General features: G+C 27.5%; 39 protein-coding genes and 1 other annotated feature. Of the genes, 4 read left to right on the top strand and 35 right to left on the bottom strand.

Annotated features, from left to right (window positions below; all coding sequences use genetic code 11):
* Positions 1-360 precede the first annotated feature (360 nt).
* A complete protein-coding gene (locus tag ACQRD5_RS06980) occupies positions 361-912 on the top strand; it encodes a 50S ribosomal protein L25 (RefSeq protein ID WP_291628036.1) in 552 nt (183 codons plus the stop codon).
* An 87-nt stretch (positions 913-999) separates the two neighbouring features.
* Here the strand turns inward: ACQRD5_RS06980 and ACQRD5_RS06975 are convergent, their stop codons facing one another.
* From ACQRD5_RS06975 to ACQRD5_RS06905, 15 genes are all read right to left on the bottom strand, one after another.
* The gene (locus ACQRD5_RS06975; protein ID WP_427746646.1) at positions 1000-5670 is read right to left on the bottom strand and encodes a SpaA isopeptide-forming pilin-related protein; all 4671 of its coding nucleotides are present in this window, start codon (positions 5668-5670) and stop codon (positions 1000-1002) included.
* A gap of 478 nt (positions 5671-6148) precedes the next feature.
* Positions 6149-7588, bottom strand: coding sequence for a 6-phospho-beta-glucosidase (gene ascB / locus ACQRD5_RS06970; protein ID WP_291628038.1), 1440 nt, complete (start codon positions 7586-7588; stop codon positions 6149-6151).
* Between the two features lie 75 nt (positions 7589-7663).
* The gene (locus tag ACQRD5_RS06965) at positions 7664-9526 is read right to left on the bottom strand and encodes a beta-glucoside-specific PTS transporter subunit IIABC (protein ID WP_291628039.1); all 1863 of its coding nucleotides are present in this window, start codon (positions 9524-9526) and stop codon (positions 7664-7666) included.
* A 431-nt stretch (positions 9527-9957) separates the two neighbouring features.
* Positions 9958-10794: a BglG family transcription antiterminator LicT gene (gene licT / locus ACQRD5_RS06960; RefSeq protein ID WP_291628040.1), complete on the bottom strand. Its 837-nt coding sequence runs from the start codon at positions 10792-10794 to the stop codon at positions 9958-9960.
* 352 nt (positions 10795-11146) lie between these two features.
* Complete coding sequence (locus tag ACQRD5_RS06955; RefSeq protein ID WP_291628042.1) at positions 11147-11770, bottom strand: DUF47 domain-containing protein; 624 nt, start codon at positions 11768-11770, stop codon at positions 11147-11149.
* A gap of 27 nt (positions 11771-11797) precedes the next feature.
* The gene (locus ACQRD5_RS06950) at positions 11798-12850 is read right to left on the bottom strand and encodes an inorganic phosphate transporter (RefSeq protein WP_291628044.1); all 1053 of its coding nucleotides are present in this window, start codon (positions 12848-12850) and stop codon (positions 11798-11800) included.
* Positions 12851-12990: 140 nt separating this feature from the next.
* Entirely contained in the window at positions 12991-13194 is a 204-nt protein-coding gene (locus ACQRD5_RS06945) for a heavy-metal-associated domain-containing protein (protein WP_291628046.1), read from the bottom strand.
* A gap of 56 nt (positions 13195-13250) precedes the next feature.
* Positions 13251-14825, bottom strand: coding sequence for a beta-N-acetylhexosaminidase (locus tag ACQRD5_RS06940; protein ID WP_291628065.1), 1575 nt, complete (start codon positions 14823-14825; stop codon positions 13251-13253).
* Between the two features lie 61 nt (positions 14826-14886).
* Positions 14887-16158 (bottom strand): chloride channel protein, encoded by a 1272-nt coding sequence (locus tag ACQRD5_RS06935; RefSeq protein ID WP_291628048.1) that lies wholly within the window; start codon positions 16156-16158, stop codon positions 14887-14889.
* 173 nt (positions 16159-16331) lie between these two features.
* A complete protein-coding gene (locus ACQRD5_RS06930) occupies positions 16332-17846 on the bottom strand; it encodes a bifunctional metallophosphatase/5'-nucleotidase (protein ID WP_427746645.1) in 1515 nt (504 codons plus the stop codon).
* A gap of 186 nt (positions 17847-18032) precedes the next feature.
* A complete protein-coding gene (locus tag ACQRD5_RS06925) occupies positions 18033-19292 on the bottom strand; it encodes an ABC transporter substrate-binding protein (RefSeq protein WP_294189118.1) in 1260 nt (419 codons plus the stop codon).
* 16 nt (positions 19293-19308) lie between these two features.
* The gene (locus ACQRD5_RS06920) at positions 19309-20601 is read right to left on the bottom strand and encodes an MBL fold metallo-hydrolase (RefSeq protein ID WP_427746644.1); all 1293 of its coding nucleotides are present in this window, start codon (positions 20599-20601) and stop codon (positions 19309-19311) included.
* Complete coding sequence (locus ACQRD5_RS06915; protein WP_291628053.1) at positions 20585-21403, bottom strand: carbohydrate ABC transporter permease; 819 nt, start codon at positions 21401-21403, stop codon at positions 20585-20587. Before ACQRD5_RS06915 ends, ACQRD5_RS06920 begins: the two co-directional genes overlap by 17 nt.
* Before the next feature lie 8 nt (positions 21404-21411).
* A complete protein-coding gene (locus ACQRD5_RS06910) occupies positions 21412-22293 on the bottom strand; it encodes a carbohydrate ABC transporter permease (protein ID WP_294189112.1) in 882 nt (293 codons plus the stop codon).
* Entirely contained in the window at positions 22293-23363 is a 1071-nt protein-coding gene (locus ACQRD5_RS06905; protein ID WP_294189111.1) for an ABC transporter ATP-binding protein, read from the bottom strand. Before ACQRD5_RS06905 ends, ACQRD5_RS06910 begins: the two co-directional genes overlap by 1 nt.
* A 373-nt stretch (positions 23364-23736) precedes the next feature.
* Between ACQRD5_RS06905 and ACQRD5_RS06900 the strand changes: the two genes are divergently transcribed.
* Positions 23737-24153 carry an NUDIX domain-containing protein gene (locus tag ACQRD5_RS06900; protein ID WP_427746642.1) on the top strand — a complete coding sequence of 139 codons (417 nt, stop codon included), beginning with the start codon at positions 23737-23739 and terminating at the stop codon, positions 24151-24153.
* A gap of 80 nt (positions 24154-24233) precedes the next feature.
* Here the strand turns inward: ACQRD5_RS06900 and ACQRD5_RS06895 are convergent, their stop codons facing one another.
* The 16 genes from ACQRD5_RS06895 to ACQRD5_RS06820 form a co-directional block, all read right to left on the bottom strand.
* Complete coding sequence (locus ACQRD5_RS06895) at positions 24234-27641, bottom strand: immunoglobulin-like domain-containing protein (RefSeq protein ID WP_427746641.1); 3408 nt, start codon at positions 27639-27641, stop codon at positions 24234-24236.
* Between the two features lie 239 nt (positions 27642-27880).
* Complete coding sequence (locus ACQRD5_RS06890; protein WP_291629634.1) at positions 27881-28546, bottom strand: HAD family hydrolase; 666 nt, start codon at positions 28544-28546, stop codon at positions 27881-27883.
* A gap of 67 nt (positions 28547-28613) precedes the next feature.
* On the bottom strand, positions 28614-29159 hold the full coding sequence (locus ACQRD5_RS06885; RefSeq protein WP_320900039.1) for a hypothetical protein: 546 nt from the start codon (positions 29157-29159) through the stop codon (positions 28614-28616).
* Positions 29160-29234: 75 nt separating this feature from the next.
* Positions 29235-29507: a hypothetical protein gene (locus tag ACQRD5_RS06880; RefSeq protein ID WP_291629629.1), complete on the bottom strand. Its 273-nt coding sequence runs from the start codon at positions 29505-29507 to the stop codon at positions 29235-29237.
* Between the two features lie 117 nt (positions 29508-29624).
* Positions 29625-30509 (bottom strand): Cof-type HAD-IIB family hydrolase, encoded by an 885-nt coding sequence (locus tag ACQRD5_RS06875; protein ID WP_291629627.1) that lies wholly within the window; start codon positions 30507-30509, stop codon positions 29625-29627.
* 115 nt (positions 30510-30624) lie between these two features.
* The gene (locus tag ACQRD5_RS06870; RefSeq protein ID WP_427746640.1) at positions 30625-32946 is read right to left on the bottom strand and encodes a PrsW family glutamic-type intramembrane protease; all 2322 of its coding nucleotides are present in this window, start codon (positions 32944-32946) and stop codon (positions 30625-30627) included.
* 327 nt (positions 32947-33273) lie between these two features.
* Positions 33274-35244, bottom strand: coding sequence for a transketolase (gene tkt / locus ACQRD5_RS06865; protein WP_291629623.1), 1971 nt, complete (start codon positions 35242-35244; stop codon positions 33274-33276).
* A gap of 100 nt (positions 35245-35344) precedes the next feature.
* A complete protein-coding gene (locus tag ACQRD5_RS06860; RefSeq protein WP_291629621.1) occupies positions 35345-35764 on the bottom strand; it encodes a hypothetical protein in 420 nt (139 codons plus the stop codon).
* A complete protein-coding gene (locus ACQRD5_RS06855; protein WP_291629619.1) occupies positions 35745-36710 on the bottom strand; it encodes a phosphodiester glycosidase family protein in 966 nt (321 codons plus the stop codon). Before ACQRD5_RS06855 ends, ACQRD5_RS06860 begins: the two co-directional genes overlap by 20 nt.
* Positions 36703-37797, bottom strand: a complete 1095-nt coding sequence (locus tag ACQRD5_RS06850; RefSeq protein ID WP_291629617.1) for a bifunctional glycosyltransferase family 2/GtrA family protein — start codon at positions 37795-37797, stop codon at positions 36703-36705. The genes ACQRD5_RS06855 and ACQRD5_RS06850 overlap by 8 nt, the downstream gene beginning before the upstream one ends.
* A gap of 133 nt (positions 37798-37930) precedes the next feature.
* Positions 37931-38998, bottom strand: a complete 1068-nt coding sequence (locus ACQRD5_RS06845) for an ABC transporter permease (protein WP_427746639.1) — start codon at positions 38996-38998, stop codon at positions 37931-37933.
* 8 nt (positions 38999-39006) lie between these two features.
* The gene (locus tag ACQRD5_RS06840; protein WP_291629613.1) at positions 39007-39723 is read right to left on the bottom strand and encodes an ABC transporter ATP-binding protein; all 717 of its coding nucleotides are present in this window, start codon (positions 39721-39723) and stop codon (positions 39007-39009) included.
* 272 nt (positions 39724-39995) lie between these two features.
* A complete protein-coding gene (locus tag ACQRD5_RS06835; protein WP_291629611.1) occupies positions 39996-41918 on the bottom strand; it encodes an OPT family oligopeptide transporter in 1923 nt (640 codons plus the stop codon).
* A 254-nt stretch (positions 41919-42172) separates the two neighbouring features.
* The gene (locus ACQRD5_RS06830; protein WP_291629609.1) at positions 42173-44095 is read right to left on the bottom strand and encodes an OPT family oligopeptide transporter; all 1923 of its coding nucleotides are present in this window, start codon (positions 44093-44095) and stop codon (positions 42173-42175) included.
* A gap of 249 nt (positions 44096-44344) precedes the next feature.
* Positions 44345-45538, bottom strand: a complete 1194-nt coding sequence (locus tag ACQRD5_RS06825) for a phosphoribosyltransferase domain-containing protein (protein WP_291629607.1) — start codon at positions 45536-45538, stop codon at positions 44345-44347.
* Entirely contained in the window at positions 45528-46631 is a 1104-nt protein-coding gene (locus tag ACQRD5_RS06820; RefSeq protein WP_291629605.1) for an HpcH/HpaI aldolase/citrate lyase family protein, read from the bottom strand. Before ACQRD5_RS06820 ends, ACQRD5_RS06825 begins: the two co-directional genes overlap by 11 nt.
* A 230-nt stretch (positions 46632-46861) precedes the next feature.
* On the opposite strand from ACQRD5_RS06820, the gene ACQRD5_RS06815 reads away from it, so the two are divergent.
* Positions 46862-47491: a hypothetical protein gene (locus ACQRD5_RS06815; protein WP_291629603.1), complete on the top strand. Its 630-nt coding sequence runs from the start codon at positions 46862-46864 to the stop codon at positions 47489-47491.
* A gap of 194 nt (positions 47492-47685) precedes the next feature.
* Here ACQRD5_RS06815 and ACQRD5_RS06810 read toward each other — a convergent pair whose 3' ends face one another.
* Genes ACQRD5_RS06810 through ACQRD5_RS06800 form a run of 3 tightly spaced genes read right to left on the bottom strand, consistent with a single transcriptional unit; the run spans position 47686 to position 49967 of the window.
* Complete coding sequence (locus ACQRD5_RS06810; protein ID WP_291629601.1) at positions 47686-48429, bottom strand: ABC transporter permease; 744 nt, start codon at positions 48427-48429, stop codon at positions 47686-47688.
* On the bottom strand, positions 48416-49147 hold the full coding sequence (locus tag ACQRD5_RS06805) for an ABC transporter ATP-binding protein (RefSeq protein ID WP_291629599.1): 732 nt from the start codon (positions 49145-49147) through the stop codon (positions 48416-48418). Before ACQRD5_RS06805 ends, ACQRD5_RS06810 begins: the two co-directional genes overlap by 14 nt.
* Before the next feature lie 58 nt (positions 49148-49205).
* Positions 49206-49967: a MerR family transcriptional regulator gene (locus tag ACQRD5_RS06800; RefSeq protein WP_291629597.1), complete on the bottom strand. Its 762-nt coding sequence runs from the start codon at positions 49965-49967 to the stop codon at positions 49206-49208.
* A gap of 141 nt (positions 49968-50108) precedes the next feature.
* Positions 50109-50356, top strand: a binding site (T-box leader).
* 46 nt (positions 50357-50402) lie between these two features.
* On the opposite strand from ACQRD5_RS06800, the gene asnB reads away from it, so the two are divergent.
* Positions 50403-51992: an asparagine synthase B gene (gene asnB, locus ACQRD5_RS06795; RefSeq protein ID WP_291629596.1), complete on the top strand. Its 1590-nt coding sequence runs from the start codon at positions 50403-50405 to the stop codon at positions 51990-51992.
* A gap of 118 nt (positions 51993-52110) precedes the next feature.
* Here asnB and ACQRD5_RS06790 read toward each other — a convergent pair whose 3' ends face one another.
* Entirely contained in the window at positions 52111-53028 is a 918-nt protein-coding gene (locus ACQRD5_RS06790; protein WP_291629594.1) for a patatin-like phospholipase family protein, read from the bottom strand.
* Positions 53029-53143 lie beyond the last annotated feature (115 nt).

The raw sequence follows: 53143 nt of genomic DNA, 5'->3' as shown, positions 1-53143 counted from the left end.
TAATTACTTACAAATTATACTATGCTCTAACTTCTAAAAATTCTAAAGCTTCGTATATATTATTAAAATATCTCGTAACATTTAAGTGTTTATTTTTCAATTTGATAATAAATATATCTTTTATTTAGTTTCTCATAACTTTTCTTAATACTAATTGATATTTATCTATATTTCTCTAGTTAATCTATGAAAGTGCCATTTCCAATATTTGCTTTATTTATTTTAATTATGTACACTCTAATAAGATGAAGGAGGATGATGCATATGTGGGGCTTTTAACTTAAGCTCTATTTTTGTACTTATATTAACTTTATAGAGCTTAATAATTATTTGTAAAGTTATTAAAGGAGGTATATTAATATGTCAAATTTAGCCTTTAAGGTTTATGATAGAAATGTAAAAGAAAATCAAAATAAATTAAGAAAAGTTGGTCAAGTGCCTGGAATTATTTATGGTGAATTTCTAGGTGAAACTATTCCAGTAAAAATGTGTAATGCAGAACTTCAAAGAGTGCTTAGAAAAAATAATAGTGGGTCTATAATAGATCTTCTACTTGAAGATAAAATAGTAAAATGCGTTGTTAAAGAAGTTCAAAAAAATGAAAGACATGAGATTATTCATGTAGATTTTCAATATATAAAACCTAATGAAGTAATTAAAATGAGGATACCAATTAAATTTATTGGTCAAGATATCTTAGAAGGAAAGAGACTTACTTTAGAAACTCATAATTTATATATAGATTTACAAGGAGATGTAGAAAAAATCCCTGAATTTATTGAATTAGATGCTTCAAATATGCAAATAAATAATAAAGTATTTATCAAAGATATTGTTATTCCAGAGAATATAACAATATTAAATGATCCTAATACTTTATTAGCTGTAGTAAGTAGTCAATATTTTAATTAAACTATTTGTATAATTTAAAAAGGATGATTCTAATTTTAGAATCATCCTTTTATTAATAAAATCCTGGTTACTATATAATTTTCTCTATTATTTATTTAATTTAACTTTTCTTTTTATCATGAATCCTCTACCAGTTAAAACTAATAATGCTCCAACTATTAATAATAATCTTGAATCGAAAGCATCTCCTGTTGAAGGAAGTCCTCCCTTACCTAAGTTAGCAGTCTCATCTTTAATCTTAATATTTTTAAAAGTAAATACTTGAGTTTTTTGTGAGTCTACAACAACTTCTACTTCAGTATCCTCCTTTAAATATCCTTCTGGAGCCTTAGTCTCTTTTATTGCGTAATTACCATAATCAACAGCTTCAAATATAACTACTCCATTTTCATTACTTACAGCTTTTGATATTTCCTTACCATCCTTGCTAAGTAATGTAAATTCTGCTCCTTTTAGCGGTTCTCCATTTTCATCAATTTTATTAATTTCTATTTTAGCTTTAATTCTAGCATTTTCAATCTCATATGAATATACTAAATTATTTTCCTTAACACTTACTTCAATTTTTTCATTAGTTCCAATATAACCTTCTGGTGTCTTAGTTTCTTTAATATAATAATCTCCATATACTACATTTTCAAATAATGCTATTCCATCAGTATTTGTTACTGCAGTTGTAATAGGTTTATCATTCTTATCATAAAGTGTAAACTCTGCTCCAACTATTTTATTATTGTCTTGATCTAATTTATTAATCTTTATATTAGCTTTAATTTTAGTATTAGTAATTGTTCCTGCTTCATAAACTAGTCCAGTATCTTCTTTGTTTACGCTAACCTTTAAGACTTCCTTTGATAGATTGTATCCCTCTGGAGCTCTAGTTTCTTTTACTTTATATTCTCCATAAGGCACATTTACCAATATAACTAGTCCATTTGCATCTGTTACTGCTTTTTGAACTATATTATCTTCTAAATCATATAAAGTAATCTCTGCATTCGCTAGAAGGTTTTTATCTTCATCTATTTTTACTACTTTGATATCCCCTACAATTTGTTCATTTATTACAGTTTCTTTTAAAACTGCTCCATTTTCATTTATAGTAAAGTCATGTCTATAACTATTTAATACATATCCTTCTGGTGTCTTAGTTTCTTTAATGTAATAATCTCCATATATTACATCTTCAAATAACGCAATTCCATCACCATTAGTTACTGCAGTTGTAATAGGTTTATCATTCTTATCATAAAGTGTAAACTCTGCTCCAACTATTTTATTATTATCTTGATCTAATTTATTAATCTTTATATTAGCTTTAATTTTAGTATTAGTAATTCTTCCAGCTTCATAAACTAGTCCAGTTTCTTCTTTATTTACGCTAACCTTTATAACTTTATCTGAAAGATTATAACCTTCTGGAGCCTTAGTTTCTTTTACTTCATAATCTCCATAAGGAATATTTTTAAATATAACTTGTCCATTTTCGTCTGTTAAATCCTTTTGAATTTCATTTCCCTCTAAATCATATAAAGTAATTTCTGCATTAGCTAGAAGATTATTATCTTCATCTACTTTTACTACTTTAATATTTCCTCTTATTATTTTATTTTCTACTGAGTTTTCTGCTTTTACTGTCTTTCCATCTTCTTTAATGTCAAAAGAATAAATAGTATCATTCTTTAAATACCCCTCTAATGGACTAGTTTCTTTAACAGTATAATTTCCATAAGGAATATCATTAAAAGTAACAATTCCCTTATCATTTGATTCTGAAGATATTACTTTATCACCTTTTGAATCATATAAAGTGAATTCTACTCCCTTTAGTGGTTTCATATCATCATCAACTTTATATAATTCTATTGAGCCCTTAATAATATTATTGTAAAGAGTCTTGCTTATATTTTTTATATCATCTGCACTTTTTATAGTGAACTCATGTCTTGTACTATCTAATACATATCCTTCTGGTGGAGTTATTTCTTCCACATAATAAGGAATTTCAAATCTAATTCTATTAAATGTTAAATTTCCATTACCATCTGTTTCCCCTGTAGCTATTACTCTCATATCCTTGTCTAATAAATTGTATTTAGCACCTTTAAGTGATTTATTAGTACTATCTTTATCTACTTTATTTATATTTATTGTACCTCGTGTACCTATGGCACCACCACCACCACTTTGGAATTCTACGTAAGTAGGATTTGTAGAGCTTGTTTGGCTCGTTTTACTTCCCTTAAAATTTGCCTTATTAGTAAAAGGTTGCTTACTTTTATCAACAATATCAGTTCTAAATGTTAATATATATGGTGAATTCACTTCATTATCAAACTTAAATATAAATTCTCTTGTATTAATATCATAAGAAAAATTATCTTTATTCACTAGTACTTTATCACCTTTAATTATATTGCCATTTTGAGAATTTAATATTCCGTTATATAATTCCACAGAAAGTGTATCTAACGTTAAACCCTCTTGAAGTATATCCTGGATATCTACTTTTCCCATAGGAGTTGAGTTAGAATTTATTAATATCTTCCAATCAATATAATCATTTCCACTCTTATAATCTGCAGATTTATTAATTACTATGTTTTCAATTTTTTTCTCTGCCACTGTAGAGACATTTGGAGGTATAACATCACCAGTTATCACTGCTTTATTCTTAACTGTCTTTTGGCCATTGGTATAGAAAATAGACTCATCTGTAATCTTAGTTCTAAAAGTAATTTCATAAATATCATTTATTTCATTATTAAAAGTATAAGTTAAGGTTCCTGTTTTTTCTTCATCACCATCTGCTGCACTTTTATATTTAAAGCCATTGCTATCAGCAGCATTATTAATTTTAGCAGAGCCTGCAACATATTCTTGTCCTTTAGGAATATTATCAGCAACTACTACTGCTCCCAATTTAGTTTTATTTTTATTAACAAATATCTTCCAAGTAATTTCTTTATTTACAAAATCATAACTTTCTGATTTTTTTTCAATAACATTACTTGTAACATTTTGATTAGCTTTACTATTAACTTCTTTTAATATATTATCAGCCTTCATATATGCAGTATTACTATATTGTTTACCATTAATATTTCCTGCATAAATACTACTTTCAGTAACTTCAGTTTTAAATGTAATAACATACTTTTTATTAATAGTTTCATTAAAGTTATAAGTGATAGTTCCTGTTTTTTCTGTATCTCCGTTATCAGAAACTTTATAATTAAATTTATTAGTATCGGGAGCCAATCCATCTATTTTTAAACTTCCAGCAACATACTTTTGACCTACAGGAATATTATCTGTTACTACTGGATTTTCAAGCTTTACTTCATTACTATTTACTTCTATCTTCCATGTTAAATAATGATTTGCTGCATCATAATTATTTAAAGCACTTTTACGTAAGATATTACTTCCTACTCCTACATTAGCAGATGCAGATGGAGTACTTTTCACTCCTTCTACTATAGTTGCAGTATTTTTAAAATTAGTTGTATCATTTGAGTGATAAACTTTTTCATCTACAATATTTGTAGAATAAGTAATTATTTGTTGAGTATTAATTTCATTCTCAAAAGTATAAGTTAATTTATTACCAGTATAAGTATAACCATTATTTACATTATTGTTAACTTTAAAAGTTCCATTTATTAGCTCTAATCCAGCTGGTATACTATCTTCTATTTTTAAGTTATTAAGTTTTAAAGCATTATTATTTATCTTAATTGTCCAATCTATTCTATTTACCTTATTTCCATTTTCATTAGAAACATATTTACCAGACTTTTCAATATAATTTACCTTAACCTCAACCGATGCATTATTAGATTCTTTTCTTGCTCCATTAATATCAAGTATTGCACTATTATATAAATTTATACTTTTCCCTTGATTCTCCATTAAAATTCTTGAATCACTTATTTTAGTTTTAAAGGAAATTATATGCTTTTTATTAATTTCTCCTTGGAAGTTATAAATCAATGTTCCAGCCTTATTGCTATCATTCGCTACAGATACATAAGAAAACCCACTTATATCAGCTCCATTATCTATTGTAGCTGATCCTTCGATATACTCTTGTCCCAAAGGAATATCATCTATTATATTTACACTTTTTAGACTAATATTTTCTTTATTAAATTCAATATTCCAAGTAATTTCATTTTTAAATCCATCATATTTACCACTCTTTGATATAGATGCTTCTGGAATTGGGTCTTGCTTAAATTTAACTTCAACTATGACAGGCTGAGTTTCCCCACCTAAGTAAAATTCTATCTTCTCACTTTCTCCATTCCCAATATTATTTCTATTAAATACTGTATCTATATAGAAGAATCCACTTACATCTGAATGATTAGCTGCGAATTCAGTAAATTCAATATTGATGCTTCCATCTGTATTTACTGTAGCTTTAGCAACTAATTCCTCTTCCTCTTTTATGTCAATATTAATAGTATTTTTAATTAATATTTGTTTTGGTAACCTAACTGTTAAAGTTTCTCCTTTTTTTACATTCCCAATGTTTGGTATTTCAAAGTTATACTTTATTCGCACATTTGAAGATTTATCTATCTCCTGACCTAAAGGTCCATTTTTTAAATCAGTAATCTCAACTTTCGTAAGAAAATTAAATTCTTTATTTTCTTCAGCTTTTACTATGTTAGTAAAATTAATTGATGAAAATAATTGTATTACTAATATTACTAATATAAAATAAATTATATTATTAATCTTTTTCATATATACTCCTTTTTGTAATTGTTTTATTTATTAATATATATTACAAAAATGATCATCACAAAATAATCACAAATAAAAACATTATAATTTTTATTAAATTATGATAAAGTTTTTAGTTGAATTCCTTAGAAAAATACTTAATTCTTCTTGTAAGAATTATTTCTTTAAAATCGCATTTATTATACTTATTTTATTATAAAATTTAAAATCATCTTTGATATTAAACCAACTTAATCTTCATCTCATTGATTTTCTTTATAATTATCTTATCCCCACTTTCATTAAATAATATTAACATAAGTATATATTATACTTTTTTATAATATTAATAAAGTACTATTCTCAAATTTAACTTTTAAATTTTTATTTTTCTAAGTAATTTTTAATTTCATTTATAGCCTTGTATAATACAGTTATTTATAAAAAAAGAGCCTAAATTTTAGTTTAAACTCTTTTTGATAATTATATCTGTATTATATTATAGTTCTTCCCCATTGCTAGAAATAACGTTTTTATACCAATAAAAACTTTTTTTCTTGCTTCTGTTTAAAGTTCCATTTCCTTCATTATCTTTGTCTACATAGATAAAACCATAACGTTTTTTCATTTCTCCAGTTGAAGCTGAAACTATGTCTATACACCCCCAAGGTGTATAACCAATTAAATCAACACCATCTTTTATTGCTTCTTTCATTGCCTTAATATGTTCTCTTAAATATTCAATTCTATAATCGTCATTTATTGAACCATCTTCTTCTACTTTATCAACAGCTCCTAATCCATTTTCAACAATAAATAAAGGCTTTTGGTATCTATCATATAATGAATTGCAAGTTATTCTAAGTCCTAATGGATCTATTTGCCATCCCCATTCTGAAACTTTTAAGTTTGGATTTCTTACAGTTTTAAATACATTTCCTGCAGTTTGTCCCTTTAACACCTCTGGATCAGAACTTGCACATCTACTTGAATAATAACTAAATCCGATAAAATCTACAGTATTATTCTTTAGTATTTCTTCATCTTTTTCTTCAAACTTTATTTCTATTCCCTTTTCTCTTAAAAATCTTTTTGCATATCCAGGATATTCCCCTCTTGATTGTACATCAATAAAGAATAAATTTTCTCTATCCTTTTCTTTTGCAAGTAGAACATCTTGTGGATTACATGAGTATGGATAGAATTCTCCAGCAGCAAGCATACATCCTACCATTGAACCTGGAATTATTTCATGTGCCATTTTTGTTGCTAAAGCACTAGCTATAAGTTCATGATGAGCAGATTGATATTTTACTTGAATCTCATTATCTCCTTCTTTAAATCTCACACCTGCACCCATAAATGGAAGATGTAATATCATATTTATTTCATTAAATGTCATCCAATATTTAACTTTATCTTTATATCTATTAAATATTGCCTCACAATAATTTAAATAAAAATCTATAAACTTTCTATTTTTCCATCCACCATATTTCTCAATAATACCTATAGGAGTATCAAAATGACAAATAGTAACTACTGGTTGCATTCCATACTTTAGCATTTCATCAAACATTGAATCATAAAATTTTAATCCTTCTTCATTTGGAGTTTTCTCATCTCCATTTGGAAAGATTCTTGACCAAGCTATAGATATTCTTAGACACTTAAATCCCATTTCAGCAAATAATGCTATATCTTCTTTATATCTATGATAAAAGTCTATAGCTTCATGAGAAGGATAATACTCATTTTCTAAAGGTCTTAAAACATCTATCTTTCCTTCCATAACTTTACGTCTATTCTCTCCTGCTGGGCAAAGATCTACTGTAGTTAAGCCTCTTCCACCTTCCTTATAACCACCTTCACATTGGTTGGCAGCTAAAGCACCGCCCCACAAGAAATTTTCTGGAAACTTATTAAAATCTTGAATCATATTTTACCTCCATGTATTTATGGTCTTTAGTAGAATTTTTTAATATAGAGCTGCCTAAAACAGCTCTATAGTCTTTTAAATAATGCTTATAATTGCATCACCAGTATTAACTTTCTTTACTCCTCTAGCTAATACTTCTAAATAATCATTTGTATTTGTTACTATAACAGGTGTTGTTAATTCATAACCTTCTTTTTTTATAGCTTCTGTATCAAATTCTATTAAGGTATCTCCAATCTTTACTTTATCTCCATCTTTAACATAAGCTTTGAAATGCTTACCTTCTAATTGAACTGTATCCATTCCAATATGAATAAGAATTTCAGTTCCATCTTCAGATTTTAATCCTATAGCATGTTTTGTTTTAAATATAGTTTGAACTATTCCATTTATTGGTGATACAACTTTACCATCTACTGGCTTAATAGCTACACCTTTTCCCATCATTTCTGATGCAAAAGTTTCATCATTAACTTCATTTAAAGGCATAATTTCACCCTTCATAGGACTTGCGATAATTATTTCATTTCCTAAAGCTCTTTGTAGATTTTCATCTTCCTTAACTGTAACTTCTTCTTTATCTTTATATAAAACTAAACAAGAAACAAAGGAAACAGCAACACTAATAACTGCACCAATACAAGCATATACAAAATTCATCATTGTATCTCCACCAATATAACTTGGTAAAGTTAAAAACCCTGGAGAACCACCTGAGTAATTACAAACACGGAATAATCCTAAGAATAATCCACCAACTGCTCCACCTATCATAGATGAATATAATGGAGTTTTAAATCTTAAGTTTACACCATATAAAGCTGGCTCTGTAATACCACAAACTGCAGTTATACCTGCTGAAGATGCTAATTGTCTTATTTCTGAATTTTTAGTTTTTAATGCTACTGCTAAAGCTGCTCCACCTTGAGATACATTAGAAGCTAACATTCCTGGATAAATAATAGTATCATATCCCATAGTCATACGATTATTTATACCTATTGGTATAAGTCCATAATGAGTACCTGTCATTACTAATAATGGTGTTAATCCACCTATTAATGTTGGAACTAACCAACTAGCATAAGTTTCTAAAGTTTTAATTGCTAAACCTATCTTATCGCTTATTATATATCCTAAAGGTCCAATTACTACTAATAGAACTATTCCTGTAACAACTGCTGTAATTAATGGTTTTGTAAAGAACTTAATAGCCTTTGGTGATACTTTATCTGCAATTGGTTCAACATATGACATAAACCAAACTCCAAGTATTATAGGTAATACACTTGAGCTATATGATGCTAATGAAATAGGTAATCCAAATACTGATATAGATGTTCCAGCTTCCTTAGCTGTATTAACCATAGTAACAAATGTTGGATGTAATAACATTCCACCAAGCATCATTGCTAAGTATTGATTACACTTAAATTTCTTAGCAGCTGAATTTGCAAGAAGTATTGGTAAGAAGTAGAAAGCAGAATCTGCCATAAAGTTTACAATTTGATAACTTTGTGAATCTGTCGTTACTAATTTAAATGCAGTTAATAATGCTAGAACTGCTTTCATCATACCAGCTGCTGTAATAGCAGGTAATATAGGTGTAAATATACCAGTTATTGTGTCTATTACTTTTGCAATTGGTTTACGATCATCAACCTCTTCTGAAGCATTAGAACTCATATTATCTAAGTTAGCTATTTTAACTACTTCCTTATATACATGATTTACATCATTTCCTATTATTACTTGATATTGACCACCTTTATCGACAACTCCCATAACACCATTAATATTTTTAATTTCTGATGTCTTTGCCTTTGAATTGTCTTTTAGATTAAATCTTAATCTTGTTGCACAATGTGTTAAATTTGATACATTTTCTTTTCCGCCTATTTTTTCTAAAATTGATTTAGCTAAATTTTCATAATTCATAGCTTAATTCCTCACTTTCAAAATTTAATTTTTTTAAGTTTTGAAGAACTAAGGTTTTGCCTGATCGAATCAGTTACAATCCTATGAAACTTCCAGTTATTACTTTAATACCTGCTATCCCCCCAAACATAAATTATTATCAGTATATAATAAAAAACCTAAATTAACTTATAAATAACCAATGGATGGGCTATGAATAGCCCATAATTAAGAATGTAGAATGTAGAATGTAGAATTATTGAAGTAATTTGTTCCAAATTACCAAAAATATATATTTTCTATAAACTCCTAAAGGAGTTTATTCCTCAATTTTTCATTCTTCATTTTTCATTTTACATTGCGCTTTAGCGCACTTCTCGTGGTTAAACTTTCGTTAACTTAGGTTTTGCCTGATCGAGTCAGTTACAATCCTTATAAAGTTAAATATAATTCTAATAATTTTCTTTTACAACTCTTGCTGTATGAACTATAAGATATAGTTTTTCCTCTTTTGTTAATTCATTATTAAACTTCTTTTTTATAAATCCATCTATCTTTTTAGTACATTCATAAGATTTAGGATATTTATCTTTAATCATTTCAAAAAGTTCATTATCATTATCCTCGTAATATTTGCCACTCACTAATCTTTGAGCAAAGAATTTTAAATGAGTAACAAATCTATAATAATTTATTGATTCTTCATCAAAATCCATATTAAAATGATATTTTACTATTTTTAAAACCTCATTTATTAAATTTATTATATCTACTATTTGTGGCATATCTTGATTTAATTCACCATTTAAAATATGCATTGCTATTGCTGCAGCTTCATCCTCTGGAAGCTCTATTCCAAATCTATTTTTAATTATTTCTAATGCTTTAAGCCCTATTGAAAATTCTGGTTTATGTAATCTTTTTATGTCCCAAAGCATAACATTTTTCATTTCTAAATTATTCTGATACCTATTTATAGAAAAGCTTATATGATCAGTAAGTGTTAAATAAATATTTTCATTTAATTTAGTACCTAACTCTTCTTCTGCATAATTAATTACTTCCTCAGCAATTTCTAAATTTTCTACAGGAATATCTTTAACTAATGCAATTAACTTTTCATTTATGCTTTTATTCTTTAAAACAAATATTTTATCTATCTTATCCTTATCAACCTCATCACCCTTTTTCTTTTGAAAGGCTATCCCTCTCCCCATAACTACTGCTTCTTCATCATTTTCATTAATAATTGTAATGACATTGTTATTTAACACTTTATTAATAAGCATATCTCTAACTCCTTCTATATAATTTCCTATTAGAAATATAAATTATATTCTGCAAGCAGTATTATACAAAAAAACCTAAACTAATATCAAATAGTTATAGTACATCCACTAAAACTAATTTGGTATCAATTTAGGTTTTGCCTGCTTCCCAGTAACAATCCAAAATGGATCCTCATTAATATGTCATCATTTTAATATATAATGTAAACATTGTCAACTTATTTTCACAAAAAACATGTAATAATTTTATTATTTTTTTATTATTTTTATACATTTATATATCTATTTATTGTCATTTATTTAATAATATTATTGTATTTTATAAGGAAATTTTATTTAAAGACCTTATTAATTATGAATTTTTCATTATTACACTTTCAACTAGGTTTGCTACGCTTTCACAAGCATCACAGCATTTTTCAAAATACTTTAAAGTATCAGTCCACGTCATAAGTTCTATAGGGTCTTTAGATGTAGTATATAAATTTCTTAAAGTACTAAAGTACAGTCTATCCCCTTCTTCTTCTAAATCATTTATACTTATAATTAATTTTGGAATTTCTGAGGATTTTTTATAATTATAGAATTCTCTCATTATTTTTTTCAATCCATTACAATTATTAATGATAATATTTGAAAAATCTATCGCTTCTTTTTTAATTTCTCTAATGTTATACATATATATTCTTGTTAAAACTTCTTCTATATCATCTGTAACATTATCAATATAATGAGCTATATCGATAATATCACCTCTTTCAATAGGTGTTATGAATTCTTTTGCTAATTTATTCATCATATCATGTTTCTTTACATCAGCTTCATGCTCTATATTATGCATTTCATGTATTTTTTCTTCTATTTCATTAATATTGAAATTTACTAATGTATTTTGAAGTAAATTAGCAGCTTCACATGAATAATCTACTAACTCAGCTAACATATTAAAATAATTATTTTCTTTCTTACCTAACATTATATTTTTCTCCTCTATAATTTTATTTTAAAATATCCAAATAAATAATTCTGCCATTAAAAATCCTATTAAGCCACAACCTGGGAAGGTTAAAATCCATGTTAAAACCATTTCCTTAACTACCCCCCAATTAACTGAGCTAAGTCTTTTAGCAGCTCCTACTCCCATTATAGCAGTAGTCTTTGTATGAGTTGTACTAACAGGAATTCCAGTAACTGAAGATAATAGAAGACATCCAGCACCAGCTAAATCTGCTGAAAATCCTTGATACTGTTCAAGTTTAACCATATCCATTCCAACAGCTTTAATTATTTTATATCCACCTATAGATGTACCTAAGGCCATAACTAAAGAACAAAGTATCATAAGCCATACTGGTATAACAAAACTTTGAACATCTCCTCTTCCATTAGCTAAAAATATTCCAAGCATAAATACTCCCATAAATTTTTGCCCATCTTGTGCTCCATGCATAAATGCCATAGCAGCACCACCACCAATTTGAGAATATTTAAAAAATTCACTAGTTTTTCTACGATCAACTCTTCCAAATAATAAACCGATAATCTTTACAGTTAACCAGCCCATACCAAATCCTAAAAATGTAGATAATATAAGACCATATATTACTTTCATCCACTCATGTCCATTTATTCCGCTCATTCCACCTTGTAGTGCAATGGCTGCTCCTGAAATTCCAGCTATTAATGCATGGCTTTCACTTGTGGGTATTCCAAAATACCATGCTGCTGTTGCCCAAACAACTATTGCAAATAAAGCTGCACATAATGCAATTAAAGAATAATGTGGGTCTCCTCTAAAGTCTACCATATTGTATATTGTTTGAGCTACATTGGCATTTATCATAGTCATAACAAAAACCCCTAAAAAGTTAAATACTGTTGCCATTAAAATAGCAGCACGGGGACCTATAGCTCTAGTTGATACACAAGTGGCAATTGCATTTGGTGCATCTGTCCATCCATTTACTAAAATTACTCCTAGGGTTAAAATAACAGTAATAAGTAAAGGAACATTATCCACTATCTGTCTTAAAAAATCAAAAAAAGAAATAGTCATTAATTTTCTCCTTTCAGTTTATGTATATATATATTGAAAATTTTGCTATAAAATAACAATATATCTTTTTTCATAATTTTTCAATTATTTTGTATAAAAAAAATAGTCCATGTTTTTTAGCATAGACTATTTTTTATTATTTATATAATTTTATGTCCTGATTTTTCTAGGCAAGATTTAATTGAAATTTCTGTTGCTGGTTCATTATAAATTACTTCTACTGTCCCTCTTGCAACATCAACACAAACCTTATCAACTCCATCTAGCTTTTCTAAGGAATTTTTAACTTGTGTCTTCATGTTCTCATTTGCTATATCATTTATTTTATAATGTACTCTTTCCATATACTTCTCCTTTCTTTTTCATTCGAATATAGTATGCACACTTATCTCAAAAAAATCTATTTCCATATACTATTATCTCTATAATAATTTACTCCTTTCTCACTAAGTCTTATTCCTTGCTTTTCTAATCTTATTTTATATTCTTCAAAGTTTCTAAGATTTTTTGGAGTCCAACCAATTTCTGCATATCCCAATAATCTAGGATATATCATATATTCCATTTGCTCTACATTATCTATTGTTTCAGTCCATAATGGTGCCTCAATTCCTAAAATTAAATTTTTTGGTGCAAACTCTGTAGGATCCCAATCGTATGCAGTCTTAATTGGAATATATCCTGCCCAATTTAATCCATAAGGTGTATTTTCATTGTACTTCATATCTAAATAGGCCTTGCTTGCAATTGAAATTATCATATTCATATTCTTTTTTCTAGCAGCTTCATTTGAATCCTTCCAATTTTGAAGTATAACGCTAGAATTTATTTCCGGTGCCGTATCTATTGGATCCCATCCTATTGGAGTTTTCCCATACTTCTCTACTATCTTTGAAACTCTACCTACGAAATAATCATAATCTTCCTTTTTTGTACTTTCTGCTTCATCTCCACCCATATGAAAATATTTAGATGGAGAAATCTCTGAAATTTCCTTAATTACATCCTCTATAAATTCATAAGTTTTTTCACTATCTGTCATTAATGTACTAAACCCCACATCTATTCCTGTATATAAAGGTTTTCTTTTACCATCTGGATTTAAAAATCCATAGGAAGCTAAAGCAGCATTCGTATGACCTGGCATATCTACCTCAGGGATAATTTCAATATATCTATCTGCAGCATATTTAACTATACTTTTAAACTGCTCTTGAGTATAATATCCTCCTGGTCCTCCTCCTACTTCTGTACTTCCTCCTATAAGAGTTAAATCAGGATATTTTTTTATTTCTATTCGCCATCCTTGATCATCAGTTAAATGAAGATGTACCCTATTTATCTTATATTGTGCTGCAATATCTATTTGTTTTTTAATTTCTTCTTCAGTAAAGAAATGTCTTGCTACATCTATCATTAACCCTCTATAGCTATATACTGGTTTATCATAAATTGTTGAGTTTTTAATAATCCACTGAACATTACTTACTAATTTATTTGAATCTATTTCCGGAGGAAGTAACTGTCTTAAAGTTTGAATACCTCTAAATATTCCTTCTGGCTTATTAGCTACTATCTTTACTCCATCATTATTAGTAGTAATATTATACCCTTCATCCCCTAATGTGCTTTCACTATTTAAGGTTGTGAGATAAATATAATTTTGCTTTGGACTTTCATTGTTATTTATATTAAAATCATATCCTGTTGCTGGATTTAACTTTTCCTTTAAATATTCTGCAATATTAGCTATTTCCGCTGTTTCATCTTCATTTTTTCCCTTTATAAAGATAGTAGTATCCTTATTAAGTAGAAATTCTCCTTGATTTTCTTTATAGCTTAATGGTTTAGGTACAATTGTATTATTAATACTTTGCGTATCTCCAAATACTTCCAAACCCTTTTTATTTATTGTTGATATTAATAAAGCTATCAAAGTAAAAATAGCTATAAAGGTAAACACTAAGTATTTCATATTTCTTTTAAGCAACTTATCTTCCTCCTTAAACTTTTTCTTCTGTTAATAATTAAATTTCTTAAGAATCTTTTTTATTCTTATGAACAACTCCTTCAAATATTTTTCCTTTTTCTTTTGGAAGTTTCTTTTTTACTAAAATGTCATAAAATCCTGATATTATATAACTTACTGTCATAACTATAATTATTGCTAACATTTCTTCACCACCAAAATATTCTAAAGCCATAGCTATAGATGTTATAGGTAGAGATGTTGCACTACAAAATAAGCCTATCATTCCTAATGCCGTAACTGAGGTAAGAGGTAAATTAATATATTTAGAAACAAAGCTTCCTAAAGTAACTCCTGCAAAAAAAGTTGGATTTCCTCTACCACCTTGAAAGACTGATCCTAAAGCAACAGCAGTAAAAATAATTTTCCATATATAATCCATTATGCTTACATGATTTTTAAAGGAATCATTTATAAAACTTTGACCTAATCCATTGTAGTTATCTCCAACTATCCAAAATAATATTATTGTAATAACTCCTCCCAAAATAGCTTTAATATATGGATTTTTAGTGAATTTATCATAAGCTTTACTACTATTATCCAAAACTAAATTAAATATAAAGCCACCAATTCCAAAAATAACTCCTAATAATACTAATTTCATTATTACAATAAAGCTTAAATCATCTAATACCAGATTTGGATATTCTACTGTCTTACTACCAATCCAAACTGCTATCTCATTAGATACAACAGTTGTTAAAAATGCAGGGATTAATGCTTGATAATGAAACCTTCCCTTTAATACTAGTTCCATTCCTAAGATAGCTCCTGCAAAAGGAACATCATAAATTACTCCAAATGCACTGCCAACACCACATATTACTAAAGTTCTTTGCTCATCATCAGTTAATTTAAACTTTCTAGATATAAAATCCCCTAAGGTTCCTCCCATAGCAACTGCAGAACCTTCTTTACCTGCAGAACCACCACAGAAAGTTGTAAGTAAAGAACCTATGAAAACTACAAATATCATATAAAAAGGAATATCCTTAGCTGCTGATACAACTTCAGACTTAAGTAAATTTTCTCCTGAATAAGCATTTCTCTTACTTTTTAAATACATAAAAGTAATTATTAATCCAGCAATAGGTAAAAGATATATAGTATATTCATGATCTTTTCTAAAAGAATTTGCAGCTGTTAAAATCTTATTAAATAACCCTACTATAATTCCAATAGGAATTCCCATAATAATGCTTAATACAATCCATTTAAATATCATTTTCATTAAACTATAATAGTCCTTATTTTTTTCTTTAGTATATCTGCCCATAAATATCTCCTTATCATTTTTTTCTTATTATTTGTTATTTTCCTATAAATAATTCTTATTGCTTTCTTTTGCTAAGCATAATTACTGCAATTTTATTAATTTAGGAGATATTATTTTTATAAGCAAAAAAGAGCTGTTTCAAACAGCTCTAAATTTCAACTTTTATATTTATTTTAATATCTAATAATATAGTTACTTTCAGATGGGATATCTACTTCGTGATTATTTTGGAAATAATTTATAATAAGCTCACTCATATCCATATTTATTTCCTTAACTACTTCTGCATTTTCATAAGCAGGATAAATCGATGTATTGCTAGCTCTATAGTTATTTAAAACTACTGTATAATCTTTATCTAAATCTATATCTTCACCATCTTTTTTCATAGAAACAACTCTATTTCCAAAATCCTTATGTAAATCTATTTCATAAGTTAAGCCAGCAAAGGTATCATAATTATAATTTTGAACCTTTGGCACTAAAAACTCTTCATTAATTTTAACATCATTATTTTCTAAAACAAAATATGTAGCACTTTTTTCAATGGCTTCTTTAAATTTACTTCCTTTTATCTTTAAAACTTTTAAGGTATTAGGATATGGATAATTTATTAATACATCTCTTATTGAAACATTCTTCTTAAATCCAATAGCAGTATCAAATAATGATAAAACTGAAAAATCCGCTTTAGATACATCTAATTGAACTTCATGTAAAAAGTTTATAAATGGATGTCCTTTAAGTCTTGCAATAAATATATCATCTAAAATTATATCATTTTTAAAATGACCAATTTCTCTATCTAAATATCCTTGCAACTCTTTATCTACATTTGTAAATCTTCTTTCTAAATCTACATTTATTTCATCATTTAGCTTTGATACATCTACTAATTCATAACTTGCTTCCTTTGTTTCTGTATCAATTACTATTTTAGTGAAGTTTTGACCATTATGCATAGGTTGTGAACATATTACTTTATTAACTTTAGTTATAAAAGATCTATGTTGATGTCCACTTAAAACTATATCTATAGAATCATAGGTTTCTAATAATTCACTAGCTTGGTTTTCTTTTGTTAATTTTTCTGTAGGAGTATTTTTACCATCTAAACTTTTTTCAAAACCTCCATGATAACATACTATTATCATATCTGATTTTTCTTTTAACTCTTTTTCATACTCTCCATAAACCTTAACTGGATCTAAAAACTCTAAGTTTTTTATATTCTTTTCTTGCTCCCAGTTTGGAATAAATGATGTTGTAAATCCTATACATCCAACTTTAAAACCATTAATATCAAATATTCTATAAGGCTTACTGTCAAAAGTTAAACCTTTGATATTTGCATTAATTATTTTATCAGAAACTAAACTATATGCAGCATTTAAATAATCTAATCCATAGTTAAATTCATGATTCCCTAATACATAAGCATCATATCCAATATCATCTAACAATTCTACTATAGGATTCTTTTCTAACATTTGCTTTGATAAGTAGTGAGTTAATGCTGAGCCTTGAACTAAATCTCCACAATCTATTTTTAAAGAATAATCATAATTCTTTTCATCTTTTAATATGTAACTTCCAATCTTTAATATTCCAAGAGATTGTTCTGTTACATAATTAGTTGGATATACAAATCCATGTAAATCACTAGTTTGATAAATAACTAATTTCATAATACCTCCTGTATGTGCTAGCGCACAATGTAAAATGTAAAATGTAAAATGTAAAATTGTTGATGTAATTTGTACCAAATTACTTAAATTATATTAATTTTAAAAACTCCCTAAGGAGTTTTTACATTAATTCTACATTCTTCATTTTACATTTTTAATTAAGAGCTGCCTTTAGGCAGCTCTGTTCTATTCCCAAATTGAATTTAAAGTTGATTTAAATTCTTCTAATTTTTTAGTAACATCTGCATTATTAGGATCCGCTAATACTGCTTCTAATACTGTACCAGCTTCACGATATGCAGCATCTGCACCACTTATTACTGGGTTTGTATATAAGTTCTTAGTTGCATCTGAAAGAATTGGTGCTATTAAACTTCCGCAGTTTTTATATTCTTCTGAATCAAGAGCACTTTGTCTTACAGGTACATATCCAGTAGCTGAAGCCCATTTAATTTGGCTTTCTTTGCTAGTTAAGAACTTTAAGTATTCATATGCAGCAGTTTTTTGTTCTGCTGTTGCGCTTGAGAATACATATAAATCAGTACCTTGTTGTAATGAAGCCTTTGTTGGGTATGGAGCAACTCCTATTTCAAACTTGCCATCAACACCTTGTTTTACAAAGTTTTCACCAGCGTTAGATCCAACGTACATTGCAACAGTACCATTTCCAAATGGTCCAGATAAGTATTTATCTGTTCCAGCAATTCTGAAGTAACCTTCTTTAACACCTTCTAAGTAGTAATTAACAGCCTTTTCTGATTCCTTACTAGTTACATCAAAATTATTATCAAATGACTTTCCTTCTGACTTTAAGAAAGTAGTGTAATATGTATTTAATGAGTCAAAACCTGCTCCTACAATACCTTTCTTCTCTTTTATTGTTTTAGAAACCTCAACAAGTTCATCATAGTTTGTTGGAACAGTTAATCCTAATTCATCAAATAAAGTCTTATTATACCATAAAACTTCAGTTGACTTATTAAATGGCATAGCATAAATCTTTCCATCTATTGTAGTTGCTTCTCTAAAACTTGGTAATATATCTTCATAGTTATCAAATTTAAGAGTTTCATTTTCAACGTATGGTGTTAAATCAGTAACTAATCCATCTTTAATAGGATTGAACATCCAATCAGGATAAGCTTGAGTTAATGTTGGTAAATCCTTTGGACTTGCAACAGTTGCAGTTATTTTTTGTTGTAAATCTTGATAACTTGATTGGTTTTGTAATGTAACCTTAATATTAGGGTTTTGTGCTGTAAACTCATCAGTTAAGCTTTGAAGATTTTTTTCTAAATCCCCATTCATTGCATGCCAGAATGTTATTTCAACTGGTGCTGTTATTTCTGTTACGATATCTTCATTAGCTGTTCCAGCGCCCTTATTTGAGCAACCAGTTAATAGACCTAATGAAAGTGCTAGAGCAAGTATTTTCTTGATCTTCATAGTTGTCATCCTCCAATTAAATAGTTTGTGATTTTTCTGGTAAAAGTACATCGCCATTTTCATTATATAGTTTTTCTGGACGATAAGAGTGTATTGGCACTAATAGCTTAGGTTTAATTAAGTTAATAATCTCAATTAAATCATAAGGATGAGCATGCCCACTACATGATACTCTTTCAAATTTAATATTTCTTTCCTCAAAACTCTTTATAAATGGTGCATATTTAGGATCAAAATCACCTAATGGCACTGCGTTTGAGTGAATATAAATTCCACCTTCCTGTAATTTATCCATATATTCAATGGCAAGTGTATCTAGTTGCCAGAAAAATTCTCTTTCATCATTTAGTAATCTTTCAAAGTTAATTTCTAAATCTTTATTTAATCCATAATCTTTATTATCTAATGAATAATAATAAGATTCATATCCAGTTGCTTCTTTAAGAACATATGAGTAATATGCATCTAATACAACCTTTCTTGGATTAGTCTTAATTATATTTAAAATTCTTTCTATATTTGAAATATAATAATTAAATGTTATTTGTTTATTTGGATTTTCTTTAACTATTTCATTTATTTTTTCTATTAATTCTGGTTCATTTGATATTTCATCTTCTCTTACTTCATCAAAGTCTTGGAATGAAACACTTACTCCTTCTATTAATAGAACATCACAATTTTCACTTTCTTTGCAGAATCTTAATGTATCATCTTTTCTATATCCATGAAGTCTTATATCACCAGTATATGAAATAACCAAATCTGGAGTTTCAATTAATAATCCACAAGCACCATAAGCATCATGATCAACTGGCATTACTTTAACTTTTATTTTACCAATTTCTATAACTTCATTTTCCTTAACTCCAATTATGTCTCTTGTGTTATTACCATTATTTTTATAAAGTGGGAATAAGAAATCATTATTGATATTTAATGTATTTAATAATGACTTTGTTCCTTCTAATGTATATAAAGGCACTTCTGGATTTAGATAATTCACTATCTTAGAATGATCTAAATGCATATGTGATAAAAATACTGCAGTATTTTTAAAATTATTTTCTTTTGATTCATACCCCTTTAATGGAATACTTGGATCAAACATATTATCTAAATATGGAACTAAATTTTCATCTAATAATTCTTGTAAGTTTTCTGGCTGAACTGGTGCCTTTGGGTTGTATTCACTACCAAAATCGAAAAATATATGACTATCTTCATATACTACTTCAATTATTGTTCCACCAATAGTTAAGATACCATTGTGAAAAGTGATTTTTGTCTTTTTATCCTTTAACGCCACTCTTAACAACTCCTCTAATAATTTGTTTTCTAAATATTAAATATAAAACCAGTATAGGTACTATAGCTATAGTTGATGCTGCCATTTGAAGTTGTACATTTGTACCACTTTCTGTTGCAAAGGAGCTTAATCCATTACTTAATAATCTCATTTCTTTACTATTTGTTACAAGTATTGGCCATAAGAATGAATTCCATCCTCCTATAAAACTTAATATTCCCATAGTAAATAAAGCAGGTTTAGCTAAAGGTAACAATATTCTTTTAACAAACTCTAAATCTGAACATCCATTAACCTTTGCTGCCTTATAGTATGAACTAGGAACACTTGATAAATACTCTTTTAAGTAGAATATATAAAACACACTTGCAAGAGATGGTAATATTAATGCTGCATATGTATCTAATAACCCAAGCTGAGCAATAGTTTGATAATTTGTAAATACTGTTACTTCATAAGGAACCATTAATAAAGCTGCCATACCTAATATTAAGGCATTTTTATATTTAAATTCCAATTGAACTAATGCAAAACTAGCTAAAATAGTAGTAATAACTGTTCCGATTGTAGATATACCTGCAACTATAATTGTATTAAAGAAGTATCTTATAAATGGAGCTTGCTCCATAGCTTGTGCAAAGTTATTCCATTGAAGCTCCTTTGGAAATAAAGTTGGTGGTATACTAGTTGCCTCTTGATAAGTCATCAAACTTGATAAAATCATATATACAAAAGGAAATAATGTTATTATTGCCATTAAAACTATAAATGTTTTTGATAAAACTGAATTAAATTTTTTCATATTTTCACCTACTTAGATATTCTTTTTAATATACGATTTTGTACTACTGTGAAAATTAAAATCAAGCCAAATAAGATAACTGCTGCAGCCATACCTTGGCCATAACGGTTTTCTACATAGAACTTATTAAATATGTAGAATACTGCTGTTGTTGCACTATCAGCAATACCAGCCTTACCATTAAATATGGAGAATACTTGTGCATAAACCTTAAAAGCATTGATAAAATTAACCATTAATAAAAATGTTATTATTGGTATCATTTGAGGTAAGGTTATTCTAAAGAACTGCTCCATCTTTGTTGCTCCAAACATATCAGCAACCTTATAATAGCTCTTATCAACATTTCTTAATCCAGAAAGTAATATTATTATATTAAAGGCAAGTGCTGACCAAATACCAAATATAATAAGGGTAATCATGCTCATATTTGGATCATCAAGGAAATTAAATGGTCCTATGTTGAAAAATCCTAATATGTAATTTATAAATCCATACTCTCCGTTTAATAAAAATCTAAATACAATCCCAACTGCTATGACACTTGTTAAATATGGTATAAAGAAAATTGTTTCAAAAATATCTTTATACTTAATTTTTTCATATATTGTAATAGCTATAAACATAGATATAATTAACCCTACTGGAACTACCACAAAAGAAAAAAGTGCAGTATTTCCTATTGCAGTATGAAATTTTGGATCTTTAAGTACTATCTCAAAATTTTTAAATCCATTAAATGTTAAATTATTCAAAGTTCCTTTTTGGAAAGACATAACAAATGTCTTTATTAAAGGTAAGACATTAAATATTCCTACTATTATTAAAGCAGGAAGTAAAAATAACCATGCTTGTGGTGAATTTTCTGCTCTATACTTAAACTTCTTCATTAGTAAACTCTAACTCCATTCTCTTGGAATACATAAATTCCATTATAGTCAATATTAAGGCCAATCTTATCACCTTCAGTAACCTTTTTATTTATATCTGTAATAGATTTTGCATTATCACCATTAACTTTAAAGTTTATAATGCAATCTTTTCCTATTAATTCTACAGATTCAACATTAACTTCAAATAATGGATTTTCACTTAATTCAAAATATTCTGGTCTAATGCCAACTATATAATTTTCCTCTGTTAATTCTCCTTTGAATCTATCTTTATTTAAAAGATTTAAATCAATAGAAAAATCTTTAGATACTAATTTATTTCCTTCTTTTTTCATGTCAACTAAATTTATTATTGGATTTCCCATAAACTTAGCTACAAAAAGGTTTGTTGGTTCTAAATAAAGGTTTTGAGGTATATCAAATTGTTGAACTACGCCTTCATTCATTAAAACAATTCTATCACTTATAGATAATGCTTCTTCTTGGTCGTGAGTAACAAAAATAGTAGTTATTCCAATTTCTTTAACTAACCTTCTAATTTCTTCTCTAATTTTTAATCTTAGTCTAGCATCTAAGTTACTTAAAGGCTCATCAAGTAATAATATTCTTGGATTTTGAACTAAAGCTCTAGTTATTGCTACTCTTTGTTGTTGTCCTCCAGACATTTCACCTGGTTTTTTATTAGCTAGTTCCTCAATGCTAGTAATTGCCATATATTTCTTAGCTATTTCCATAGCTTCACTCTTTGGCTTTTTATTTTTACCAACAGTAAGTGGAAACATTACATTTTCTAAAACTGTCATATGTGGATATAAAGCATAATTTTGAAAAACTAATCCAATACCTCTATCCTTAGGGTGCTTATCTATAACTGATTCATTATCAAATTTAATATCTCCGTCACTTGGATCTAAAAGTCCAGCTAATAAATTTAGAATAGTTGTTTTACCGCATCCACTTGGTCCTAAAAGACAAACTAATTCACCTTCATTAATTTCAAGATTAATACTTTTTAAAGCTTCATATCCGTTGCTATAAACCTTTTTAAGTTTTTCAATTTTTATCATATGCCACCTCTAATATATTTTTATACTTATCTTAAATATTAACATATATACTATACTAAATATCTTATTTTATGACAATATATTATATTTTTTTACTTTTATTTTTAACCAAAATTAACATTCTATTAACTTATTTATAATATATTAAATATAAAATATACAATTTTTTCCTATTATTTCTAATAATAATTTTATAATTCTTTAACAATAGTCTTTGATTTATATATTATTTTTATTCAACTTAAAGATTCTTTAGATATTACCGAAAATTTAAATATAAAGTTTTCAAAGCTATTTAAATAAAAAATAATGTTTAAATAATATGTAAATTTTATAACTTATATGATATTATTATTTTTAGAGGTGACTATTTGTGAAAAGAATTGTTAAGGTTATATGTGCTATTATTGAAAATGATAAATCTGAGGTTCTTTGTACTTTGAACTCAAAAGATATGTCTTTTTCTAGCTTTTGGGAATTCCTTGGTGGCATTATTAATGATGGTGAATCACCTGAAAAAGCTATAGTTAGAGAAATAGGAGAAAAGTTAAATTGTAAAATTAAAGTTAATTCTCTCTTCAGTGCAACTACATATGAATATGATGACTACATATTAAATACTATGGTGGCTAAATGTACAATTTTAAAAAGTAAACCATCATCTAAAGAATATACAAAGCTATTATGGCTACCAATAGAGTATATAACAAGTTTGAATTGGAATCCTACTACAATTCCAACTATAGACAAGCTTATAATGAAGTATAAAAAAAATTCAATATCAAATTAATAAATACTATATAAATCAAATAAGGAGGAAACATGATGTTTCCTCCTTAAATCATTAAAAATAAAAAATCTTGTCTTAATTTATTTTTTTACAATTCTTATTTCTATGCCTTCAAGTCTTTTTGACTCTCCACTTGTTCCACTCATTTCTCCATTACTCTTCCATTCTTGCCAGCCGTAATCTTGTACATGAGTTCTGTATTCTATGCTATATCCTGGTGCATTTTCTAGCTTTATTTCTATAGCTTCAAGCCTCTTTGACTCTCCGCTTGTTCCACTCATTTCTCCATTACTCTTCCATTCTTGCCAGCCGTAATCTTGTACATGAGTTCTATATTTTATACTTGCTCCTTTAGGAAGATTGTCTGCTTTTATTTCTATTCCTTCAAGCCTTTTTGACTCTCCGCTTGTTCCACTCATTTCTCCATTATTCTTCCATTCTTGCCAGCCGTAATCTTGTACATGAGTTCTATATTGTATTTCTGGATCTTTTACTATTCTTATTTCTATGCCTTCAAGTCTTTTTGATTCTCCACTTGTTCCACTCATTTCTCCATTACTCTTCCATTCTTGCCAGCCGTAATCTTGTACATGAGTTCTATATTTTATACTTGCTCCTGGAACTATATCATTTATTTTTATTCTTATTCCTTCAAGTCTTTTTGACTCTCCGCTTGTTCCACTCATTTCTCCATTACTCTTCCATTCTTGCCAGCCGTAATCTTCTACATGAGTTTGATATAATACACCAGTAGTATCTGGCTTTATCTCTTGCTTTACTTCTACATTAACTACTCTTGTCTTTGTAATAGTATTATTATCACTATCTGTTACCTTATATGTAATTTCATGTTTTCCTACATTTAAAGTACTTAAATTTACATTTGGTAATACTATTCTATCACTTATAATACCATCTTCATTATCATTAGCAGTTACTCCTGCTCTTAAATCAAATGTTTCACCTTGCTTTATTGTAATATCACTTAAACCTTCTATTGCTGGTAATTGATTTGTTACTGTTATTACTCTAGTTACTGTTGTTACATTACCATCACTATCTTCAACTGTATAAGTTATTTGTGAATCTAAATTCGTTCCTGCAGATGGCTTGTTTATTGTTCCACTTGGAGTAGCTACTAAATTTTCATCGTGATCATCTGTTACTATTATTCCATCTAATAAATCAAAGTTATCTACCTGTCCAAGTTTTATTGTTATGTTATCTGCTCCATCAATAGTTGGTTTTTTATTTGATATTACTGTTACTATAATATCTTTTTCTACAATATTACCATCATTATCTTCTACTTGATATGTTACTCTATATGTTCCTTCTGATGGATTTGACTGATTTAATTCACCTGTACTTTTTAAAGTTATGTCAGTTTTTTTATTACCATCTTCATGGTCAGTAGCATTTAATCCTATTCTTCCATCTGTTAATAAATTTATAGAATTACCTGCTTTTATTTCTATATCATTTGCAACTATCTCTGGTAATCTATTAGTTACAGTTACCATTCTATAAACAGTTGTAGTATTATTATCATTATCTGTTACTTCATAAGTTATTTTATATATTCCGTCAGTTCCTGGTAATGGTTTGCCTACTTGTCCATCTACTTTTATAGACTTAGGATCTATTGTATCCTTATCATCAGTTACTGTTATTCCATCTAATAAATCTTTATTAAATTCATCAACATCACCAAATTTTATTGTAGTATTGTCTGCTCCATTTATAACTGGATCACCTGCATTATTTATATTTCCAACTTGAATTTTTTTGCTGATAGATTTCCCGCTAATATGATTAAGAGTTAAAATAAGTTCTCCAGTAAAACTAGTATTAACAAAATATACACATACTACATCGTCATACATACCTATACTTAAATCAAAATCCCAATCGTTATTAACAGTATCTAAGATAGTGCCATCAGGCTTTTCTAAAGTAACTATAAACTCATTCCAATCATCCCCAATTGGTATATATGACTCATCTTTTTCATTGATATATTTAACATGATATAAATAATCGTCGGTATTTTCAGGTATTGGAATTATGTCGTTGGAATTCCCTATCCAGATAAAATCCTTAAAAATATCTTTATCTTTAACTGCTGTCCAAGTAGTACGTTGTAAGTCATTGTCATTTCTTTCTAACCTAAAATTAGATTGATTATATTGTGGATTTATTATAAAATCACCTGTAGCATTTTCTTTAGCTTTAATGTATAAATGATTTTCTTTTAAAGGTACTCTATTAATATCATTAAAATAATTTAATTTTATAGTTCCCTTAACATCACCACTTATATCAAGGGTCTGATTATCATTTAAAAATATAGCTCCACCTGCTAAAACATCAGTTGAAGAATTTTCTCCAGTAAAATCACCTTTTACTATTGGATTTCCAGTAAGATTTGTGAAATCTAATAAAGAGTTGCTTTTTAAAGTAATATTCTCTACTTCAAACTTACTATTTTCACTTATCTCTATTCTTGATCCACTTCCTATATTTAAGTTCCTTATTCCATTAAGATTTGCATATATCATGCCTGCTCCATCTATTATATTAAGGTCTGCAGAAGCATCATGTTTTTCAGTATTAATTGTTCTTACTCCTGTGTTGTTACTTAAATTAATTGTAACTTCACTTTTTGAAGGAACCATTATTCCTCCAGTATGGATTGTCCTATCTAAAACTCTTCCTTTAACGTTCAGTTCCACTGGGTAATCTCTTTCTACCCAATAATCCCCTGCATATATTCCAGCGAACTCTGTTTTTCCAAGTACAGTTGAATGTGCACTATACACATTAGCATCTATTACATCAAGAACTGCCTTATTTCCTGTTGTCCCTTCGTTTCTAAATGTTCCACCACTAATAAATGGACGATAATCTCTTTGAAATGATTCAGTAGGAATACGAGTATCTACACTTTGTAGTGTTAATTTATATCCTGCTAAGTAAATCGTTCTACCACTTCTAAACGTAGTCCCTTCATCTATAGGTGTTTGTGGCATACCACTATCAGGTACTCCAGGCATTAACTCATTAGATGCCCAAAATTGAAGATTAATATTTTTAAAAGTAACATCTGCTCCCAATTGAATCGGTGCTCTTACAATAAATTCATTATTAGTTTCTGCACCTTCAATTGTTACTTCCTTGTCTATTATAAGTGGTCTATATAATAAATCAGAAGTTTCCTCGTACTTCCAATAATTAAATTTTCCAGTTATCTTAATGGTACCCCCTGGATTTACATTCTTAAGAGCTGTCTTAATATTTCTATAAGGATTACTTTTAGAACCATTCCCAGCCCACTCACTTCCTTGACCTTCAGTAAGATATACTACGTCATTTGATTTTACATTTTCATCATTTGTTATATTGATAGCAAATGTATTTACCGTTGTATTAAACAAGAAAATTATTACACATAGTAAAGATATTAAAGCTTTTTTCTTATTCAACATTCATTTCCTCCCCTTCTATTATTTTCTTAAATTATAAAATCGAACATAATTATAGCTTAAATTCTATAATTATACAATAAAATTTTATCAAATTAATAATATTTTTATAACATTATTTACCTTATATTGCTGAACTACTTTTTAATTTATCATTATAAGACTGTTTTAAGTTTTACTTAACTCCATTTATTTTCTTTCACTTTTTCAATCTTAATATGATTATATTTATTTATCTAAACCTATTCTCCCATAAAATATCCTTTTATTTCATATAAACTATTGAAACTTCTATAACTATAACTTTTTATTTTTTCATCAGCTTCCTTCAAATCCACTACATGAATAGGAGTCATTTTACCTTTGTAAGCAGCTTCAACTCCTGCTGATGAATCTTCTATTACAATACATTCCTGTGGATTAACCTTAAGTTTTTTGGCAGCCTTTAAAAATATTTCAGGATTTGGCTTTGTTTTTTTAACATCATCTCTACAAACAACTGCATCAAATATATGCTTAAAATTAGATTGATTTAATTGTTTTACCATTCTTTCTCTAGATGCAGATGTTGCTAAAGCAAGCTTGTACTTTTTATACTTTAAATATTTTAATAATTCATATGCTCCATCCTTAATTGGAATTCCCTTTTTTATTTCTTCTTCTAAAGCTTTATCTTTTTCCTTATACATTTCTTCTATTGGTAATTTTTCTCCAAATTCCTCTTTAAATACCTTTTTAACATTTTCACGTCCAGTGGCTATTACTTTACAGTATATTTCCTTTGTGATTTTATAACCATGTTTTTCAAAGACTTTTGTCCACACATCTAAATAAACTTTTTCTGTGTCAAATAGAACTCCATCCATATCAAATATTACTGTATTTAATTTGTCTATATTCTGCTGCATATAATCCTCCAAATATAATATAACTACAATATTAGTTATATTATATTTGAAAAACTTATTCAAGGAACTAGCGTTCTTCTTCTAAGTATTTTATTAAATAATTGTAATTCTTTTCCGCTACTTCTAGTCTTGGTTTTAAGCTATTATTTACATAAGTAGCATTTATATTTTTATTATAGGTGGATAATGTTTCTAAAATTGATTCTTTAAACAATGGAATAACTTCAATTATTCTCTTAATACCATAAACATACTCATCATCACTAATATTAAAGCATTGAAATAAACCAGAAGTTAATCTTCCATCAGAAAACATATAAATATATCTATCCTTCATTTCATCTGATAAATCAACTTCAATTTTATGTTTATATAACCTAAAAACTATATCATCTTTTTTGATGAATATAGGAAAGATAGTAGAAAATAACATTACTATATCTTCCTCTTCATCACCTAATCCAGAAAAATCATGCTCATTTAATTTTTCTAAAATTTCTTCAGTAAATATTTTAGATTTAATCTTATCTGCCAATCTAGCTTTTAATTTCTGTTCTTTTTCTTCACTTAATAGATTATCTATTGAATTAAAGAAATCAGTGAATTTTCCCATAATAACAACCCCTAATATTAATTTTATATATTTATTTTAATATATAAAATATTTCAATACAAATTATTGTATAAACTAAAAATACTTTCCATTAAACTTATCCTTTACTGCATCAGTTACACTTTTAAATTTTTCTTCATTTTCTTGTATTAAATCAATTATTTTTTCTTTAGCTTCTAAATATTCTTTCTTATTTTCATCAAAATCTACTATGCCCTTAGATAAAGTATGAAACTTCATAAATATTATAGGATGCTTTTTAGCAAATGACTCCATTTCATTAATATGCCTTTCTTCCTTAGTTGCATTTTTTAACCATTTAAAAATATAATCATAATTATTATTCATGTTACACCTCTCTTAACTTTATAAATATATTCTTTACTAAATTAGTTTTATATTATACTAAAAATAAAAAACTCCTGTTATAGCTAATTCATAACTATAAAAGAAGTTTTTAATTGTTTATTTCTTAAGCATTTTACTCATTTCATTATTTAAAACATTTCGTATAGCTTTTGCAACTCCTAAATTATCATTAGAATCTGTTATGTATTTTGCAATGGCTTTAACTTCTGGTATTGCATTTTCCATAGCAACAGTTTCTTCAAATATCTCAAACATAGAATAATCATTAAAACTATCACCTAATATCATAACCTCTTCCCTAGCTATAGATAATTTAATTGCAACTTGTTCTAATATTATTCCTTTTTGGGCATTTATATCAGTTATTTCTATATTATCTCTAAAAGAAGATGATATAGCTAATCCCTCTATTGTACTAAGTTCCCTTTTTATTTTATCTATTAATTTTATATCCCTATGAAAAGCAACAAATTTTCTTACTTCTATGTCTTCACTAAAAAACTCATCTAAATTGTCTATATATTTTAATTCAGTAAAAAATCTTAATTTTTCTGATATTTCTCTTGCTTCATTTTCACTTAGTTCAGGATTAAAACTCATTGTTCTATTTATAACTTCTTGTAATGCTTCTTCTCTTGTTGATGTTGTAAAAATACCCTTATTAGTAAAAATTCTTGCTGAGAACTTATTTTTATCTAAGATATCTATTATGCTTCTAGCAGTATCCATATTTATGTTAATAATATCTAATATATTCCCCTCTTCATCCCTATACTCTGCTCCATTAGATAAAATACACTGTGCTTTAATATTATGTTTATCTAGTACTTCTTTAACACTTTCATATTCTCTTCCAGTGGAAATTGCAAATATTATCCCTGCTTCTTCTGCTTTCCTAATGGCATCTACAGTTTCTTTATCAATATCATGATTACTATTTAATAATGTACCATCCATATCTGATGCTATTAACTTTATCATTTAAATTACTCCTCTTCATATTATTTTCCTTATTATATATTATCCCATCTTTTTTCAATAAACTACTCTTATATATTAAAAAGGAAAATATTAATATACTCCTTTAATATATAAATCACTCATACTTGTTGATTAATCTATATGGTATCACATAATTTAAATGTTTTAAGACTTTAGATGAACTTCTTTCTTTATAAGCTTCTAAAACAGTATTTAGTTGTTCTTCTTCCACTTCATTAATGGATGATCCTAAATAATCATCTATACTTTCAATTAGAGATATGGAAAAATCAATATAATCTCTACTTATTTCTGCATTTTTTGAACTTATTAAGCTTGCTATTTTATTTAATCTATATGCTTCACTATATTCATATTCTTCTTCGTTGAAAAAATCTAGGTTACTTATTAGCTTTGAAACTAAATCATGTCTAACAAATTCCAAATCCATATATATTTCTTCCTTATCTAAGGAATTTAATATGTTATCTATCTTATCACTAACTTCTTTATCTAAATCAAACTCTTTTTTAACAACTAGTAAAGAAATTATGCTATCTGTATTAAGAGAATCTTCCTCTAAAGATTTAATATTTTCATCAACTAAGTTTTCTATATCCTTTTTATCAATATCTTCTTTTAATAATGAATATATAAATTCTTTAGGAAGAGATTGTATATCCATAATTTTATCCTTTTTATCAGTTAAAATTATTAAACCATTTTCCTCATTATATAATAATTTATTTGACCCATATTTAAATTCTTCATAATCTTTATTTACAATTATACTTGTTCCTAAAACTATTTTCTGATCTTCTGATAATACCTCCACATCCCCTCTATTAATTAAATTAGATAAATCTATACTAATAGTATTATTAAGTGAATCCTTAACAGTTGATATATATCTATATTCATCTGTAACCTTATCCATATTCCATGTATCATAAATTGTATTATAAGAAAAATTATCTACTCCAATTTGTTCTATAATATCATTAGTAACATTATTTGTATTCACAATAGTTCCTATATTTTCAAATACAGTATATATTGCTTTAGAGTTTTCTGGCAAATTACCTTTAGCACCTATTAAAGTCATAATAACAATAACTATACTAATTATAAATTCCTTTGATAATCCAGCATTACAGTCGATATTATTTTTTACATATTCATCTACACCCTTATATGCTATTTCTGTAGTTATACTCATAAATGCATAAACACTAAGTCCTAATCCTACAAGTGCCAATATCCCTGAAGTAAGAGTTGTAGCTCCTATAACTGTAGCTGCTAACACTCCTACTGCTATAGCCGCTGCTAAAACAGATGCACCTGCAGCAATAATATTTGTAGATTTATCTCCATATTTTTCTCTTATTTTTTTACCAAAAGAAGTATTTAAGAAGCTTCCTAATATTAAATTAATACAACTAGCTACTACACTTCCTCCTATTAAAGGTCCAATAAAAAAAGATAATACACATATAACTAATAGAAAGATTATCTTTAGTATTTCAGTCATATCTCCTAATATACCTTCTAATATTCCTAACAACCAATAATTATCAGATATATTCTCATTAAATCTCCATAATATTACAATAATAATAATATATAATAATAGCAAACTACCTTTTTTAAATAATTTCTTTCTAAAATAAATATCTTCTTTTAATTTAATCAATATAGTTTTAAATTTACTTTCTTTTATTAATGAAATAAATCCTATAGATAATATAAATATTAATACAAATATTGTACTTATTATATTCTTACCGGTTAAATCATGAATTTTAGAATAAATATTAGCTTTATCATATTCAATTATTCCGAATAAAGAATTAGACATTACATAATTATAAAAACCATGTTCAAACATTATATATATCAAAGATAAAAATGAAAAAATATATAATACTAATTTCTTAATACCTTTCTTTTTAGTAGTAAATGCTAATCCTATGAAAATACTAATAAAAACTGTACTTATTATGTGGGAAAAGCTTATAGAAAAGTCCAAGTAAGAGATAGTTGAAATTCCTAAAAAGAATTCATTAGACATAACTATTCTCTTATATCCTAGATTCTCTATAACCATAAAGAAAATACCTGAAATTGCACCAATAAATATATAATCACTAATATTTTTTTCTTTAATTTTTTTAGAAACACATAAAAATAATATTGGTATTAACTTTGTTATTTCTTCTATTGGAGCTGTTAATGTTGCTGCTAAACTACTATCAGCAACATAATTTAACATAATATTACTTTGCGCAATCAAAGTTAGTGGAATAACAAAAACAATAACTATTATTAAATACTTTATTCCTTCTAGCAAACTAATATTCTTTTTAAACGTTAGTAAATTAAATAATATTATTGAACTTATTAAAAATAATAAATTTGAAATTAAATAGTTTTCCATAATATCTCCTTATATTTTCTGTATCTTTTGTTTTTAAATATTATTTACCTTATATTATTCCAATAAAATCCTATCATATATTTTTCCAAAATAAAATATGTATATATTCAGTATAAATTTACTGTAATTTTATTGTTTATATACTTGTAAAAAAAGTGGTTATATTAACTTTAATTTAAGTTAATACAACCACTTTCCATTTTTATTTTCATTAACTCTTAACTTAAGATTTTAATTGATTACTTTTGCTTCTAAACTTATTATCATAAAGTTTTCTATAAAGCCACCTTAGATTTTATGTGCTTATATACTTATCCATATCTTTTTTTATAATTCATTAATTACATTAATTACATTATCAACACTAAAACCAAACTTTTCAAATAATATTTCAGCTGGTGCTGATGCTCCAAAAGTATCCATTGTTATATATTTACCATCAAATCCAACAAATTCTCCCCAGCTTAAACCTGAGCCTGCTTCTATTGCAACCCTCTTAGTTACTTTTCTTGGTAGAACTCTTTCTTTATAATCTGAATCTTGTTCTTTAAATATATCCATACAAGGCATACTTACTACTCTAATTTTTTCATTTTCTAATTTCTTCTTAGCTTCAATAGCTAAAGATACTTCAGATCCAGAAGCCATTAATATAATTTCTGGTTCTCCAATAGAATCATCAATAATATATCCACCCTTCATAGCATCTTTATTTGAGCCTTCTATATCAGGAAGGTTTTGTCTTGATAATACTAAAGCTGTTGGTGTTTCCTTTGATGTCATTGCCATATACCAAGCTATATTTGTTTCAGTTGAATCACATGGTCTAAACACATTAAAGTTAGGCATTGCTCTAAGCATTGTTAATTGTTCAATCGGCTCATGAGTTGGCCCATCTTCTCCAACTCCAATACTATCATGAGTTAAAACATATGTTAATGGTAATTTCATAAGTGCTGATAATCTTGCCATTGGCTTAACATAGTCACTAAATACGAAGAAAGTTGAAACAAAGGTCTTTAATCCACCATGTAGCATAATTCCATTTCCAATAGCTGCCATAGCCAATTCACGAACTCCATAGTGTATATTTCTTCCAGCATAATTATTACTACTAAAATCTCCTGCTCCATTTAAATATGTTTTAGTAGATGGTGCTAAATCTGCTGCTCCTCCCATAAAGTTAGGGAATAAATCTTTAATTTTGTTCATAGCAATACCAGATAAATTTCTTGTAGCATTAGCCTTCTTATCATATTGCCAATATTCAGAACTTTCATCTAAAACTTTTTTATAATCAACATTAAAGTATTCATCCCATACTTTTTTCATTTCTGGGTATTTTACAAAATACTCTTCAAACATTTTATTCCAAGCTTCATATACTTTATTAGCTCTTTCTTGCTCAGATGCTATATGATTATAAACTTCTTCATCAACATAGAAATCCTTATCTTCAGGTAAGCCTAAATTTTTCTTTAATTCTATTACATTATCTACGCCTAAAGGTTCTCCATGAGCACTTGCTTTTCCTTCTTTTGCTGGACATCCCTTACCTATTTTAGTCTTCACTTCTATAAATGCAGGCTTTCCAACAGATTTTTTAGCTTCATTAATTGCATTTAAAATTTCTTCAAGATTATCTCCATCTTCTACTTTAAACACATTAAATCCAAAAGCTTCCATTCTCATTTTTACATCTTCAGTAAATGCAATATCTGTACTTCCCTCAATAGAAATGTTATTTGAATCATATAATACAACTAGTTTGTCTAGTTTTAATGTTCCTGCTAATGAAAAAGCTTCAGATGAAATTCCTTCCATAAAACATCCATCTCCACCTAATACATATGTATAGTGATCTACTAATGGATACCCTTCTTTATTAAATACAGCTGAAAGATGTTTTTCTGCCATAGCCATTCCAACAGCCATACCCATTCCTGCTCCTAAAGGTCCTGTTGTAGCTTCTACTCCAACAGTATGTCCATATTCTGGATGACCAGGAGTCTTAGAATCTAATTGTCTAAACTCTTTTAAATCATCAATAGTTACTCCATAATTAAATAAATGTAATAAGCTATATAATAAACTTGATCCATGTCCCCCTGAAAGTATAAATCTATCACGATTTATCCAATTAACATCTTTTGGTGTACTATTCATAACTTTTGACCAAAGTGTATATGCCATTGGTGCTGCTCCTAAAGGTAAACCTGGATGTCCAGAATTAGCTTTTTGAACTGTATCTGCACATAGTCCTCTTATGGTATTAACAACTTTTCTATCTAAGTCCATGCTTTCTCCTCCCTACCCTAACTATTATTATATTCATTTATAATTCTATCACTAATTTTATTTTTTTTGTATGAAAATGCTATCTTTTATCAAATTAATTCTATTTCTTATCAAGAAATAATCTTCTATTAAACTTAATAAGAAATAAGGAAATTATTCCTATCGCTACTAATCCCCACCCTATGATTGAAAAGTATCTTATATATATTGAAGACGTTCCTGCAATTTCAAGTATTCCATGAAGTAAACTACCTACAGTAAGTACTGAAATACCAGAGTTATATATATTAAATGGAATTCTATATTCCTTATAATTTATATTTGTAAAAAATATTAGAATCATTATATATGTAAATGCTCCTCCTATTAAAGGATATAAGAACATTAAATCCATATATGCTGAAGATACTCCATGACTAAAAATGAAATATACCTTATCAAATATTAAAGTGAAAATTGTAACACCAAAATATACTATTATAGTTTTTATTATACTTTTATTAATATCCAATATAAACAATGTCACTTACCTCCCTTTCCTTAATACTTTTCCCATTAGTAGTCGGATTGTTGATAACTTCTCCATTGAAAACCATAGTTGATGATCCTCCTCCATCTAGGTTATAAGCTGTAATGCAACCTCTATCAACTAAAATATTAGATAGCTCTTTAAGAGAAAAGCCTTCACTTTCATTAGTCCTTCCATCTGAAACTATCCTAATATAATGTAATGGTCCAACTTGACCTATTGCTGTTCTTGGATTACTAACCATAGCTTTTCCAACTTCATCACCTTCATCTATTACACTTTGCCCATTTTCAACTAAAGCTGGGCCAAAAGAAAATACTTGTATTGCTCCATTATTTTCAAGTTCTTTTATTGAGATTTCATTTTCATTTATAATTTTAAAATTCCCTTCACTGTCTATAACTAAGTCTTCTCCATAATTATCAGTACTTAGACTATCTCTATATACAACTCCATTTCGTAAAACATATCCACTATTTCTAAACCCATAATAATCACCGTTAATAGCTAGTATAGAATTGTTTTCTTCTGCAATAGTAGATGTCTTTTCCTTTATATTTCTTCCATAAGTATTATTTGCAAAAGCAGTTTTTAAATAACTTGGATCATTAATAACTATGTCTGCTACATAATAAGTAGTATTATTTTCCCTGGCTGTCTCTATTGAAATTTCTATATTATTATCTTTATAACTTTTTCCTGTAATTATTGACTTAATTTTGCTACCCTCTGTACCATTGCTACTCTCTTCTATATTATTTTCTTTTTCTGTATTATCAAATTCTTCATTTGTCTTATTATTTGAATTGCTTATTTGATTAATATCCTGCCTTTTGGGAATTACAAAAGTATCTAATAAAACAAATGTTGAAAAAGAAAAAATACCTAATGTAAATATAATTGCAAAAACATATGGCTTATTTAAAAATTTAATCATTTATTATATGCACTTCTTTCTTATCATTATTTTGTTTTTTTCTAAAGATTATATTTTTTTGTATTATATAGCTTAAAATAAATAATATAGAATCTACTAAAATCTTAGCCACTGTTGCATTGAGCAATACAGGTGTTATAACAGTTACTAATAATCCACTAGCAATCATTTGTGTTATAAATAAAATTGCATATTTTATAGCTTCTCCTACTGTTTTATTTCCATTAAATACCCACTTTTGATTTAAAGTAAAGTTTACTACTCCAGAACATACCCTTGCTACTATAGTAGAAATTAATAATCCAAAGCTAATATATTTAAATATTGTTATATTTAAAATAGTGAAGATCCCTAAATCTATAATTGCACTTAATAAAGAAGAAATAGTATATTTTAATAATCCACTAAAAATCAGTAATGAATCTTTTAATGGCCTATAATGAGATGACTTATTTTCATCAATGTAAATTGTTTTTATATTAACTTCCCTTATTTCTTTTTTCATTTTTGATACTGTAATTAAAAAATTCATTTCAAATTCATATCTATCTCCTGGAACTGAAAGAAGTATATCTTCATGCTCTCTTTGTATACCTCTTAATCCTGTTTGAGTGTCATAACACTTTGTACCTGTTATAAAATAAAATCCTATTGATGAAATTAAATTACCTATTCTACTTTTTTTAGGAACATTATCTAATGAAAAATCTCTTACACCTAATATCAGACAATTTTTGTTTTCAATTAGTTCTTTTGCTACAGCTAATATATCTTCTGCCTTATGCTGACCATCTGCATCACAAGTTATATATCCAGAATTATAGGGGTATTTAATCATTGCATATTTAACACCATTTTTTAAGGCTGCACCTTTTCCCATATTAACCTCATTATGAAATATTAAGCAATTATTAATCTTTTCAGCAAGCATAAATACATTTTCATATTCTTTTCCACTTCCATCATCTACAACAATAATAGGAAATTCAACTTTTTCTCTTATTTCCCAAATTAAATTTAATAACTTTTCATCTGGACAATATGCAGGAATTATAATAATTGGTTTTTTCTCATAATCATCTATCAATTTCATAATCTCCTTTAAAATAACTTTTTATTTTATATTACTCTTCCAATATTTCATTTAAGTGGCAAATATGTATCTTACTTGTAGCTATTGTAAAAAAAAATAGCACCTACATTAATGTAGATGCTATTTTTTAAATCCTTCTATATTTTTTAAGACAGATTACATTTAGTATACATAATACCACAATGAATAATATAAGAGTAATTATATTATTTTGTATATTAGTAAAATTATAACCCTTAAGTATAATACCTTTTAAAGCTTCTGCTCCATATCTTAACGGCATTAAGTATGATACTTTTTGAAGCCATGTAGCCATACTTTCTATTGGTATAATACCACCAAAGAAAATTTGAGGAACTATTACAATTGGTATAAACTGTACCATCTGAAACTCAGAATTTGCAAATGTTGACAACAAAATTCCTAAAGATAATGCTACAAAAGCAATTATAATATTACTTAGCAGAACTAAATAAATACTTCCAACTACTTTTATATTAAGAACATAAACAGCAAAAACAACAATTATAATACTTTGAAAAAAGGCAAATACTCCATATCCTAATAAATACCCAATAACAATTTCACTTCTTTTTATAGGTGTGGCTAACAACTTATATAATGTTCCACTAGTCCTTTCCTTTAATAAAGATATTCCAGATACTAAAAATACAAAGAAAAACACAAAAAATCCTATAAGCATAGGGGTAATGGTATCAAAATAAGAAGTATCTTCATCACCATATAAATATTTTTCAGATATTAACCCATTATCCTCAAAATTAATCTTTGAATTCATTGAAGTTATTTTTTTTGTTAAATTTATAATATTAGTTTTTATAGAAATGTTCTTAATTATAGCTTTAATCTTATTAGTATTCTGAGGAGAACTATTTTCATAAGTAACATTTATATTCACATCATCCATATAAATAAATGCACTAAGATCATCACCTTTTATTTTGCTTTCAATATTATCTTTCTCTGAATAATCTATAACTTTTAAATCTGTTTCATTTAAAGCTTCTTTAAAATCTGAATTAACATTATATATACCTACATTTAATATAATATCATTACCCGAATTAAACAAGACATAAACTAATGATAAAACTATAAGAGGTGCAATCATCATAAGTGCAAGAGTTCTTTTATCATTTATGGTTTGCTTTATAATTCTTATAACTACCGCCATAATCCTCATTAATTTTCACTTCCTAATTTTATAAATATTTCTTCGATGGACTTAACTTCATACTGCTTTAATAAATCCTCTGGCTTTCCGTATTCTATAATCTTACCACCATTAATTAAAGCTAATTTATCACATCTTAGTGCTTCATCCATAACATGGGTAGTTACAATAATAGATTTTCCTTGTGATTTTAAACTATTTATTTCATTCCAAATACTCAATCTTAGAGTTGGATCAATTCCAACTGTAGGTTCATCCAAAATAAATACATCAGGATTTTGAATTAAAGAAATTGCCAGAGATAATCTTCTTTTCATTCCTCCAGAATACTTACTCACTTTTTTACTTAAGTCCTTTTCTAACTTAACAATCTTTGAAACATATTCAATTCTCTTTTCAATATATGCCTTATCCATTTTATAGAGTTTTGCAAAAAACAATAGATTGTCCCTTCCAGATAAATCCTCATACAAAGCATCAGATTGTGCCATATATCCTATTTTATTAAGTACCTTTAAGTTAGGAATATTTACATCTAAAACTTTTACTTCTCCACAATTAACCTTTTCCATTCCCATAATGGCTTTAACCAATGTACTTTTACCAGCTCCAGAAGGTCCAATTAATCCAACTATTTCTTTATTTTCTATAGTTAAACTTACATTGTCTAATACCACGCTTTTCCCATATTTTTTTGTGATATTAGATATTTTTATTACATCCATTAATATCCCCCTACAAACAACTTGTTGTAATTTATTTCCATAAACATACTACACCTTTTTTATTTGCATTACAATGATTTTTTATATTCATAAGTTTCGATCAATTTCCTAAAAATAGAGCAAAGCACCTACATAACTGCAGATGCTTTGCTCTATTTCCTTGATGTACCTTTTTACAAAAATATAATATTATAATTTTTAAAACTTAATACTATCACCTATATTAAATAGGTACAGTTTCATAATTTAAATGTATGTTTTATAGTCTTATATTACTTACCACTCTTAACTTTAGATAACATTATTGGTATAGTAGTCGCTATAACTAAAATTATTAATACCAGTATTGCCATCATATTACTAGATGCAAAACCTGATGGAGCTTTAGGAGTTATTATGCCTGTTACTTGTAGTATTATACCAACTAATCCTATTATTGATCCACCTGCAACAAGGCCTGAAGATAAGCTTATTCCATTTGCAACCTTATATTCTTTTTCTTTTTCACTCTTACTCATCTTTTCTACAAATACACGTATTAATGCTCCAACTAGTATTATTGAAGTTGTTGATATTGGTAAATAGAATCCTATAGCTACGGTCATTATAGGTAAATTTAATAGGAATAAAAATAATGCCATAACAACACCAACTAATATCATAGGCCAAGGTAAATTTCCGTCCATTATACCTGAAGTTAATGTAGCCATTAAGTTTGCTTGAGGGAGTGCAAATTGTGCCTCTGCTCCTGTTACTGCCAATTTACTTGAAAGTAACATTATTGTTCCTGTAACAACAATTACACCTACTATACTTGATAAAGTAAAAGTGTTTAACATTTCTTTTCTACTTCCACCTATCACGTAAGTTACTTTTTGTGATTGGCTATATCCACCTGCTGCTGAAATAGCCACAACCATAAAGGATGCAAATAAAAGCAAGGATTTATTATCAGCTTGTGTTGTCCAACCCATTGTAACAAATACCAAGGTAAGTATAACTAATGATGCTATGGTCATACCTGATACTGGAAGATTTGATGTTCCTATTGTACCTGTTAAACGTCCAGAAACTATTACAAATAATAATGACAATATCAATGAAATTATCACTGCAATTATAGCCATCTTTATACTTTGAGAAATCATAAATGCTACAACAAAAGATAATATTACACCAATTAGAAGTATTATAATTTCGCCTGAATTCTTTTCTGAATTAATATCATTACTAGACTTTGCCTTTAATGTTTCTTTTACAGAAAATACTATTGTTGGTATAAGTTTGAGAGCACCTATTATACCACCACAAAGCATCATTCCTGCTCCTATATACTTAACATAACTTCCTGATATTGCATTTACATTCATTTGATTAAGGAATACTGACGAATTATTCCATGATACCATATTCTTATCAGCTAAATCTGTGAAATACCCTATTAATGGGATAATGCCAAAGTTAGCAAATACAGAACCAGCAAACATAGTTAATGAGACTTCTAATCCAACTATAAATCCTATTCCAAGTAAAAGTGGATTTACCTCAGTAGAGAACTTCCATTTATAAAATTTGCTTCCCACATAAGTAATAGTGTTATTGATTACACTTAAAAATGATTCAGTTAACATATTTATAAAACCACTTATTACAAAACCTATTCCCATAAACTTTATAGCGTCTTTGTCACCTTCTGAAGCAACAAGGGTTTCAGATATAGCCATTGATTCAGGATACATAAGTTTTCCATGTTCTTCAACTATTAAATACTTATAAACTAGTGATAGACCTCCTATTCCAAATAGAACCCCTCCAACCCCTACAATTAGGCCTTCCATAAAAGTAATTTGATTACCTATTAGTATAATTGCAGGTAAAACAAAAATCATACCACTTGCTATAGATTCACCACCACTAGACATACCTTGTGCTATATTTTTACCAAGAATCCCTTTGCTACGTGCAAATATTCCTATAAGCATTGATCCGATTATTGCTCCAGGTATTCCAGCTGCAACAGTTAGTCCAGATTTCATACCTGAATATGCTGTAGATGCAGCAAATATAGCAGATAATATTATTCCTATAATTATAACAGATAAATTCACTCCTTTCTTTGATTTATCACTAATATAAGGAATGTAATCATTTCCAGAAACACCACCATAAGCTCCTTTTGATAACTTTTTATTCATATATATTCTCCTTCTTTATTTATATTCAATATTAGTATATACGGTTTTTAAGGTAAAATAAATGCACTTTATGCTCAAAGTTAAAATTATCAATATTTTTGCATCATTTTTTATTTTTAGAATTCTAACTACGCTTATACTACAACAATATAATTTATATATGATATTAATTAATCCTTTAATTCCATAAAAAATAGCAAGTAAATATGCTTAGACATTCACTTGCTAATAAATTATATTTTTATTTATTATTTCTAATGATTATGTTTAATTTTAGATGATATAATTGGAATTGTAGTTGCAACAACTAAAATAATTAATAATATTATTCCCATCATATTACTAGCTGCAAAACCTACTGGAGTCTTAGGAGTTACTATTCCAGTTACTTGTAGTATAATTCCAAGTAATCCTATTATAGATCCACCTGCTACTAGTCCTGAAGATAAACCTACTCCATTAGAAACTCTAAACTCTTTTTCCTTATCACTTTTACTCATTTTTTCAACAAATACACGAATTAAGGCTCCAACTAAAATTATTGAGCTTGTTGATATAGGTAGATAAAATCCAATTGCAATAGTCATTACAGGTAGCTTTAATAGTAATAAGAATAAAGCTATAACTATCCCAACTAAAATCATTGGCCAAGGTAAATTTCCTGACATTATTCCTGATGTTAATGTAGCCATTAAATTAGCTTGTGGAAGTGCAAATTGTGCATCTGCTCCTGTAACTGCTAGTTGATTTGCAAGTAATAAAATAGTTCCTGTAACTACAATTACTCCTATTATACTTGAAAGAGCAAAAGTAAATAACATTTCTTTTCTGCTTCCACCTATTATGTAGGTTACCTTTTGAGATTGGCTATATCCACCTGCTGTTGAAATTGCCACAACCATAAATGCTGCAAATAAAAGTAAGGATTTATTATCACTTTGAGATGTCCATCCCATAATAACAAAAACTAATGTTAATATAACTAGTGAAGCTATTGTCATACCTGACACAGGAAGGTTTGATGTTCCTATTGTTCCTGTTAAACGTCCAGATACTATTACAAATAATAATGATAATATTAATGATACTATTACTGCTATTATAGCCATTTTAACGCTGTTTGAAATTATAAATGCTGATATAGCTGCAACTATAACTCCAACTAAAAGTATTATTATTTCCCCAGAGCTTTTTTCTGAATTATTATCAATACTTGACTTAGCTTTTAGTGTTTCTTTTATAGATACTATTATTGTTGGAACAAGTTTAAGAGCTCCAATTATTCCACCACAAAGCATCATTCCAGCTCCTATGTATTTAACATAACTTGATGATATTAAATTTACATCCATTTGATTAAGTAATACAGATGCATCATTCCATGATACTATATTCTTATCAGCTAAATCTGTAAAATAACCAATTAAAGGTGCAACTCCAAAATTAGCTAATATTGAACCTGCAAACATTTGTAATGATACCTCTAAACCAACTATAAATCCTATACCTAATAAAAGTGGATTTACTTCAAGAGAGAACTTCCATTTATAAAACTTACTTCCTACAAAAGTAATAGTATTATTTATTATATTTAAAAATGATCCTGTTAATAAATTAATAATCCCACTTATTCCAAATCCAATTCCCATATATTTAATGGCATCTCCATTTCCTTCTGATGCTACAAGGGTTTCAGATATAGCTAATGATTCAGGATATAAAAGATTTCCATGTTCTTCAACTATTAAATAATTATAAACTAATGATAAGACTCCTATTCCAAATAGGACACCACCAACTCCTACAATTAATCCTTCAATAAAAGTAAATTTATTTCCTATTAATATAATTGCAGGTAATACGTAAATCATACCACTTGCAATTGATTCTCCGCCACTAGACATACCTTGTGTTATATTTTTTCCAAGAATGCCTTTTCCTTGTGCAAATATTCCTATAAGCATTGAACCAATTATTGCTCCAGGAATTCCAGCTGCAACAGTTAATCCAGACTTCATACCTGAATAAGCAGTAGATGCAGCAAAAATAGCAGATAAAACAATACCTATTATTATTACAGATAAATTTGATCCTTTATTTGACTTATTAGAAACATAAGGTACATACTTTTTACCATGTATGCCTCCATAAGCTTCCTTAGGTAACTTTTTATTCATTTTATTTCTCCTTCTTTTGTTTAATTAATTATCTTTAGTATAACCATTTTTAATAATAAAATAATTGCATCTTGCATTAAAAAAGTCAACCCAACTTAATATATTTAGAGTATTAAGTATTTTTAGAATATATAGATATTAGTATATTTAATAATTTGAATCTTTCTAACAATAATTCATATTTTCCATGAATCTATATAAAAATGCGTTGTTTAACTAACCCCAAGTATATAATTTATACCTTATCATCTATGGCTTAAATATTAATAATTGATTTGTAAGCTTTATATCTAAATCATCTTCTGTAATTAAAATAACTTTATCATAGTTTTCCTCTATGCTAGTCCTATTATAAAAATAATATTTAACTTCATTATGATAAAAAGTACTTTTTTCTCTAATTAAATAATCTTTTTCATCACTGCAATATATTGGACTTCTTGTAGTACTTTTAAAGTAAACATCACCTTTTAAATATGAAGCAATTCTTGATGGAATATAAATATTTTCTCCATGCCCTAGTACTAATAACCTTTTATAAGTTCCTAATATCTCTTGGATTATATTAGCAGCTTTAATACATTCATTTTCTAACAATAAAATATCCCAATAGTTTATTCCAAATCGTCCTGTAAATTTTAAATATCCTCTTCTTCTTGTTAAAACATTTATTTTACTTATATCAGTTCTTTCATCTATTATTTTTTCTTCTTCATCACAATAAATTTTATTGTCTTCTCCCTTAATTTCTCCTGATACTAAGGCTTTAACTTCTATTTCTACATTATTTTTCTTTGAGAAATCTTTATATAACTTTCTATATTTTAAACTTCTCCAATCTAAAATAGTTAAAATTTCATATTTATTTACACCTGTAGTTCTTTTTAATTCTCTTATTATATTTAACATTGATTTTCCAGTAGTAATTTCATCATCAACTAAAATAATTCTATCTGCTTCTTTTAATTTATACGGATCCTCTGGAAAACACCTATGAGTAATTGAATGTGAATGTTCTTCTTCAAAGGTCAAAAATGATTTTATTCCTTTAATATTTTCTCTTGTTGTTGTAATATAATAAGAATTTTCTATTGCTGATGCTACCGCCATACCTAATGCTGTGGCTGTTTCTGCAAAGCCTAAAACTACTACTTTTTCATTTGTTTTATAAGGTAACTTCATAGCTTCTTTTACTTTTTCATCCTCTCCCCTTTGTCCTTTTATATAATTAATAAAAGTACTTGTCTCATTAGTTATTCCAAAAATAGTAGAAGCCAATAATGACCCCATAACCTTACATACATCTGGTCTTACTTCTATATGTTTTCCTAAAACCTTACTTATAAATAAAAAATTTCTTTTACTATTATTATTTCTGTATCCTATTGAAAATAATTCTTCAATGTCTATTCCATATATATTTTCTTTTATATTAATCTTCATAATTAATTCCATCCTCATCAAATAAATCATTACAGGAAATTTTATTACTCAATACACCAAAAGCATTTGCTCTATCACATATTTTTCTTGCCCAATTATAATGAGGAGATACTTCATTCATCTTATTATTTCTATATCCCTTAAAGACTCCTCCAAGTTCTTTATACTTTAATATATTCATGGCATCTATATAATCTTCATAATCTACTGAATAAATAGAATTTACGTAAATTCCTTGGGTTGGATGAATTATTGTCTTGCCACAAAAGCCATTTTCCTTATCTAATTTTATTTCTCTAATTAATCCTTTATTTTCTTTAGAATTTAAATCATAAGAAAAATACTCCCATACTGGAGCTGAAATAATATATTCTTCTTTATATCTACCAAAGATATTCACTATATCAGAAATGCAATCACTTATTACTCCAATATCATAAATGCTATTACTAACACTTCTTCTTAGTCCAAATTTTGAAGAAAAATCTGTTCCTCCTATTCTAATATTTAAAATTAAGTCCTTATATTTATCTATTAGTTCTCTTAAATATAAAATTTCTTTAATTCTATTTTCCTTATATATTATTTCTTCACTTTCAAGGATAGGCATGCCATAAATTATATCATCATATTCATTATTTATTCTTTTTAAATGTTCTAAATACAATAATCCATTTGTCTTACTAAACTTAGGAAATATAAAACCTGATATTAGTTTAAACTCTTTTTTTGATAGTTTAGATGAAAATTTAATAAACTGATAAGTACTTCTCACCCTAATAAATATTAATGGAATACACTCTTCATTTATTTCTTTCTTTTCTAAAGCTTTATTTAAATTATCTAAAGCAGTTAATACATTAATTTCACCTTTATCAACATCTCTTTCCTTAATTGAATCTTCAAAGCAAATAGTAATGGTAGTTATATCTTTAATTTTTCTTAGCTTTATTATGCTATAAATATCCATAAGTGCATTCATATATAAATTAGAGCCTATGGAATACTTTAATAAATCCTTATTAGAATATTTATTAAAACTCATAGGCTCTTTATAAAATTTTTCGCTACTAATACTTTTTAAATGTCTCATGCTAACACCTTCACCCATATAATAAGATAATATTTTATTGCTTAAAACAATTAATATCTATTGGTATTATATTTTTACCCTTTACTTTTTATTCTGATTTTAAGGTAAAACATATTATTTACTAAATAATTTTTAATATTTCTTTGTTAACATTTTTTATACTTATGTAATATACTGTAATACATATATTTTATTCTATAATAAATAATTAATATGGAGATTGATATTTAATGATAAATAAATCCAAGATTAAAAAAATTTCTATATCCTCAAATTGTAATAATATATTTAAAGAATGTTCAAATCTTATATATAGAATTCCCGTTTTCTTAAGCCATCCAAGTAAATTAAATTCAAAACAAAGAGAATTCGGTGAAATTATAATTAAAGAAATCAGAAAGGCTTTATTTTTTCCAAGAACATTACCAAATACTGAGCAGTATCCAGAAACACCTCTTACTAATATACGCAGAATGATATTGTCAAGTTATGGTTTTATAGCTCTTGATTTAGCTCAAATAGAAGTTAGAACTTTACAAAACAATTTGCGACAATCAATTGATTCAACTACTTGGGAGGGAAGCCCATTTGCACAAATAGAACCTGCTATGGCTTATCAATTTGGTCTTCCAATGCTTTTAATTAGAGAATCAACTGTTGAAAAAATTGGTATCTGGTCATATGGAATTACTCCATTTTTATTACTTGAATGGAATCCAAATCTTCCTTTATCAGACTTCTTTAATAGTAGTGCTTGGTTAGAAATTTTTCAAAATTGGATTTCCCAAGTAAGAAATGGATATTATCTTCAAACTCAGCCCCAATTTAAATACACTTGCACTAAAGATAGTCTTAATTAAAATAATGTTAAAAAAATAAAATAAGCCACCTAACATATAGCAAAAGCTCTATGTTAGGTAGCAATTGTAATAATAAATTCTTATTTTTTAGATATTATGTTTAATATAGCTTCTGCGCGTTGCTCAGATTGTTGTGGATATAATACCATAAGTACTCCATAGTACAAACTCTCATTAACACTGTTCGTTTTTTATTATTCCCATTTAAAAAACTTTAGTGCTACTCCAGTACATATAATAGCAATACTAATCATTGCAATCATAGGAATAATAACATTATCTACACTTATTCCTAAAGATGCTGCCTTTAAAAGCTTAATTCCTTGAGTTAAAGGTAATATATCTGCAATCTTTTGAAGAAATTTTGGCATAATCTCATAAGGAAGTGTTGCTCCTGAAAAAATTAGCATAGGAAAATATAAAATACTTGCAATTACTCCAGCTATTTTTGTATCTTTTGCAATTCCACCAACCATTAATCCAATGCTAAACATTGATACCATTACTAATAAATATGAACTTAAAAATAAAATCCATGATCCTTGAAAGTTATAGTTAAAAAATAACCTTGCAACTCCATAAACAAGAATTAAAGAAGTAATAGAATATAAGGAGTATATAACTAATTGTACTGCTAAAATCATAACTGGGCTTACTGGAGTTACCTTAAATCTTTTTAATATTTTCTTGTTACGATAATCAGAAATAACTAAAGGTAATCCCATCACCCCTCCTGCACATATTGCAATAGTTGTAAGTGCTCCAAAGGATTGTTGTAAAAATGTATAATTTGCGCCTTCAAAAGCTGGTTTATTTCCATAAATAATAGCAATAAGAGCAGTAATTACTACTGGCATACAAATTCCGAATATAAACATATCAATTCCCCTAAAAGATAATTTTAATTCTGTCTTTAACATTGTTTTAAATGCTTTCATCCTCTTCTTCCTCCTCCCCTGTGTACCATAAATAAGCTTCTTCTAAATTATCAAAAGGACTATTATTAATAGCTTCCTTTACAGTTCCATAAAAAATACTTTTCCCCTCTCTTAGTATGCAAATCTTATCACATAGCTTTTCTACCTCGTCCATATAATGAGATGTTAAAAAAATAGTTAATCCATTTTTATTAAACTTAGATATACACTTCCATACATCTCTTCTAGCTTTAGTATCTAATCCAGTTGTTAATTCATCTAAAAATACAATGCCTGGATTTGGAATTAAAGCTAATATTATAAATAATCTTTGCTTTTGGCCTCCTGAAAGCTCAGCGACTAAACTTTTGCATTTATCTAGCAATCCAAATTCCTTTAATAAATCCTTATATCCTAATGTTTTTTCATAAAGAGATTCTGTTACCTGACAAAGTTCTTCTACTGTTATTTTATCTTGATAATTTGACTCCTGAAATTGAACTCCAACCTTCTGAAATAACTTCTTTCTCTCCTTTTCTGGATTCATTCCTAAAAGTGAAACCTGTCCACTATCATACTTCTTTGTGCCCAAAATACACTCAATAGTTGTACTTTTACCTGCACCATTTGCTCCAAGAAGTCCAAATATTTCACCTTGCTTTACAGAAATGCTAAGGTTATTAACAGCCTTTACATTTCCATAATCCTTTGAAAGATTACTAATTTTTATTACTTCCATATTCATAAACCTCCTATCCTTTGTTGATAAAATAATAACACCAGATAAAACTCTGGTGTTAAAATGTAAAGTTATTAAATTTTTCCTTCATACTTACTAGCTGTTTCATCATGAATTTTGCATTTTCTTCTGCTTTATTTAGGGAAGTAAGTAGCTTATCACAAGCTGTCACTATATCTTCATCCTTTTTAGGAGTATCAATAACTTCACGAATGTCAATATTGCTATTTTTAGATACTTCATTAATCATTCGTAAAATAGATGCAATAGAATAATTGGCACATCTTAAAGATCTTATTATCTTCAAGATTTTAATATCTTCTTCTGTATATATCCTATATCCATTTTCTTTTCTCTTTACAGATAATAATCCATTCATTTCCCAATTTCTTAGGGTATCTATAGTAACATCAAGATAGTCTGCTGCTTGTTTTCTTGTAAATGATATCTGGTTTTCTATTTTTTCTTCTCCTAATATTATTTTCTTAGCAAGTTCAATAGCCTCTTCTGCATTTTTTTCTTCTCTATTAAGTTGATTAATATAATCCTCGCAATATTCAATTGCTTTTTGGAAATCTCCTCTTGCAGAGGTTTTAATAATATTAATTATCTTTTTTCTAAGACCATTTTGTAATATCTCTACTTTAAAAGCAGTCCTTGCAAGTTTAAATTGTTCAATATGAAATTCATTAAATACTCTATAGCCATTGTCTAATCTTTTAGCTTTTGGTATTAAATTAAGTTTTTCGTATAACCTAACAGTATTAGGATGAACTCCAATAATACTAGCTACTTCAGCAGTTTTATATGAACTTGCCATTTATTCATCACCCCTCTTTTATTTAATAATATCACTTTTTAAAGTCTGGTGTTATAATGTATACTTATAATTGAAATATTGTAAATTTTCTCAAAAATCATTGACAAATTAATATGAAAAACTTAAAATAAATACAATTAATTAAAAGCAAAGATAGAGAGAAGTAGAAAAAGTAACCACCTACAGTGAGCTGAAGATAGTGTAAATTCAGTGGCAGGGCTTTTTTGAATAACACTCAGTAGCTGCAAACTGAAATATCCATTATTATTTATTAGATAAATTAGGGGCGCCGTATTCCATGCGTTATATGGATACCAGTAATGGCTGGGAAGAGACCTTTTTAAGGTAATTTAGGTGGTACCGCGGATAAGCACCAATTCGTCCTATTGTTATAAGACGAGTTGGTGCTATTTTTATATTAAGGGGGCTATCAATATGTGTACAATTATGTGTTATGCAGGAAAAGACATTAAAATGGAGAAATTTGAAGAAGCATTAAAAAGAACTGAATCTAGAGGACCAGATATGACAAAGATATTTGCCTTACCTTCTGGAATCTTTGGTTTTCAAAGACTTTCTATTATGGATTTAAGTACTAGTGGTATGCAGCCATTTACAAATAATAAAGATGCTGCTATCTGTAATGGAGAAATTTATGGTTTCCGTGAAATCAAAAAAGAATTAATTAAGAAAGGATATTCCTTTAATTCTGAAAGTGATTGTGAAATACTACTTCCAATGTATTATGAATATGGATTAGATATGTTTTCTAAATTAGATGCTGAGTTTGCAACTGTTATCTATGATGGGACAAAAGATAGTTACATTGCAGCTAGAGATCCAATTGGAATTCGTCCATTATTTTATGGATATTCAAAATCCAAGAAAATATTATTTGCAAGTGAAGCTAAAAATTTAGTTGGGCTAACTGAAAAAATTATGCCATTCCCACCGGGACATTATTATGCTGATGGTAAATTTACTTGTTACTGTGATATTACTAAAATAAATGGTGAATATTGCACTGATAGTATAGATATTATCTTAAATAAAATTCATGATAAGTTAGTAGCTGGAATAAAAAAACGTATGGATGCTGATGCTCCAGTGGGCTTCTTATTAAGTGGTGGATTAGATAGTTCCTTAGTATGTGCAGTTGCTCAAAAATTACATCCTGAAAAACCAATTAAAACTTTTTGCATAGGTATGTCAGAAGATGCTATTGATTTAAAATATGCTAAAGAGGTTGCTGATTATATAGGTAGTGAGCATACTGAATTTTATATGACAAAAGAAGAGGTAATTGATTCCTTAGATGAAGTTATTAAAATACTTGGAACTTTTGATATAACAACAATAAGAGCAAGTATGGGTATGTATTTACTTTGTAAAAAGATACATGAAAACTCTCTTGTAAAAGTACTTTTAACTGGTGAGATTTCTGATGAATTATTTGGATATAAATATACGGATTTTGCTCCAAATGCAGAAGAATTTCAAAAAGAATCAATAAAGAGAGTTAATGAACTTTATATGTATGACGTACTTCGTGCTGACCGTTGTATAAGCTCAAATTCCTTAGAAGCAAGAGTTCCTTTTGGAGATTTAGACTTTGTAAAATATGTTATGTCCATTAATCCAGAAAAGAAATTAAATAAATATAACATGGGTAAATATTTATTAAGGCATGCCTTTGAAGGAGATTTTCTTCCACAAAATATATTATACCGTGAAAAAGCAGCCTTTAGTGATGCTGTTGGTCACTCTATGGTTGATTATTTAAAGGAATATGCAAACTCAAAATATTCTGATGAAGATTTTGAAGCTTTATGTAAAAAATATGAATACCACGCAAAACCATTTACAAAGGAATCTTTATTATATAGAGAAATATTCGAAAAATATTACCCTAATCAAGGTGAAATGATAGTAGACTTCTGGATGCCAAATAAAACTTGGGAAGGCTGTAATGTTAATGATCCTAGTGCAAGAGTTCTATCAAACTATGGTGCTAGTGGTAAATAATTTTTAGACTTAATTTAAATTACTTTTATATATAATTAAAATGCACACCATTACTTTTTTATTAGTAGGTGTGCATTTATTAATTAGGTAAATGAATATCCTTTAAGAAAATTAATACCTATATTTTTAATTTTTTATTATTTTCATCATTTTTTTCTACTAAAGCCTCTATGCTTCTTCCTTTTAAAATATCTATTATCATAGGTGCTATTATTACCATAGCATCCCTATATCCAAGTTTAATATTATGTTCAATGGTATCCTTTTTTATATTAATAGTTCCTATTCCATTTATTATTTCTAATGGAGTTGATGGATAAATCTCTATTATCCTACTATTCTCTAAGCCATTTCTATCTATGTTATTCTTATAAGATAAATGAACCACAATTATAATATCACAATCATAGCTTTTTATTGGATAAATTGGTACATTATCTACGTTATTTTTAGAATATAAAGGTGAATTTATCCCACCATCTGCATATCTCATACCATTAATAACTATCGGCTTGAAAAGATGGGGAACTGCACAGGATGCAAGCACTCTTTCCTTAATTTCCTCTTCACTAAAATCATTTAACTTGAAATATTCTGGTCTTTCCTTGTCTACGTTATATGCATTAACGTATATTTCCTTGCCAGACTTTTTTACAGCCTTCATATCTATATATTCTTCAATAAAATTACTTATACCTTCTTGAGATAATAATCCTATATCACAAAATCTTATTTTCTCTAATAAATTATTATCTGTATTATTATTTTTTATCTTTTCTAAAACTGAAGAGTTCTCCTGAAGAAATAAAAATTGTGAATATTTAAGACTATTCCAGCTACTCTCTATGATTTTCAAATCGTCCATAGCAAAAAACAGAGCATTAATTGAACCTATAGATGTTCCAGAAATAACTTTTATATTATCTACAATTTCTAATTCCTTTAGTGCTTTATAAACACCAACTTCATATGCCCCTTTAGCACCCCCACCAGCTAAAACTAATCCAATACTTATATCATATAAATCCTTCATCATTACCAATACTCTCCTTATTCAATCATTTAATATTAATATATCAATAGTTTAATTAAAATAAGAACATATATTTATTTTTTTAACAAAAATCAGAGGCTATTTAACAATAGCCTCC

This window comes from Clostridium sp. SGI.024, from assembly GCF_050315195.1.
In the GTDB taxonomy this organism is placed as follows: Bacteria; Bacillota; Clostridia; order Clostridiales; family Clostridiaceae; genus Clostridium.
This window is presented reverse-complemented; position numbering and strand designations above follow the sequence as displayed.

What these genes read in the sequence shown, in the direction of transcription:
- ACQRD5_RS06925 (WP_294189118.1), bottom strand. Translation starts at nt 19,292, where the DNA reads ATGAAGATCAAGAAAATACTTGCTCTAGCACTTTCATTAGGTCTATTA.
- ACQRD5_RS06790 (WP_291629594.1), bottom strand. Translation starts at nt 53,028, where the DNA reads ATGATGAAGGATTTATATGATATAAGTATTGGATTAGTTTTAGCTGGT.
- ACQRD5_RS06890 (WP_291629634.1), bottom strand. Translation starts at nt 28,546, where the DNA reads ATGCAGCAGAATATAGACAAATTAAATACAGTAATATTTGATATGGAT.
- ACQRD5_RS06935 (WP_291628048.1), bottom strand. Translation starts at nt 16,158, where the DNA reads ATGGGCAGATATACTAAAGAAAAAAATAAGGACTATTATAGTTTAATG.
- ACQRD5_RS06885 (WP_320900039.1), bottom strand. Translation starts at nt 29,159, where the DNA reads ATGGGAAAATTCACTGATTTCTTTAATTCAATAGATAATCTATTAAGT.
- ACQRD5_RS06835 (WP_291629611.1), bottom strand. Translation starts at nt 41,918, where the DNA reads ATGAATAAAAAGTTATCAAAAGGAGCTTATGGTGGTGTTTCTGGAAAT.
- ACQRD5_RS06815 (WP_291629603.1), top strand. Translation starts at nt 46,862, where the DNA reads ATGATAAATAAATCCAAGATTAAAAAAATTTCTATATCCTCAAATTGT.
- ACQRD5_RS06805 (WP_291629599.1), bottom strand. Translation starts at nt 49,147, where the DNA reads ATGGAAGTAATAAAAATTAGTAATCTTTCAAAGGATTATGGAAATGTA.
- ACQRD5_RS06930 (WP_427746645.1), bottom strand. Translation starts at nt 17,846, where the DNA reads ATGAAATTAGTTATTTATCAAACTAGTGATTTACATGGATTTGTATAT.
- ACQRD5_RS06905 (WP_294189111.1), bottom strand. Translation starts at nt 23,363, where the DNA reads ATGATAAAAATTGAAAAACTTAAAAAGGTTTATAGCAACGGATATGAA.
- ACQRD5_RS06825 (WP_291629607.1), bottom strand. Translation starts at nt 45,538, where the DNA reads ATGAAGATTAATATAAAAGAAAATATATATGGAATAGACATTGAAGAA.
- ACQRD5_RS06940 (WP_291628065.1), bottom strand. Translation starts at nt 14,825, where the DNA reads ATGAAATACTTAGTGTTTACCTTTATAGCTATTTTTACTTTGATAGCT.
- ACQRD5_RS06845 (WP_427746639.1), bottom strand. Translation starts at nt 38,998, where the DNA reads ATGGCGGTAGTTATAAGAATTATAAAGCAAACCATAAATGATAAAAGA.
- ACQRD5_RS06820 (WP_291629605.1), bottom strand. Translation starts at nt 46,631, where the DNA reads ATGAGACATTTAAAAAGTATTAGTAGCGAAAAATTTTATAAAGAGCCT.
- ACQRD5_RS06840 (WP_291629613.1), bottom strand. Translation starts at nt 39,723, where the DNA reads ATGGATGTAATAAAAATATCTAATATCACAAAAAAATATGGGAAAAGC.
- ACQRD5_RS06800 (WP_291629597.1), bottom strand. Translation starts at nt 49,967, where the DNA reads ATGGCAAGTTCATATAAAACTGCTGAAGTAGCTAGTATTATTGGAGTT.
- ACQRD5_RS06875 (WP_291629627.1), bottom strand. Translation starts at nt 30,509, where the DNA reads ATGATAAAGTTAATAGCATCAGATATGGATGGTACATTATTAAATAGT.
- tkt (WP_291629623.1), bottom strand. Translation starts at nt 35,244, where the DNA reads ATGGACTTAGATAGAAAAGTTGTTAATACCATAAGAGGACTATGTGCA.
- ACQRD5_RS06895 (WP_427746641.1), bottom strand. Translation starts at nt 27,641, where the DNA reads ATGTTGAATAAGAAAAAAGCTTTAATATCTTTACTATGTGTAATAATT.
- ACQRD5_RS06910 (WP_294189112.1), bottom strand. Translation starts at nt 22,293, where the DNA reads ATGAAGAAGTTTAAGTATAGAGCAGAAAATTCACCACAAGCATGGTTA.
- ACQRD5_RS06880 (WP_291629629.1), bottom strand. Translation starts at nt 29,507, where the DNA reads ATGAATAATAATTATGATTATATTTTTAAATGGTTAAAAAATGCAACT.
- ACQRD5_RS06955 (WP_291628042.1), bottom strand. Translation starts at nt 11,770, where the DNA reads ATGTTAGGTAAGAAAGAAAATAATTATTTTAATATGTTAGCTGAGTTA.
- ACQRD5_RS06950 (WP_291628044.1), bottom strand. Translation starts at nt 12,850, where the DNA reads ATGACTATTTCTTTTTTTGATTTTTTAAGACAGATAGTGGATAATGTT.
- ascB (WP_291628038.1), bottom strand. Translation starts at nt 7,588, where the DNA reads ATGATTCAAGATTTTAATAAGTTTCCAGAAAATTTCTTGTGGGGCGGT.
- ACQRD5_RS06810 (WP_291629601.1), bottom strand. Translation starts at nt 48,429, where the DNA reads ATGAAAGCATTTAAAACAATGTTAAAGACAGAATTAAAATTATCTTTT.
- asnB (WP_291629596.1), top strand. Translation starts at nt 50,403, where the DNA reads ATGTGTACAATTATGTGTTATGCAGGAAAAGACATTAAAATGGAGAAA.
- ACQRD5_RS06975 (WP_427746646.1), bottom strand. Translation starts at nt 5,670, where the DNA reads ATGAAAAAGATTAATAATATAATTTATTTTATATTAGTAATATTAGTA.
- ACQRD5_RS06830 (WP_291629609.1), bottom strand. Translation starts at nt 44,095, where the DNA reads ATGAATAAAAAGTTACCTAAGGAAGCTTATGGAGGCATACATGGTAAA.
- licT (WP_291628040.1), bottom strand. Translation starts at nt 10,794, where the DNA reads ATGCTTATTAATAAAGTGTTAAATAACAATGTCATTACAATTATTAAT.
- ACQRD5_RS06980 (WP_291628036.1), top strand. Translation starts at nt 361, where the DNA reads ATGTCAAATTTAGCCTTTAAGGTTTATGATAGAAATGTAAAAGAAAAT.
- ACQRD5_RS06870 (WP_427746640.1), bottom strand. Translation starts at nt 32,946, where the DNA reads ATGGAAAACTATTTAATTTCAAATTTATTATTTTTAATAAGTTCAATA.
- ACQRD5_RS06965 (WP_291628039.1), bottom strand. Translation starts at nt 9,526, where the DNA reads ATGAATTATGAAAATTTAGCTAAATCAATTTTAGAAAAAATAGGCGGA.
- ACQRD5_RS06855 (WP_291629619.1), bottom strand. Translation starts at nt 36,710, where the DNA reads ATGATTAAATTTTTAAATAAGCCATATGTTTTTGCAATTATATTTACA.
- ACQRD5_RS06945 (WP_291628046.1), bottom strand. Translation starts at nt 13,194, where the DNA reads ATGGAAAGAGTACATTATAAAATAAATGATATAGCAAATGAGAACATG.
- ACQRD5_RS06915 (WP_291628053.1), bottom strand. Translation starts at nt 21,403, where the DNA reads ATGAAAAAATTTAATTCAGTTTTATCAAAAACATTTATAGTTTTAATG.